A 53,810-nucleotide genomic window follows, 5' to 3' on the forward strand; every position below is an offset into this window, starting at 1 on the left:
CGACTTCGGCTTGGGCATACGAGCAAGCGGCTTCTTCAAGCAACCAATATTCGATGTCGAAGGCTTCCTGCTCGGGGAGGCCCTGGTATTCGCTGACGGTCGAGGCGCCGCGCATCACGTTGATGGCGTTGACATAGAACTCGCCAGAAATGCGGGCAGTGGCCTTGTCCTTGGCGAAGGTCAGCATGCCCGACGCCGAGGATCAGGTAAACGACGGCGTTCGGATCGCGCACGGCCGGCGAATTGTCGTGCTTGCAGCGTCGTAATAGGCACGGTAGTCGACGCGATAGGCGGCGATCTGGGCATCAAGGCCAGCGATCACGGCATCAACGTCCCGGGTTGGCCGGGTTGAAGTCGATGACCAGCGGACGGATCTTGGTGCGCAGGAAGTGGTCGGGGCAGGACGTGCCGAGCCGCCAGTGGGCGAGGAGTTCTTGGAATTGACGAATTCGAGGACGGCGTCGCTGTCGTCGAAATGGCCGAGCTTGTGGCTGTCTTCGGAGATGAAGCCGCGGATTTTTGGCATCAGCTTGGCAGCGACGGCTCGACGGGCGTCGGCATCGAGCGACTGGGTAGCGGCGCCACCGAAGATGGTCTTGCCAGCGGTTTCCTTTTCAAACCATTCGATGGCCTGATTGATGATGCCGATGGTGGTTTCGTAGCATTCCTTGGGGTGTCGCCCAGGTGAAGAGGCCGTGCGACTCGAGGATGAGACCCTTGGAGTTCGGGTTTTCTTCGCAGTACTTGCCAAGCCACAGGCCGAGTTCAAAACCCGGCTTCTTCCACGGAAGCCAGCCGATGGTGTCGCCAAAGATCTGCTTGGTCAGTTCCTTGGAATTCTTCGAGGCCGCGATGGCGATGATCGCGTCCGGGTGCATGTGGTCCACAAAGTTGTGGTTCACATAGGCATGGAGGTGGGGTGTCGATCGAAGCGGCGCGCGGGTTCAGGTTGAACGTCGCGTGGGGCAGGTAGCCCACCATCTCGTCTTCGAACTCAACGCCGCGATAGAGGCCCTTCAGGGCGCGCAGCTTGTCCATGTAGAGCGTCGAGAAGCCGTCGAGCTTGATCGAAGCGCTGTCGCCGCCCGAACCCTTGACCCAGAGGACTTCGACCATCTCGCCCGTAAGAGGGTCCTTCTGCATGATCTTGGAGGAGGTATTGCCGCCGCCATAGTTGGTGACGCGCTTGTCCGAGCCGAGCAGGTTCGAACGGTAGACCAGGCGCTCCGGCTCGGTCATGGACGCGGCTTTGGCGTCGTCCCACTTGTTTTCAAGGCGCTTGGGCGCGGTGGACATGGAAGTTCCTCCCGAAGGTTAGGCGAAGTGGAGATTTGGCCCGGACATGGCCATAGAACGATATACGCTGTCAATCAGAAACGATCAGGATTCATCATTCGTGCGCGCTTCTGACTGAAACATGTCGATTGCTGATTGACTCTGCGCGGAAAGAGTGAAAGCACTGCGTTCAGGGAGTATCAGCCTTGCACGAAACGGAACGCCACCGCGTCATTCTATCCGCTGCACAATCGCACCCCGTGGTGACGGTGGCCGAATTGTGTGAAGTGACAGGCTCTTCCGAAGCCACGATCCGCCGGGACATTGCCTCGCTCGACGAGCAGGGCAAGCTCCGCCGCGTGCGTGGCGGCGCCCGAGGCGATCAATCCTCCGGCGCAGGGCGGTCTCGTCGGTCGACCCTTCTCCGTCAACGAAACGATCAATATTGCTCAGAAGCGGGCAATTGCGCGCGCTGCTGCAGATTTGTGCAGCGATGGCGAGCCGATCATCATCAATGGCGGCACGACGACCTATCAGATGGTGCACTTCCTGACCTCCAAGCGGGTCAGCGTGTTCACCAACAGCTTCGCCATCGCGGAGTATCTGATCCACAACTCGCGCAACCCCGTCGTCATTCCCGGTGGCACGGTCTATCGCGAGCAGAACGTCATCCTCTCGCCCTTTGGCGGGGTGGTGGCGAGCCACTTTTATGCCAAGCGCATGTTCATCGGCTGCCAGGGTATCGGCGCCCATGGGCTGATGGAGGCCGACCCGATGGTCGTGCAGTCCGAGCTTGGCCTGATCGGGCAGGCAGACGAACTGATCGTCCTCGCCGACTCCTCCAAATTCATGGGCCGCAGCAGTCTCATCCTCTGCGGGCTCGATAGAATTGCCGCTGTCATTACCGATAGCGGCATCCGCGACGAAGATCGTCAAATGCTGGAAACAGCAGGTGTGCGGCTCATCGTGGCGGACACGACTGCTCAGGCCGACCGTCAAAGTGCGGTGGCTTGAGACATGAACGACAGATCATCCAGGGAGGGACTCTTATGAAACTGTTCAAACTGATGGCCGCGACGGCTGCTGCCGCCATTCTCCTCGCCGTGCCGGCCTATGCTCAGACCCGCATCGCGCTGGTCGTGAAATCGCTCGGCAACGGCTTCTTCGACGCCGCTGCCAAGGGTGCTGAAGAAGCTGCCAAGGAAATCGGCGACATCGAGCTGATCTATACCGGTCCGACCGCTGCAACCGCCGAAGCCCAGATCGAAGTCGTCAACTCGCTGATCGCTCAGCAGGTCGACGCCATCGCCATCTCGGCCAATGACCCGGATGCTCTCGTGCCGGTTCTGCAGCGCGCCCAGCAGCGCGGCATCAAGGTGATCTCGTGGGATTCGGGCGTTGCTCCCGAAGGCCGCCAGATCCACCTCAACCCGTCTGATATCGGCCTGATCGGCGAAACCATCATCAAGCTGGCTGCCGACTACCTGCCCGAAGGCGGCGACGTTGCCATTCTCTCGGCCGCTTCCACCGCGACCAACCAGAACGCCTGGATCGAAGCCGCCAAGGCTGTCATTCCGGAAAAGTTCCCGAATATCAACCTCGTCGCCACCGTTTACGGTGACGACGACTCGGTGAAGTCGACCGAAGAAGCCCGCGGTCTGATCGCTGCCTATCCGAACCTCAAGGCCATCATCGCTCCGACTACCGTCGGCGTCGTTGCTGCGGCCCAGGTCGTGACCGACCAGAACCTGATCGGCAAGGTCAATGTCACCGGTCTGGCTCTGCCGTCCGAGTTCAAGCAGTTCATCGACAATGGTGCTTCGCAGGCTGTGGCTCTGTGGAACCCGATCGACCTCGGCTACTCGGCCGTCTACCTCGCCAAGGCTCTCGTTGACGGCCAGGAAGCTGCCCCCGGCGCGACCTTCTCGATCGGCAAGGTCGGCGAAGTGACCCTCGATGACAACAACGCGGCTGCCATGGCTGCCCCGTTCCAGTTCGACAAGAGCAACATCGAAGAATTCTCCAAGATCTACTGATCTTTTTCGGCCCGGCGCTTCGGTGCCGGGCCACCCCAAACCACGGCGTCATTCCCGCGAAAGCGGGAATCTCTTTTTCGGCAATGAGATTCCCGCTTTCGCGGGAATGACGTGGTGATTGATGCCGCTGCCGGCGGTCAAGGACACACGCGCAATGACAGAACCCATCCTGACCCTGACGGGCATATCCAAGAGCTTTCCCGGCGTAAGGGCGCTGCACAATGTGTCGCTCGAACTCTTTCCCGGGCAAGTGACGGCGCTGATCGGCGAGAACGGCGCGGGCAAGTCGACGCTGGTCAAAACCATGACCGGCATCTACCAGCCCGACGAAGGCGAAATTCGTGTCAAAGGGCAGGTCGTGACCCTGCCGACGGCGATTTCGGCGACCCATGCCGGCATCACCGCCATCCATCAGGAAACGGTTCTGTTCGACGAGCTTTCGGTGGCCGAGAATATCTATCTCGGGCATGCGCCGCGCAATCGCTTCGGCATGATCGACTGGAAGACCATGAAAAACGAGGCGCAGAAGACGCTCGATTCCATGGCCGCAGGGATTGATGCCGGCACACCGCTCAAGGAACTGGGCATCGCCAAGAAGCACCTCGTGGCTGTGGCCCGGGCGTTGAGTGTCGACGCGCAGGTCGTGATCATGGACGAGCCGACCGCCGCGTTGAGCCAGAAGGAAATCGAGGAGCTTTACGTGCTCGTCGAACTCCTCAAGGCGGATGGCAAGGCTATCCTCTTCATCTCGCACAAGTTCGACGAAATCTACCGCATCTGCGACCGCTTCACCGTGTTCCGCGATGGCGAAATGGTGGGCAAGGGTTTCATCAAGGAGACCCCGGAGAACGAGATCGTCAAGCTCATGGTCGGCCGTTCGGTGGACCACATCTTCCCCGCACGCACCGCCACGATTGGCGAGACCGTGCTTGAGGTGAAGGGGCTGAGCCACCCGACCGAATTCGAGGATATTTCCTTCGAGGTCCGCAAGGGCGAGATCCTGGGCTTTTACGGCCTTGTGGGCGCCGGACGCTCCGAGGTCATGCAGGCTGTGTTCGGCATGACGCAGATTGCTTCGGGCACGATGGTGCTCGGCGGCCAGACGATCGCGCCGAAATCTGCAGCGGATGCGGTCGAGGCGGGCATCGTCTATGTGCCGGAAGAGCGCGGCAAGCAGGGTGTCATCACCGGCGAGCCGATCTTCAAGAACGTATCGCTGCCGAGCATCGACAAGACCAGCGCCAGGGGCTTTATCCGCATGGCGGAAGAGTTCGCGCTGGCGCGGACCTATACCGAACGGCTTGATCTCCGCGCTTCGTCGCTGAGCCAGAACGTCTCCACCCTGTCGGGCGGCAATCAGCAGAAGGTCGTCATCGCCAAGTGGCTGGCAACGCTGCCCAAGGTCATCATTCTCGATGAGCCGACCAAGGGCATCGACATCGGTTCGAAAGCGGCGGTGCATGAATTCATGGGCGAGCTCGTCTCCCAGGGCCTGAGCGTCATCATGGTCTCGTCCGAACTGCCGGAAATTTTGGGCATGAGCGACCGTGTGGTCGTCATGCGCGAAGGGCACATCATCGAGACCCTCGAAAACAAGAATCTGCAGCCCGAGACGCTGGTGCGTCTGGCGGCTGGTATTGCCAAGGAGAAGGCGGCATGAACCGGCTTCTGAAAACCCGTGAACTCTGGCTGGCGCTCGGCATTCTCGCCGTTATCGTGCTGGTGACGCTGCGCTTCCCGCGCTTCTCGCAGCCGGGCAACCTGCTCACCATTTTCAACGACACGTCCATTCTGATGATGCTGGCGCTTGGGCAGATGGCCGTCATCCTGACGCGCTCTATCGACCTTTCGATGGCGTCTAACCTGGCGCTGACGGGCATGATTGTCGCCATGATCAATGCCGCAGCACCCGGTGTGCCGATTCCGCTGCTGATTGCCGGCTCGGTGGTGATCGGCTCGGCATTGGGTGCGTTCAACGGCATTCTCGTCTGGAAGCTCGATATTCCGCCGATCGTTGTCACCCTCGGCACGCTGACCATTTTCCGTGGTCTCGTTTTCGTCATCTCGGGCGGTGCCTGGGTCAACGCGGCGCAGATGAGCCAGGAGTTCATCCAGCTCCAGCGCGGCACCTTCATTGGCCTGCCGATCCTGAGCTGGTTCGCCATTGTTGTTGCAACGCTCGTCTATCTCCTGATGACGCGCACCGCGGCCGGACGCGCCTTCTATGCCATCGGCGTCAATCCGACGGCGGCGGTCTACACCGGCATCAATGTGGGCCGCACCAAATTCCTGGCCTTCGTTCTGGCCGGGGCCATTGCCGGTCTTTGCGGTTATCTCTGGATTTCGCGCTACGTGATCGCCTCGGTGGAAGTCGCCGGTGGCTATGAACTGACCATCGTTGCTGCCTGCGTTATCGGCGGCGTGTCGATTGCCGGCGGTATCGGCACTGTGGCGGGGGCGCTGCTCGGCGCGCTGTTCCTCGGCGTCGTCAACAATGCCCTGCCGGTGATTGGCGTGTCGCCCTTCTGGCAGATGGCCATTTCCGGCGCCGCCATCCTGATCGCCGTGGTGCTCAATGGCCGCAGCGAACGGACCAAGGGCCGCATTATCTTGAAGAAGGCAGAAGCCGCATGACCGATACGACCGCAACCGGCCGCCATCTTCCCGATCGGCTCGACAATCCCGTCAAATCCGCCGTCCTGAGCTGGGAGAGCCTGCTGGTTCTCGTGGCCCTGGCTATCTTCATCGCCAATTCCTTCGCCTCGCCCTACTTCCTCAATGAGTGGAGCCTGAGCGACATGACGTTCAACTTCACCGAGAAGGCGCTGATTGCGCTGGCGATGGCGCTGGTCATTATCACGGGTGAGATCGATCTGTCGGTCGCTTCGATCATCGCGCTGGCTTCGACCATGATGGGTCTGGCACTGCAGGCGGGGGCGGATACGCCCGTGCTTGTGGCCGTGGGGATCGGCGTCGGGGTGCTCTGTGGCGCCTTTAATGGCTTCCTCATCACCGGGCTAAAACTGCCCTCGATCGTCGTCACCATCGGTACGATGAGTCTCTTCCGCGGCATTGCCTATATCGTCCTCGGCGACCAGAGCTTTAAGGGCTACCCCGCGAGCTTTTCGTGGTTCGGCCAGGGCTACGTGTTCTGGGTGATCTCGTTCGAACTGGTGCTGTTCCTCGTCTGTGCGTTCATTTTCTATGTCGTGCTGCACCACACCAATTTCGGTCGCCGCGTCTTTGCCATCGGCAATAACGCGACCGCTGCGCGCTTCTCGGGTGTGCGCGTCGATCGCATCAAGTTCGTGCTGTTCTGCCTGACCGGGTTGATGAGCGGCATCGCTGCGGTGCTGTTGACGGCGCGTCTGGGTTCGACCCGCCCGTCGATCGCCGAGGGCTTTGAGCTTGAAGCGGTGACCATGGTGGTTCTGGGCGGCGTGTCGATCCTTGGCGGCTCCGGCACTATCATAGGCGTCGTGCTGGCCGCACTGATCATGGGTCTTGTGACCTTCGGGCTGGGCCTGCTCAACGTGCCTGGGATCGTGATGTCGATCTTCATCGGTTCGCTGCTGATCGTCGTGATCGCGCTGCCGATCCTGTTCCGCATGTGGAGGCAAAGAAAAGCATGATCACCGACGACGGCTACGAAAAGCACGCCTTCAAGATGCATCTCAATCCCGGCATGACGGCCGAATACAAGAAGCGTCATGACGAGATTTTTCCCGAGCTAGTCGATCTGCTGCACGACGCCGGGGTGAAGGACTATTCCATTCACCTCGACGAAGAGACCAACACGCTGTTCGGCGTGCTCTGGCGCCGCAAGGATCACACGATGGGTGATCTGCCGAACACGGACGTCATGAAGCGCTGGTGGGCCCATATGGCCGACATCATGGCCACCAATGAGAAGAACGAGCCGATCTCGGTGGATCTGCTGCCGGTGTTTTGGATGAAATGAAGAAAAGGCCCCATTGGGGGCCTTTGCCGCTTTAGTGCATCCCAGCCGGCGTATGTGCCCGGCGCACGGCGCGGGCCATGAGCCAGACAGCCAGGACCACGAAGGGCGCTGCGATGGACAGCGTCATGGTCTTTTCCCAATGCAGTTCTTCCAATGGTCCCGCGAGCAGATAGCTCAGGATGCCGAGGAGATAGTAGCTGATGGCGATGGTTGAGAGACCCTCCACCGTCCGCTGCAGCAGGAACTGGCTGCGCGCCGTATGCGCGATGCTGTCGAGCACGGCGGCGTTCTGCACCTGCATATCGACCCCGATCCGCACATCGAGCAGGCCAATGGCGCGCTCGATCTTGTCCGAGACAACGGCGAGACGCTTTTCCATGGCGGCGCAGGTGGCAAGGCCCGGATCGACGCGATTGCCGATATAGTGCGTCAGCGTCGAGCCGCGGGCGGTCGAGTTTTCACGCAGATTGGCGAGGCGCATGCGCAGGATTTCGCCATAGGCCTGGCCGGCGGCAAAGCGATAGCCGAGACGTTCCGACAACTGGCCCGAGCGCACCGACATGGTGTGGAGCGCGCCGAGCGACTGCTGTACGGCAGCGGGCGTCGTGGCAGCGGAAAGGCTTTCGACGAGCGCAGTCAGATCGAGTTCGATGCTGCGCAGGTCGCCCGCGACTTCTCGCGCCAGCGGCAGGCCGAGGAGGGCCATGGTGCGGTAGGTTTCGACTTCGAGCAGGCGCCGGACGACGATGGAGCGGCGGAGCGTGGTGAGGCGGCCGGCGGCGAGTTCGAAGCGGGTGAAGCGGTCGGCATCGGGCACGAAATCGGTCGCCACCTGGCCATTGCCGTTCTCGATATCGGCAAGGCAGAGGCTCGGGAGGTTGAAGCCGGGCACCAGCTTGTCAGGCACGGTGCCATCGGCCGTAACGTCGATGCGCATGGCGCCGATGAGCTGAGCTTCGGCGAGCGCGGCAAAGCCGATGTCGTCGGGCCAGTTTTCCCAATCGTCGAGGTCGCTGCGCCAGGTGAGGGTGACGAATTCGGTGTGGAATTCCCAGGTGACGTGGTGGCCCGGCGTCTCAAAACTGTATTGACGGCTGGCCAGCGTCGGAACGGGATGGCCCGCTTCGATGCAGAATGCTTCGAAGGCATGGAAAACGCGCATCATGGCGCCGGAGACGGCGGGCATGACGAAGACGAGGCGACGGAGGCGGCAGGCTTCGGGCACGATCTCGACCGGGCGCGCATGCACCTCGGCCATGATGGCTTGCCGATAGGGGTGGTCGACAGGGAGCGGCGCGGCCATGGGAACCTCTGGGAGCTTTTCTGGCTCCCATTGGTGGCGCGCCACCCCGATTTGACAATGAGACGTTAGCGCACGCTACTTTGGTCGAAGGGCTCTACTTGGCCACCTCGCTGCGCCAGCTGTATTGGGGCGAATAGCCGAGGAGGCGTTTGGCCTTTTCGATCGACAGCAGCGTGCCATTGGTGGGGATATTGCCCTTCTGCGGCACGTCGGGGAAAACCTCGGCGAGCAGCGAAATGTTGGACCGGGTCATGACCGAGTCGGCATTGGCGATGATGAAGGCCTCAAATCCCTTGAAATCGGCCTGGATGGACCGGCGCACGGCCTGGGCGCCGTCGCGGGCGTCGATATAGGCCCAAAGATTCCATTTGCGGCTGCGCGGGTCGCTGTCGAATTTGGGGAAGGCGGCGTAGTCCTCGGGATACATGACATTGGAGAAGCGCAGGGCCACCATGCGCAGTTCCGGATCCCAGCGGCAGAATTGGGCGGCCATGGTCTCGTCGAGCAGCTTTCCCAGCGAATAGGCGCTTTCCGGGCGCGGGAAATACTCCTCGTCGACCGGCGCATAGGGCGGGGGCGTGTCGAAAGGCAGGCCGAGCACGGTTTCGCTCGAGGCGAAGACGACGTTCTTGATCTTGGCGAGGCGCGTGGCCTCGAAGACGTTGTAGGTCGTCGTCACATTGTTCGCAAAAGTCTTGGCATTGGCGGCAAGGCCCGGCGCGGGAATGGCGGCGAGGTGCACCACGGCATCGAAGGGCCCGCCGCGCTCATCGACACCGCCGAGAATGGCTGATGCGACCTCGCCGAAATTGGTGAGATCGATCCTGACCGAGCGGCAGATCGGTTCGGAAAGCGCCTGCTGGTCGATGTTGAGCACATCGTAGCCATGGGTCACGAGATCGCGCAGCACGGCACGGCCAAGCTTGCCGCTGCCACCGGTCACCAGCACCTTTTTCATCCGAACCTCCTCATTTTCCACGCTGATTTCGTGGTTGTCCGGCTTCTAGCCTAAGCCCGAACAGCGCTTCTGCCAACCGCGGAAGGCCGGTTTCCGGCGGTTAACGGGAGATGAATGCGGCTCTCAGCACGGGTTCAAAGGGCAGGGCTCATAACACCGCCACGCTCGATGCAAGGACATCGAAATATCAGGCGGTCCGCGAGGGGCGGATGCCGAACCAAACTGGAGAAACAAAATGCTCAAGATCACCACGCTTGCCGTTCTCGCCGGCCTCGTCACCGCTGCTTCGGTCCTGCCCAGCTTCGCCCAGGTTGCTTTCGTTCCCGGCAGCAACCAGCGCTATCCGCAGCCCGGTTCCGGCCAGGAATATGATTGTTCTGCTGCCATGGGTCATATGCGCAGCGTCAAGCAGGCCGATATTCTTGCCATCAACGGCAACCGTGTCGCCCTGCTGCCTGTCTGCGAAGACCTGACGGTGCGCGGCAAGAATGTCTATGGCCCGCTCTTCGTCAACGGCAACGTCAACCACCTGCGCGTGCCGATTGCCCGCAATGCCACGCTCATGGCCGCCCTGACGGCCAAGGGCTACGACCAGAACGATGTCGTCTCGCTCCGTCACGGCGCCAATGACAGCATCATCCTCTACGTGCACCAGCGCGACATGAACTGATCGGGCCTGACTGCCCGACTGTATCCGAGCCGCACCCGAGGGTGCGGCTCTTTCAAATCCAAACCAACCCAAACCCAAGCGTCACGGCCGATGCCAGGCATCCGCCGCCCAAACCTGAGATCATCAAAAATGCTGAAATTCGCTACCCTCACCCTGCTCGCCGGTGTCCTCACTGCAACCACCGTTCTGCCCAGCACTGCTGCCGTGATGCGGCCGCGCCCCCGGCCGTTGAGACGAGCTCGGGGAGCACGCCTGAGTGCTCTGCTGCGATGGGGCACATGCGCAGCGTCAAGCAGGCCGACATCGCCGCTATCCACGGCCAGGATGTCGTGCTGCTGCCGGTCTGCGAGGAACTCGCCATCTATGGTCGCAATGGCTACGGCTCGCTGTTTGTCGAAGGCAATGTCAATCACCTGCGTCAGCCCATCGCCCACTCGGCGACGCTGATGGCCGCCCTGACGGCCAAGGGCTACGACCAGAACGACGTTGTCTCGCTCCGCCAGGGCGGGAATGACAGCATCATTCTCTATGTCTACCAGCGCGACACGCGCTGAGCCGATGTCTTGTCGATGAACCGAGCCTGAACGCACCTATCAGGGTGAGTTCAAGCCGGTTCAGGCAAGGTGCTTTCAAGATGAAACGCCCTGAGGGACACTGAAATGAACAAGTCACAGGAAAAGGTTCTGGTCGCAGCGCTCTGTGGCCTTGTCGTTACCGCCGCCGCCGGCTTTGCCGTGCAGCCTGCCATGGCTGCCGGCTACCAGGTCGAACAACTGGCGCGGGTCAGCAATGTCGCCCATTGGGACCAGCTGAACGTGCGCAAGTGGCCGGCCAGCTATTCGCAGAAAATCGGCGCCCTCCAACCCGACACCCCGGTTTGGGTCGAACGCTGCATCACCGTCCCGAAAAGCGCCGATTGGTGCCTTGTCGACCGCCAGAACACCCGCGGATGGGTCAACTCGCGCTACCTGACCCTGGTCGATGGCTGGGACATCTGAGCTTTCGCGCCGTTTGCCCGGCGCGCCTCTTTAGTAACCGCGTACCTCCTACCCATGCATGTTGACTTTTCCGGCTCTGCACTGTTCCTCAGGGACAGTCAGGGCCGGAGTTTTCTTACATGGATGCCAACCCCATTCTCGCCGAGGCCGTCCGCGGCAACTGGGTGGAAAACCGCCATCGCGGTGCCTTTGTGGTGATCGACGCGACTGGGCAGGTGATCGCTTCAGCGGGCGACATCGAGCGTCCGGTTTTTCCACGTTCAGCGATCAAGTCCATGCAGGCTCTGGCGATTTTCGACCGGCATGCAGCCGAGCGCTTCCATCATTCGAGCGAAGAACTGGCGCTGGCTTGCGCCTCCCATCATGGCGAGGACGACCACGTGACCAATGTGGCCAACTTTCTTGGCCGCATGGGGCTGTCGGTGGCCAATCTCGAATGTGGTGCGCATCAACCGACCAATGGCGCGGCGCGCGAGGCGCTGCGGGAGCGGCATGAGGAGCCGAGTGCGCTTCATAACAATTGCTCCGGAAAACATGCGGGCATGTTGAGCGTGGCGCTCGCCATGGGCGTGCCGACAACAGACTATGTGAAACGCGAGCACGACGTGCAGCGCGCCGTGCGGGCGGCGGTGGAGCTGGTGATCGGCGAGGGGCTGACGGAAGATCGTTGCGGCACCGATGGCTGTTCCATTCCCACCTGGGCGGCGCCGATTCGGGCCTGGGCGCAGGGTTTTGCGCGCATGGCGACAGGGCAGGGGCTCGATGCTGGACATGCGGCCGGTGCGCGGGCGCTGTTCGATGCGGCAACCAAGCATCCGCATCTCGTCGCCGGGACGGGGCATCTTGATACGCTGGTGATGGAGGCCTTTGGTGGCCGCGTCATGCAAAAGGGCGGGGCGGAAGGCGTGCAATGCGGCGCCATTCGCAACAAGGGCTGGGGCTATGCGCTCAAATGCGACGACGGCAATATGGCCGCGAGCCAGGCCATGGTCGCGGCGCTGTTGCTGAAATTTGCCGATCCGGATGAGACGCAGCGCGCGGTGCTGGAAGGCTTTGCGCGGCAGCCGACGCTGAATGTGCGCAAGACTGTGGTGGGGGAAGTCAGGGCGGTGCTGTAGGTAGGAGAGGGGACGGCTTCGCGCCTCTCTTCCACCGCGTCATTCCCGCGAAAGCGGGAATCTCCTTGAACAGAAACAGAGATTCCCGCTTTCGCGGGAATGACCCCGTGTTTTTGAAGGGTCTAGGGACCCTTTGCCCCTAACGAATAGTGACGTGCGGATAGCGATCGGCGACGGCGCGGAGGTCGGTTTCGGCGACCTCGGTCCATTTGAGACCGACGATTTCGCCGACGCTGGGCTCATGCACCATGTTGTCGGCGATGAGCACATTGCCGGCGCCTTCGGCGACTGAAACGCCGATGCCGATATTGCTGGCATAGACGACGTTGCTGGTGATGACGACGGAGCGCATGAAGCTGCCGAAACCCGCCGCAATGGCAACCCCCGGGACGTTTTCGACCACATTGCCGGTGACGGCGACCTCGGCCTCGACATAGATGCCGACGGGGACTGTGTCTGGGTTCACTTCAGATTTCGACGAAATGTTCCGCACGATATTGCCCGAGCAGACGGCGAGGTGCCCGTTGCTGTCGAGATTGGTGATGGAAATGCCGGTGGCAGCGCCATCGACCACGTTGTCGGCGATGATCGAGCCGGAAAAGCCGAATTCGGAGAAGATCGCGACCTCGCCGCAAGTGCGGCAGATGTTGCCGGTTACCTGGCAGTTTTTCGTGGTGTTGAGGCGTACGGCCGTGAAGGCGCAATCGGAAATGTGGTTGTCGGCGACGACGACTTCATCGGCGAGATAGACATTGATCCCATTGCCATTCTGGCCATTGCCGCCCTGGCGCCAGTCGATCTTGCTGATGCGGTTGTTGACCAGGATCGAGCCATCCGGCCCCGCCTCGTTGCGCCAGATGCGGATGCCGGCATTGCCGCAGCCGGAAATCGTGTTGCCGCTGGCGAGGAGACCGGTGCTGTCGAGGGAATGGATGGCGGCGTCGCCGTGGTTCTCGAAATCGCAATCGCGAATGGTCGCGGCGCTCTGGAAGAGCGACAGGGCGATGCCGGGGCTTTCGGAGAAGCGACAGCGTTCGATTGTGACATTTTCGGCGGCCTGGACGCCAAAGAGCGGATCGCTGCCGCTATCGCCGGTAAAACCAATATCGCGGAGGACGAGGCCGGATTGATGCAGGAAGCCGCCAATGGCGGTACCTGAAGCGACGAGGACAGTGGCGCCGGGGACGCCTTCGACTACGAGATTGGCCGGGAAATTAATGTTGCTGACGCGAAAGCGGCCGGCGGGCAGGGTGAGGCGGCCAGTGGCAGCATCGAGCGCCGCCTGCAGTGCCGCGCTCTGATCGGCATCGCTGTCTGGCGTGAGATCGGCGGTCTGCGCCTGTGCTGCCATGGGCAGGCCGACGGCGAGACCGGCGAGACCGGCAAGGGCATGGCGACGGGTGATCTGGATTTTCTGGCGCATGGTCTCATTCTGCCAGCTTTGGCGCGCGCGGCGAGCAAAACCCAAAGACGTGGTGAACGGCTTTGGCTATAACGGGCAAGACTTTAGAAGACCAAAGAGGTGACTACATGCTCGTGGACGGCAAGATCTATCTCGGCACGAGCACGCGGCCGGAATATCTCAGCCTCAAATATGGCAATCGCCATGGCCTCGTGACTGGCGCCACGGGCACGGGCAAAACCGTAACCCTGCAGGCGCTGGCCGAAGGCTTTGCGGGGGCGGGCGTGCCGGTCTTTGCGGCCGATATCAAGGGCGATCTGTCGGGCGTTGCCAAGGGCCAGCCGATCCAGGAATGGCAGACCAAGCGTGCCGAGGATATCGGCTTTACCGACTACATCAATGACGCCTTCCCGGTGGTTTTCTGGGATCTTTTCGGCAAGCAGGGGCATCCCGTTCGCGCCACGATTTCCGAAATGGGCCCGGTGCTGCTGAGCCGCATCCTCGATCTCAACGACACGCAGGAAGGCGTGCTCAACATCGCCTTCCGCGTGGCCGACGAGGAAGGGCTGCTGCTGCTGGATCTGAAGGACCTGCGCTCGATGCTGGTCAGCATTCAGGAGCGCTCCAAGGAAGTCTCCGCGCGCTATGGCAATGTGACGACGGCCTCGGTTGGCGCCATCCAGCGCGCGCTGCTGGTGCTGGAACAGCAGGGCGCCGACAACTTCTTTGGCGAACGGGCGCTGGAAATTGCCGACCTGATGCGCGTCGATACGGATGGCCGCGGGTTCATCTCGATCCTCGCGGCCGACCAGCTGATGAAGTCGCCGCGGCTCTATTCGACCTTCCTGCTCTGGCTGCTCTCGGAACTTTTCGAGCAACTGCCGGAAGTCGGCGATCCGGATAAGCCGAAAATGGTGTTCTTCTTCGATGAAGCGCATCTGCTGTTTGACGATGCGCCCAAGGCGCTGATCGACAAGGTTGAGCAGGTCGTAAAGCTGATCCGCTCGAAGGGTGTCGGCGTTTATTTCGTGACGCAGAACCCGATTGATATTCCGGAAGCCGTGCTGGCGCAGCTTTCCAATCGCGTGCAGCACGCTTTGCGCGCCTATACGCCACGCGAGCAGAAGGCCGTCAAAGTGGCGGCGGAGACTTTCCGCCCGAATCCGGATTTTTCGACCGAAGAGGTCATTACCCAATTGGGGATCGGTGAAGCGCTGGTTTCGGTGCTGGAGGACAAGGGCATTCCGTCCATGGTCGGCCGCACGCTGATCCGGCCGCCTTCCGCACAGGTGGGGCCGCTCAATCCGGCCGAGCGCGATGCGACCATGGCCAACTCGCCGGTGGGCGGGCTCTATGACAGCGTTAGCGATCGTGAATCGGCCTTTGAAATTCTGGAGCGCCGGACGCGCGATCGGCAATTGGCCGAGGAGCGGGCAAAATATGACGAGGCAGACCGCGTCGCCGCCGAGCGGCAGGCCCGCGAAGAGCGCGCAAGCCAGCCGCGCCGCACATCGAGCCGGCAAACGCCCGCTGAGGCGGCGATGAATTCCTTTGCGCGGACTGTGGCCAACAAGCTGGGCAATGCCATCGTGCGCGGCATCCTGGGCAGCATGAAGGGTCGATGAGCATGGCGGTTATCGGCATTTTCGCTTCGGACAAGGGGCCGGGCGATCCGGAACGGGCGAGCCTGATGAGCCAGACGGGGACGCTTTTTGCCCGCCGCGGCGCGCAATTGTTGTGTCTCTGGGAAAACGGCGCCGGGCCGCTGCCGCTGATGACCGCGGCAAAGACGGCGGGCGGAACCGTGTCGGTTCTCGCGGATGCCGATGCCGCTTTGCCGCCGACGCTTTCGGGTGTGCCGGTGCGTGTCGTAGAGGATCGCGGCGCGCGCCACGCGCTGTTTGCCGAGGAAGCGCAGGTGCTGGTGGCGCTGCCAGGTTCGCTGGCTTCGACGTCGGCCTTGTTCGGGAGCTGGGCGTCCAGGCAGGGGCGGGCCAAGCCCGTCGTTATGCTCAATCGCCACCGGGCCTTCGAGGTGGTGAAGGGTTTTGCCGGCGACGTGCTGTCGCATTCGGTGGCGGGCTATGACCGGAATGTGCAGTTCGCGGATTCGGTCGAAGACCTTTGGAACAAGGTCAGTTGGGTGCTGGAACAGAAGCGGTAGGTTTCTGCCAAGTTCAGCGAAATCCATCCGCGGTCGTCACCGGGCTTGTCCCGGTGGTCCCCAGCGGAGGCGAGATGGATTGCCGGGACAAGCCCGGCAATGACGACGCAATGGGACGGCCGGTGTTGGCGTCGCGGAACAGCGGTACGGTCGGCAGGCCTAGGCCAGCGGCTCGAGCCCCGGGTGCATGGGCTTGCGGCGGTCGGGGAAGAGCGGCACGACATTGTCGGTGGCGCGTCGCGTCGGGTGCGGTTGTGGCTTGGAGAGAGGCACGCGATCCCGGCGTTCGGGGCCGCGATAGCCCGAGCCCAGAAGGCCGACGACGCTGCGATTGATCAGGCGGGCTTGCACGCGCTGCAGCAGGTGGCGCGGCGACATGGGTTTTACCAGCACTTCATCAATGCCGGCGCTGATCGCCTGATGGCGCATCGGCGGGGTGATGCTGCGGGTGAGGGCGATGACGGGCAGTTCGCGGCTGACGAAGCGCGGGTCGAGGCGGATGGCTTCGACCATTTCATAGGCCGGGCGGCCCTCACGATCGAAATCGACGACCAGCATGTCGAGAGGAGCGATCCGCATATAGGCGAAGAGCTCGGCTTCGCTCTCAAAGGGGCGCACGCGCAGGCGCGTATCACCGGCCAAAACCATGGTCAGCACAGACGTAAGCGCAGGATTGGCCGCCAGAATGGCGACCGTTTTCGGCCGTGACGTCAACGCATCCCCCCTTGTGGTAAATAGAGCGTTAACATGGGTTCGCGGATGTTTGAAGCTGGGGATTCCACCAAGTCGCGGATAATCTTGGGAAAAGTTAATCCCACCGGGCAAAACGAAACCCGCCGGCGCTTTGCACCGGCGGGCTTGGTCTAACGTTTCGCGTCAGCGAAAAATTACGCGGTGGCTTCTTCGAACAGCAGCTCGACGTGTTCCCAGTTCACCAGGTTATCGAACCAGGCTTCGAGGTACTTCGGGCGGGCATTGCGGTAGTCGATGTAATAGGAGTGCTCCCACACGTCGACGCCGAGGATCGGCTTGCCGCCATAGACCAGCGGCGATTCGCCATTGGCAGTCTTGGAGATTTCGAGCTTGCCGTTCTTGACCGAGACCCAGGCCCAGCCCGAGCCGAACTGGGTGGTGCCGGCAGCGATGAAATCGGCGCGCAGCTTGTCAAAACCACCGAGGTCGGAATCAACGGCAGCCTGCAGCTTGGCGGGGAGCTTGTTGCCGCCGCCATTGGGCTTCATCCAGTTCCAGAAGTGGACGTGGTTGTAGTGCTGGCCAGCGTTGTTGAAGAGGCCGGCATTCTTGCCGAAGCTTTCCTTGACGATGTCTTCGAGCGGCAGGATTTCGAGGCCCGAACCTTCCAGCAGCTTTTCGCCATTGGTGACGTAAGCCTGGTGGTGCTTGTCGTGGTGGACCTCAAGCGTCTCTTTCGACATGTAGGGGCCCAGGGCGTCGTAAGCATAGGGCAGGGGCGGCAGGGTAAACTTGGTGGACATGGTAGCCTCCGTTTCTGGAAAGGGATGACGCTCGGTCAAAACCGGAACTGGTGAGAAGGTATAGGCAGATTGGCTTGGCGCAACAATGACGCAGGAGAAACTAACCGTCTAATCCTGCTGACTTTATTGCAAAGGCGTAGCACTGGGCTGTTTCCTTGAGGCGATCGAAGCGACCCGAGGCCCCGCCGTGGCCGGCCCCCATATTGGTCTTGAGGTACAATGGTGCATCCCCCGTCGCGGTTGCCCGGAGTTTTGCCACCCACTTGGCCGGCTCCCAATAGGTGACGCGCGGATCGGTGAGACCGGCAAGGGCGAAGATCGGCGGATAGTCTTGCGCCGACACCGCTTCATAGGGCGCATAGGCGGCGATGCGGGCATAATCCTCGGCCGAGGTGATGGGATTGCCCCATTCGGGCCATTCGGGCGGGGTGAGCGGCAATGTGTCGTCGAGCATGGTGTTGAGCACGTCGACAAAGGCTACCTGGGCAATGACGCCGGCCCAGAGATCGGGGCGGAGATTGGCGATGGCACCCATCAGCATGCCGCCGGCCGAACCGCCCTGGGCGACGATTTTGCCTTTTTGCGTGTAACCGCCTGATATCAGCGCCTCACCGGCGGCGATGAAGTCAGAAAATGTGTTGGTTTTGAATTCGCGACGGCCGTTCTTGTACCAGGCATAGCCCTTGTCCATGCCGCCGCGGATATGGGCGATGGCATAGACGAAGCCGCGATCGACGAGGGACAGGACCGAAACCGAGAAGCTGGCCGGCATGGACATGCCATAGGCGCCATAACCGTAGAGCAAGGCTGGGTTGGAGCCGTCGAGTTTTGTGCCCTTCTTGTAGAGCAACGTGACGGGGACTTCGGCGCCATCGGCGGCCTTGGCGAAGATGCGGTGGGTTTCGTATTGCGCGGGATCGTGGCCGGAGGGGACTTCCTGCGTCTTGAGCAGGGTGCGGGCACCGGTTGCGAGATCGACGTCGAAAACCTGGTTGGGCGTTGTCGGCGAGGAATAGGAGAGGCGGAAGACGGTGGTGTCGAATTCGTAGCCGACCGACATCCCGAGCGCATAAGCCTCTTCCTCGAAACGGACAGTGTCTTCCTTGCCGGTGCTCAGGTCGCGCACGACGATGCGCGGTAATCCATCCTGGCGTTCGAGACGCAGGAGGTGGTTCTTGATGACAATGGTATCGAGAACCAGCACGCCGGGGCGGTGGGCGATGAGATCGGTCCAGTTTTCGGCACCGGGATTGTCGAGCGGTGCGGTGACGACCTTGTAGTCTTCGGCGCCATCGGCATTGGTGCGGATATAGAGAAGGCCGTCGCGCTCCTCGACGTCATATTCGCGATCGGTGAGGCGGGGGAGACCACGCGGGGTTCGCCGCCCTTTTCGGCGTCGATCAGATAGACTTCCGAGGTCTGGTGATCGTGCGCGTCGATGATGATGAACTTGTCGTTCTGCGTCTTGCCCACGCCGACGAAAAAGCCGGGGTCGCTTTCTTCATAGATGATCGGATCGGACGATTGCTCGGTGCCGATGTCGTGGCGGCGCACGCGATAGGGGCGGTGGTTGTCGTCATACTCGGTGTAGTAGATGGCGCTGGAGTCATTGGACCAGACATAGGAGCCGGCCGTATCCTTGATGACTTCCGGACTATCGACGCCGGTTTCGAGATCGCGCACGACGATGTCGTAATATTCCGAGCCGGCGCGGTCGGCAGCCCAGGCGAGATAGCGGTGGCTCATGTCGTGATCGGCGCCGGCAAAGCCGAAATAGTCCTCGCCCGCTTCCACATTGCAGTCGAGCAGGACGGCTTCGGCGCCACCCTTGCGCGGAGTGCGAACGACCTGCGGGTACTGCTTGCCCTCGAGCATGCGCGAATTATAGGCCCAGGGACCATCGGGCGAGGGGACGCCAGAGTCGTCCTCTTTGATGCGGCCGCGGATTTCCTTGTAGATATTGTCCTGCAGATCGGCGGTCGGCTTGCCGAACTGGTCTTCGTAATAGGTGTTTTCCGCGTCGAGATAGGCCCGGATTTCCTTGTCGAGCGTTTCCGGGCTCTGCATCACCTCCTGCCAGTTTTCCGCGCGCAGCCACGCCCAGGGGTCTTCACGGGTCACGCCGTGATGGGTGTGGCTATGGGGCACGCGCTTGGCTTTGGGAGGAGTTGCTTGGCTCATCGTCTTTCCGCAGTTTCTGAAGGCGCGGAGTTTTACGGCCGCAAAATGGGTCACAAGGACATAGGCCGCGCGGCGCGCGATTGCCAGACCCCCGAAGCCTTTGCAGATATCCGCAACTATCGACAGCCTCGGTCCGATTTGGCTTGTCCTTGGGGGCGTCATGGTTAAGGTTCTGTCACGAAACCGAAGATCGACTGGCACACTGGGGAGGGGCGGAGTGGGGCTGTCCTTGGACGCAAGTATTGCCCTCGTGGCCTTGGCGCCGTTCCTTGCGGCAATTCTGGCGCCGTTTATTCATCGTCTTGCCGGCAGCTATTCCGCCTGGATTTTGGCCATCGTGCCTGCCGGCATTGTCATGCTGCTGATCAGGCTGGCCGAGCCGGTCATTGCGGGCGGGACGATTGCCGCCGCCATCGACTGGGTGCCGTCCTATGGACTGACGCTGGCGTTTTTCCTTGATGGGCTGAGCCTGGTTTTCGCCCTGACCATTGCCGGCATCGGCGCGCTGATCGTGCTCTATTCCGGAGCCTATCTGAAAGGGCATCCGCATCAGGGGCGGTTTCTGGCCTATCTCCTGGCCTTCATGGGTTCGATGCTGGGGCTGGTGCTGGCCGACAATATGCTGGCGCTGTTCATGTTCTGGGAGGCGACGTCGATCACCTCCTTCCTGCTGATCGGCTTTGACCACAATCGGCAGGCGGCGCGCCGTGGGGCCATTCAGGCGCTGGTTATCACCAATATTGGCGGCATGTGCTTGCTGGTTGGCGCCATTGTGGCCCAGCATCTGTCCGGGACGTGGCTGCTCAGCGAATTGCGCGGGCTTGAGGGCGTGCTGAAGGACTCTGCGCTCTACGGGCTGGTGCTGGCGCTGTTCATCGGTGCGGCCTTCACCAAGTCGGCGCAGTTTCCGCTGCATTTCTGGCTGCCTAATGCCATGGAGGCACCAACGCCGGTTTCGGCGTTTTTGCACTCGGCGACCATGGTGCAGGCCGGTGTCTATCTTCTGGGGCGCATGACGCCGGTACTTGGAGGGACATCGGTCTGGACCGGTGTGCTCGTCGCTTTTGGTGGTGTGACGCTGATCTGGGGGGCGCTGGGGGCGCTCAAGGAAACCGATCTCAAGCAGATCCTGGCGCAGACGACGATCGCGTCGCTTGGCTTGCTCGTGCTGCTGATCGGGCTTGGAAGCGAGGCCGCGATTGCGGCCATGCTGGTCTATTTCGTGGCGCATGCCTGCTACAAGGCCGGGCTCTTCATGGTGGCCGGTGCGGTCGACCACGAGGCGGGGACGCGCGATATCACGGCGCTTGGCGGGCTGGCCGACAAGATGCCGGTGACGTTCATCGGGGCGGCGCTGGCAGCGCTCTCCATGGTGGGGCTGCCGCTGACCGTGGGCTATTTCGCCAAGGAAGAAATGTACTTGGCGCTGGTCGGTGGCGACTGGTTGATGCTTGTCGTGCTGGCTTTGCTGGTCATCGGCAATGCCCTCCTGGCGGGTGTGGCGCTGATCGTGATGATACGGCCGTTTCTCGGCGACGCGCTGCCGACGCCGAAGTCAGCGCATGAGGCCCCGGTTGCCATGCTGGCGGGGCCCATCCTCCTGGGCGGCGCGGGAGTGGTGGCTGGTCTTTTGCCCGATTGGCTGGGTCATGACGTGCTGGCGCCGGGCGCGACGGCCATTCTGGGGCATGCGGTCGAGCCGCATCTCAAGCTCGCACTTGATCTGGCGAGCCCCCTGATCTGGCTGTCGGCACTGACCTGGCTGCTCGGCATTGTGGTGTTCCGGCAGGCCCATGCGATCCGCACCGTCTTGCGGCGCCTGAGTGCTGGTCTGGGCTGGAGCGCAGATACGGTTTTCGATGCCGTCATGTTCGGCCTTATCCGCTTTGCCGCGACGGTGACCCGGGCGCTGCATCACGGCAAGCTGGAATTCTACCTCGTAGTCGTCTTCGTTGCGCTGGCTGTGGCGCTATTCTGGCCCATGCTGGCGCTGGGGGGCCTTGACTGGATCGTGCCGACGGCCGAATTGGGCGACTGGTCCAAGCGCCTGGTTCTGCCCGAACTCCGTCCCTATGAATGGGGTGTGGTGCTGCTGGCGGTGCTGGGGCTTTTGGCCGTGCTGATCGCGCAGAGCCGGCTCATCGCCATTCTCTCGCTCGGCATTCAGGGCACGGCCCTGGCGCTGATCTTCCTGCTCTTCGGGGCGCCGGACCTGGCCTTTACCCAGCTCATGGTGGAAGTGCTCTCGGTGGTGATCCTGACTATCGTCATGACCAATCTCAGGCTCGACGCCAGGGATCACCGGCCGTTTGAGGATTGGGCGCGCGACGGTACTCTGGCCGTGGTCTGCGGCGCCGGGGTGAGCCTGCTGCTCATGCTGGTGCTGACGGGTACGCTCGATACGCGGCTCTCGGATTTCTTTACCGCGACCAGCGTGCCGATCGCCCATGGCGCCAATATCGTCAACGTCATTCTCGTCGACTATCGCGGCTTTGATACGCTGGGCGAAATCTCGGTCGTCATGGGGGCGGGCATCGCCATTCTGGCGCTGCTGCGGCGCCGGAAGAAAGCGGAGGGTGCAGGGCCATGAACACCGTCATTTTCCGAACGGCGGCGCCGCTGATCGTTGCGACCATGCTGGTCTTTTCCGTCTATGTTTGTCTCCGCGGCCATAATGAGCCGGGCGGCGGTTTCATTGGCGGACTGATCGCCGCGGCCTCCATTGCCGTTTTCGGCATGGCTTCTGGCGTGCCGGCAGTGCGGCGGGCACTGAAGGTGGATCCACTGGCCATTGCTAGTTTTGGTGTGTTGCTCGCGGGCTTTTCGGGGCTGCTGAGCCTCTTCATCCACGCGCCCTTCATGACCTCGATCTGGCTGTACCTGGAGCTGGGCGACACCACGGTGCCGCTCTCGACGCCGATGTTCTTCGATATCGGGGTCTATTTCGTCGTCTTCGGCACGCTCTCGGCCATTGCCCTGGCGCTTGAGAGCGATCACGAGGAGGACCTGTGATGGATTATGTCCTTGCCGCCCTGGTGGGGGTCTTCGTTTCGCTCGGCATCTATCTGCTGCTATCGCGCTCGGTGATCCGCATGCTGATCGGCATGACCGTGCTGGGCAATGGCGTCAATCTGCTGATCTTCACGGCGGGGCGGGTGACACGCGAAGTCGCGCCCATCGTGCCGGCCGGGCTCGATGCACCAGCGGGCCCAATCGCCAATCCGCTGCCGCAGGCGCTGATCCTGACGGCCATCGTCATCGGCTTTTCCATGTTCAGCTTCCTGCTGGTGCTGGCCTTCCGCGCCTACAAAAGCCTCGATGCCGATAATACCGACACCATGCGCCTGGCCGAGCCGGAAAATGCGCCTCAGCCACCGTTGAGTTACTGACCATGACCGAATTGCCTCAGGCCATGATCGAAACTGTAACGCTCGCTGCTGACTGGGTGCTGGTGCTGCCCATCGTGCTGGCACTCTTGGGCGCGGCGGCGCTACTGGTCGTGCGGCGCAGCAATAATCTGCCGGTGCTGGGCGCTGTGCTCGTCATTGTCGCCATCATTGCCTGCGAGATCAGCCTGTTGCTGCGCGTGGTGAGCGAGGGGCCGCTCAGCATGACCATGGGCAAGTGGCTGCCGCCTTTCGGCATCAGCCTGACGGCGGACCTTTTTGGCGCGGCCTTCGCACTGGCGGCGTCGGTCGTGACGCTGGTGGTCGTGCTCTATGCCGAAATCGACCGGGAGGGGAATGACGGCCGGGATGGCTTTCATTCCATGGTCCTGCTGCTTTTGGCGGGCGTCACCGGATCGTTCCTGACCGGCGATCTCTTCAATCTCTATGTCTGGTTCGAGGTCATGCTGATCGCCTCGTTCGGGCTGATCGTGTCGGGTGGCAGCCCGCTGCAGCTCGATGGCGCGGTGAAATATGGTTTCCTCAATTTCCTCGCAACGACGCTGTTCCTGCTGGCGCTTGGCCTGACCTATGGCCTGCTTGGCACGCTCAACATGGCCGATATCATGCGCGTGGCGCCCGAAGCCAATCGGGCCGCCATGACAGGGATTGCGGCGCTGCTGCTGCTTGCCTTTGGCATGAAGGCGGCGGCTTTTCCGGTCAATGCCTGGCTGCCGGCCTCCTATCACACGCCGACGCCGGCGGTTTCGGCGCTGTTTGCGGGCCTTCTCACCAAGGTTGGCGCCTACGCTCTCCTGCGCTCGCTCGTGGCTATCCTGCCTGACAGCCGCGATGTGCTGGAGCCGGTTCTGGCCGTGCTGGCGATTGCGACGCTTGTGATCGCGCCGCTCGGCGCCATCGCCGAAACGCATCTGCGCCGGGCAGTGGGCTTTTTCGTCATTGGTGGCATCGGGGCGATCCTGGCCGGCCTGTCGCTGCCCAATGTCATCGGCATTGCCGGAGCGGGCATTTACATTTTCCACGCCATCCTCGCCATGACGGCGCTTTACATGGTTGTGGGGCTGGTCGAGGCGCGGACCGGAGCCAGCGATACGCGGCAGATGGGCGGGCTCTACGCCGCCAGTGCGCCGCTTTCGATCCTGTTCTTCGTGCTTATTCTGGCCGTTGCGGGCGTGCCGCCCTTCCTCGGTTTCTGGCCCAAATTGCTGTTGCTCGAGGCGGGCGTGGTCGATGCCGAATTGGGCTGGGTGGGCAGTGCCATGGTCGTCGCATTGGTGATCAATGCCGTCCTGACCCTGATCGCCGGGACGCGGCTCTGGTCGCACATATTCTGGCGCAATGGGCCCGAGGGCCTGCCGGCTTCGGGTGAGCCGATGGCGCTGGTCGCGCCGACGCCCCGCGTGCGGTTGGCCTTCGGCGCGGTCAGCGTGCTGGTGCTGGGCGTGGTGCTGATCGGGCTCTGGCCCAATCCGCTGATCGAGGTGGGGCAACGGGCCGCGGCCGATATTGTCGACCCCAGTCGCTATGTCGAGGCGGTTGGTCTGGCAGGAGTTGAACCATGAGCGGCGCTTTTCTTGTGGTCATTCTGGCCCTTGGCTGGGCCGGCATAACCGGCAATTTTTCCGGCCTGAACCTGCTCTTCGGCGGTCTCATCGGGGGCGGCGCTCTGCTGATCCTGCGCTATTCGATCCGCCAGCAAGGTGCGTTGGGCAGGGCGGGCAGGGTCCTGTCGCTGGTCGGGCTCTTTCTCTACGAACTGATGGTCAGCGCCATCAATGTGGCGCTGATCGTGCTGCACCCCAATCTCAAATCGGCTCTGAAGCCGGCCATTGTGGCTGTGCCACTGACGGTCAAGTCTGACGCCGAAATCACGCTCCTTGCCAATATGATCACGCTGACGCCAGGCACGCTGACCGTGGACGTGGCCGAGGATCGTTCGGTGCTCTATGTCCACGTCCTCGCCATGGAGAGCGACACGGCCCTGATCGCCGGCATCGCCAATGGCTTTGAAGCCAGGATCAAGGAGGTGTTCCAGTGAGCGCAGCTGCCTTTGTCGATCTGTCGAGCCTGATCGCCCTGATTCTCTTAGGGGTGGCCCTGCTTGTTTCCATCATCCGCATCGTCATCGGCCCGACTTTGCCTGACCGCGTGCTGGCGCTGGACCTGATGACCGTGGTCGCCATGGGTTTTATCGGCGCCATCGCCGTGCGCACCGGCCTGATGCTCTATCTCGACATTGCCATTGCCCTGGCGCTGCTGGGCTTTCTCGCGACCGTGGCCCTGGCTCGCTATATTTTGCGGCGGGGCCTCAAGACCGATGCCGCCGCAATGGAGGCGCAATCATGATCGGCGATATCGCACTCTGCCTTGGAGGCGTGCTGCTGATTCTGGGGGCGATTTTCACGCTTCTCGCCGCCGTCGGTGTCGTCCGCTTGCCTGATCTCTACACGCGGATGCATGCCGCCTCCAAGGCAGGCGCTGTTGGCGGTGGATTGGTTCTGCTCGCCGTCGCCATGGTCAGCATGGATGCTGCAGTGGTTTTGCGCGCAGTTATCGGTGTGATTTTCGTGCTTTTGACTACGCCCGTGTCTGCGCATCTCCTTGCCCGCGCTAGTTATATTGCGGGTTATCATGCTGGGGAAAGTACGCTGCGTGACGATCTGAAGACACGATTGGAACAAAGTTCTGGATCATGAATAATCGGTAATGCATCCAATTAATTGGATTAGCGGCAGTTGCCTGCGGCAGTAAACAGACTTAGGAATGCAGCAAGGCCGTGACTGCCCCTGTTGCTGCCCAATAAAAAAATTACGGAAGGTTAGATCATGAACGACAATACCGCTCCGGCGGATGTGGGTGAGTTTGATCTCGTCGAACTCAGTGCCGATATCGTCTCAGCATATGTAAGCCACAACGCCGTGAGCCCCTCGGACCTGACGCGGCTGATCGCCGATGTACATGGTGCCCTGCGCGCGCTGCGAAGCAATGAAGTACCCGCAGTGGTCGAGGATCTGAAGCCGGCCGTGCCGGTCCGCAAGTCCGTTGCTGCCGACTACATCATCTGCCTGGAAGACGGGAAGAAGTTCAAGTCGCTCAAGCGCCACCTGCGCACGCACTACAACCTCTCGCCCGAGGAATATCGTGAGAAGTGGGGTCTGCCTGCAGACTATCCCATGGTTGCCCCGAACTACTCGGCGACGCGCTCCAAGCTCGCCAAGGACAACGGTCTCGGCCGCAAGGCTGGCTGATCTCGCATAGCGGCGGCCGATTCGGAGGGACCGGATCGAACGCTCTAACTTCCTCATACTGCCTCGCAATTGAGCAACGCACTTTGGTGCCGGGCCTTGCGATGCACCAAAAAGCTGGTCCCCCTGCTTTGCGGCCGCCTTCGGGCGGCCGCAGTGTTTTCAGGCTCTCCTCTGAGGCCTCCGCCAAAATATTCGCAAACTTATCCCCGGGGTGGACAACCTCTGTCAGGTTGTAGGAATATTATCCTATATCTGGTGGAGGACGGCCGTGCGAATCGAAACCCTTCATGGCAATGGGCGCCCCGAGCGTCCGTTGTGTATGCGCGAGGATGCGGGGCTTGCCCAAGTTCTTGCCCTGATCTCGCGAGAGAAAAACACCCCTATCCGTTTGCTGGTGCACGTTTCTCGCTGCCAGGCGGATACGGCACGGGCGCGGCAGCTGGCCATGTATCTCGCCCATGTCTCCAAGGGCATCAGCCTGACAGCCATTGGCGCTGCCTTCGGGCGAGATAGGACAACAGTCTCCTATGCCTGTAGCCTGATTGAAGACCTGCGCGATGACGCCAAGTTCGATGCCGAACTGGACCGGCTCGAAGCACTGCTTATGGCGGGAGGCGGGCATGAGTGAGGGCTTGCCGGAGGCCGTTGGCCGCCTGGCGGCAGGGCGGCGGGATAGTGCCCCTTTTCTGCTCCCACATCATGTCGAGGCGGCGCGCCGCCTTGCCCATACCTTCGAGCGCTCCCGCCTGCGCCAACGTGTGACCATGTCTTATGATCCGACGCGCACCGGCGGACGGAGCAGCGGCAGTCCGGTGCAGGGTGAGCTTTCGGCCAGCGCGGCCGATGCGCGAAAGCAATTGGCGGATATTGCGGCGATGATGCCGGCCGATTGCTGGGCCGTGCTCTTCGACATCTGCGGGCTCGATCGGGGCTTGCAGGACGTCGAACTCGATCGCGACTGGCCCCGACGCGGCGGCAAGCTGGTGCTGCGCATCGCCCTGTCTCATCTCGCCGCCCACTATGGGCTCGAAGCGGAAGCGCGGGGGCGCGATGCGCAAAGGCAGCGGCACTGGCTGCCCGAGCGGGCGCCGATGTTTCCGCCGGCAGAAGCTTCTTAACGATGTAAGGTTCTGTAATGTTTCCGAGGCGGCACGCGTGATATTGGAGGCGTGCCGCAATCATCATCGTGCCATGTCCGGGAAAATCGTCTCCGTTCAATATCTGCGCGCCATCGCCGCCCTGCTGGTGCTGGCGTCGCACGCCTTGCTCTACCCGCTCGTGGGAGAGAACATCGCCTACGGACGGTTGGGCTGGCTCGGCGTCATTCTGTTTTTCGTGATTTCCGGCTTCATCATGGTCAGCGTGACCGATGCCGGTCGCTTCGACGGGCGGCAATTCATGCGCCGGCGCATCCTGCGCGTGGTGCCGCTCTATTGGGGTTTTACGTTGCTGGCGGCAGCGCTGGCGCTGCTGGCACCGCAATTGTTCAAGACCACGAGTTTTGACGGCAACCAGCTGGCGCTCTCGCTGGCTTTCATCCCGTTCTACAATGGCGCGAGCCATGGGCTGCATCCGCTCTACAAGCTTGGCTGGACGCTCAACTACGAGATGTTCTTCTATGCCTGCTTTGCCCTGCTGGCCATGTTTACGGCACGGAGCAGGGTGGTGGGGCTGACCTTGGCCTACGCTGTTCTGGCGATGCTGGGCTTTCTGCTCGCCCCGCAATCGGCCATTCCGCAATTCTATACGAGTTTTTTGCCGCTGGCCTTCGTCGTCGGCTGCTGGATTGGCCTGGGTCAGATGGAAGGCTGGATCAAAAGGCTGCCGACGCCAGCGGTGATTGCCTTGGCCGTCATTGGCCTAGCTGGCCTTGCTGAAGGCTTTCTGTGGAATCACGGCTTTGTCGAGGATGTCACGGCCTTTGCCGGTTTCCTGACATTCTCCGGTGTTGCTGTCGTCCTGGCGCTGCGCAGCGAGGGGCGCTTGCCGCACTTTGCCTGGCTCGAACGGATGGGCAATGCATCCTATTCGATCTACCTGGTGCACATCTTTGCCGTGGCACTGATGGCCGGCGTGGGACTGAAGCTGATCGGGCCCAACCTGCCCGGCACTGTCCCGGTCGTGACCGTTCTGGCGATCGCAACCGGGGTCTGGATGGGCCTGCTGCTCTATCGCTTTGTCGAGCAGCCGCTCCTCAGAAAGCTGCAGCGCATAAAAGCCGACTAGTGAACCTTCGCCCGCGCTTCGTTGCGGATGCGGTTGACCATGGCGACGAGGCCATTGGAGCGCTGGGCCGTCAGATGCTCGCGCAGGCCCAGTTCATCAAAGATCGCAACGGCATCGGTCTCGGCGATTTCGCGGGCAGGGCGGTCTGAGTAAAGCGCCAGAAGAATGGCAACGAGCCCCTGCACGATCATGGCATCGCTCTCGCCCCGGATGTGCAGCGACACGGCACCGTCCGTTTCCACGGGTTCGGAGACAAGCCAGACCTGCGACACGCAGCCATTCACCTTGTTGGTGTCGACACGCTCGTCCGCTTCAAGGCGCGGCAGGGCCTGGCCGAGTTCGATGAGATAGCGATACCGGTCTTCCCAATCGTCGAGGAAGGAAAGATTGTCGGCAATGTCCTGAAACGGCTGGGGCTGGGTCATGCCCTCTATCTAGGTAAAGAAAGAAAAAGCCGCAAGCACGGGGCAAGGTGCTTGCGGCAGGAGCCAGTGGACGCTGGAGCTGCGTCGCTTGGGCAAGAGACGCGTGCCACTGGATATTCTCATCGGGCGCCGGGGCAGGCGCCCGTCAGCCCGCCCAATCCGGTCGAGGTCGGGGGTAAGGAACCGGATTGTCCTGCGGCGCGACATGCATGGGTGTGCCGGAGGGCGGGATAGGCGGGAGGGCAGCGGCGACAATTGCCTTGCCCCCAATACATTGCAGGCTATCGCACTCGATCGCCTGGATCTGGTCGGCAACGAACTGACTGCCGCGGGCCATCGCTTCGTTGGCGACCGACCCGGCAGATGCGCGCACATCGACTTCGGGCCGGATGACCACGAAGGCGACGGTGAGCCAGAATGCCGAACGCAGGAGAAACATCATAACCGGAGCTTCCGAACGGGCCTCTCCCGCTCTTCGCATTAAACACTATGTGCCGCTTCTTAAGGCGAGCTGGGTCCAGTTCTTAAAATTTGAAACAAATGGTTGTCGCAGTTTCGGAATTGGGCAACGCCTTGTTTACGCTAACCGCCGAAAGCCCCCCTTGAGGGCCAGCACTTAAACCTGTCTTAGGGCCTGCCACGCGAGTGTGCCCATACAAGATCTGATGCACAATCAGACGGGCGGGTTCGTAAGCGAGCCTGGCCCAACGGCTTTGGGGGCCGGCAAGAGTGGCGTCTCGAGTATGAGTAAAGTGATGCGTAGCCTTGGTATTTTCGGCATCGGCGGAAGGGATGATGGCACGCCTGCGGCGTCCGCCCAGCGTCCCGATGTGCTGCGCCGCAAAACCATCGCCAACAATGCCCGCCTGATGATTGCCGTCTCCGTCGTCTTCATGCCCTTCGCCATGTGGGCGCTGGCAAGCCAGGCCGCGCTCGGCTTTGCCATTGCCTGCGTCGGCCTCGGCGGCGGCATGCTGAGCCTGTCGCTCTATCACCGTGCGCGCCATGATGACGCCGCGCTCGCCCAGATCGTCGCGGTCATGGGCTCTGGTCTGGTTCTCACCCTGCTCGATCCGCGGCTGGCCGATATGGGCCTTATCGTTACCGTGCTGGGCCCGGTTCTGGCGGCGCTGCTGATGGGGCCGACTGTTCGGCTCTGGAGCTGGCTGGCTGTCGTTACGGCACTGGTCCTGGGCTCGCTGGGGTCGCTGGTCGGCCTGCCGTCCGATGCCGCGCTGGCCAACGAAGCCATGGTGGCCGGCACGGTGGCCTTCTGCCTTGCCGCGCTGCTCGTTGCGCACACGACCCACCACATCAATGCCGGCTATGTCGTGCACGACAAGGCCCAGCTCAACGCCTATCGGCATCTGGTCGAACACGTGCAGGACACGGTGCTGTGCTTTTCCACCGATGGGCAATTGCTGTCCGCTTCGCGCTCGGCCGAAACGCTATTCGGCTGCCCGCGCTATCAGTTGACCACCGGTTCGCTTGGCGAGCGGCTCCATGTCATGGATCGCCCCGCTTACCTGACCGCCTTTGCCGACGCCAATCAGGGGGGCGGAGCCGTTCGATCGAGGTGCGCATGCGCCGCGACGATCCGCATGCTGTTGGCGGCGTGCCGCAATTCATCTGGGTGGAAGCCCATTTCTCGCCCATTCGGGACCAGATGGTCGGTTCTCGCTATGAAGTGACGGCGCTGCTGCGCGATGTCACTGAGCGCAAGGATTCTGAAGCGGCAATGACCGAAGCCCGGCGTGCAGCCGAAGAGACTTCGCAGGCCAAGTCGCGCTTCCTCGCCACTATCGGGCACGAGCTGCGCACGCCGCTCAATGCCGTGGTCGGTTTCTCGGAAATGATGACCTCGGGCATTGGCGGCGAGCTGTCGCCGACCCATCGCGAATATGCGGGCCTCATCCACCAGAGCGGCAAGCATCTGCTCGACGTCGTGGGCATGCTGCTCGACATGTCACGAATCGAGGCCGGAAAGTTTGAAATCAGCACGGCGCGCTTCCAGCCCGACGAAATCGTGCCGGCCTGTTTTGCCATGGTTGATACCATGGCCAAGGCCCGCTCGATCACGCTCGAAGCCCAGATCGAATCGGGTCTGCCGACGATTCTGGCCGATGAGCGCGCCTGCCGTCAGATTCTCATCAACCTGCTCTCCAATGCCATTAAGTTCAGCCATGTGGGTGATACAGTGACCCTCGTGGTCAAGCGCCAGGGCCAGTCGCTGAGCTTTGCAGTGCGCGATCAGGGCATTGGCATGGCGCCGATGGCACTCGAACGCATCGGCGAGCCGTTCTTCCAGGCGCAGGATGGGCTCAACCGGCAATATGAAGGCACGGGCCTCGGCCTTTCGATCGTCAAGGGTCTGGCCGAGCTGCACGGTGGTGCGCTCCGCGCCATGTCTGAAATCGGAGCGGGGACAACCATGACCGTTCTTCTGCCGATAAACGGTCCAGCAACGAAGTTGGAAGAGACTGTCGCAGTTCTACCCTTGCACCGGGAGCCTGCGGCGGCGCCTATCGATTCATGGCAAAACGAAAAAAGAAAAGCGCAATGACAGCATCGACCCTGTCCCAGCTGCCGCTTATGGCCGGTAGCGTCCTCATGAACCAGCTCGGTCGTGGGGCGCATTGGGCATTTAATCGCTATATGCAGGCCCCACTGGCCTCGACGGGCATTTTTGCCCTGGTGACCATGAGCGCCCTCGCGGGCAGCAATGCGCTTTATTTCCAGACCGGCGTGCATCCCGCCCCGTTCTTTGCCGCCGACCGCAGCGTACCCTATGCCGTGACCCCAGAAGCTGCGCCCATTCCGGCGCCCGCCGCGATGCGGGAACAGGCCGTCGAAGATGCGCAGCAGGCTGTTGTTGCCGCGCCGGTGGTTTCGCCTCAGACCACAGGCAGCGTTGCTGCCGTGCCGCAGACCATTCCGGACCAGCCTGTCGGCAATTCGGAAGTCTTTGCCGTACAGAAAAAGCTTGCTGAACTGCAGCTCTTCGACGGCAAGGTCGACGGCTACTACGGCCCGATGACCGCCCGCGCCATTCGTGCTTTTGAAGAACGCAACGGCTTTGCCCCGCTTGGTGCGCTGTCGGCCGATGTGGTCAACGCCATCCTTGGCTCCAATGCGTCAGGCATCGTGGCAACGCCCGCTACCGCGCCACAGCCTGTCGTCCAGGTGGCTCCGCAGCCCCAGGCTGCCGTTGCGCCTGCGCCGGCTCCTGTTGTGAGCCAACCGGTTGTCGTGGCCGCTGCGCCAGCTCCGGCACCGATCCAGCAAGCAGCGTCCGTTGAGCAGGACCGCGTTGTTGCGCGTCTTCCCGCGCTTTCGCCGGTCGAGCAGGCCGTCGATACGGTGGGTGTCGCTGCAGCCAGCACCATTGATTCGATTGTCGCGGCCGTCGATGGCACGCGTGGCACCGGCACACCGGTTGCCAATCCGCCCATGCCGACCGCCAGCCTGCCGAGCCAGGCCATGCCCGCTCCGGTTCAGGCCGCTGCGCCGCAGCCGCAGGTGGCGGTGCAGCCGGTTGTTCAGACGGTTGCCGCCACGACGCCGCCCTCCCAGCCACGGGCAGCGCGCCCGGCGACAGATGGCGAACTCGTTGCCGATATTCAGCGCGGCCTCGCCAGCCTCGGCTTCTTCCGCGGCCAGATCGATGGCAATCCGGGGCCGGAAACGGCCCGCGCTATCCGCGAATTTGAAAACTTCCATCGTTACAAGATTACCGGCCAGGTGCAGCCCGACCTCATTGAGCTGCTGCGCAAGGCTGGCGCGACGATCTAGTGGCCGGCTCCATTCGCAGCGATCTGTGGTGCATGGCCTTTGTGCGGCGCCACAATGATCTCGGCCACATGTGTGTGGTCGCTCGGAAGGGCGACCCGATTGCCGGACAGGTGTTCATCGAAGTCGACCATCTTGATGGTACGCGCTCGCTCTATACGCCGGCGCCGGTGGTCAGCCGGGGCGAAGGGGCGGGGCTGGTGTTCCAGTCGCGATTTTCGCATGTCGAGCCCGAGACGGTGCGCCAACGCATTGCGCGGGAAGCCGATTTCGATCCCGATCTCTGGGTGTTGAGCATCGACCTGCGGGAAGACGATCTGGGGATCGATGTGATCAAGGATCCGGGCAAGCAGTAGGCTTGCTGTCCCCACATCCACGGTGTCATTCCCGCGAAAGCGGGAATCCCTGTTTGCGCCCAAAACGGAGATCCCCGCTTTCGCGGGGATGACACGGTTCTTGTTGCTGAAGCGTGGGTGCTTAGCCGGCGCGGCGGGCGCCGATGCGGGAGAGGGCGACCATGGCCTGCTCCACCACAGCATTGCCCGAGCTTGCGGCCGGCTGCTGCTGCGGCGTGCGGCGGCTTGGCATGTTGACCGGACGGTATTGGGGCTTGGAAAGATCCAGCAGGTTCACTTCGCCACGCCATGCGCTCATCAGGTAAGCCATGGATTCGGCCGAGACGGTGGCAAAGAGCGAAGCGAAATCGGCGAGGGCGCGGGAGCGCTCACTGTCGTGGCTGGTGGCGTGGATCAGAACTTTCAGCCCGTCATAGGCCGAGACGCCGAAGCCGCGGAGGACCACGAAGGTCGACGCGCCGGTGACATCGTGGGCGATCTGGCCGCAGCGGACTTCGTCGAGCCCGGTGATCTGGGCGAGTAGCTTGGTGATTTCCGGACGACGGTTTTCCGAAAAGAGCTTCATCAGCGCTTTGGTCAGTTCCGGGGTGGCGACCGAAAGCTGCTCGATGGTGCGCGAGATCGGCGCGGCCGGGGTTTCGCGATTGGCAAAGGCCTGGATGACCTTGATTCGCTGCGCATCGGAGAGATCGAAGAAAGCCGGGGCGAGGAGCGCTGCGTCGAAATCGCGACGTTCGCCAAGGGCTTCGGCGACGAGGTGGTCCATCTGCGCCGAGCGGGCGAGGGCGCTGAGATAGGCGCCGCGCGGGGTGATGTCCATGTTCGTCGCAAGCGCGCGATAGACCTTGCGCGAGTTCATCTGGAAGAGTTTGGCGAGAACCACATTGGTCAGGTTCTTGCGGCCGGCAATGGTTGCAGCGGCGGCGACGTCGTAGCGACCGAGCACGTCGAGCAGTGTGCGATCGGAAAGCTCTTCGGCGCTGGCGAGGAAGGAAACGAGATCTTCGCCAATGTTTTCAACGACGAGCTGCTCAAGCGTCTGCGAGAGCAATTCGCTGCGGCCGAGAATTGCGGCGGCCTTGGCGCGGGCCTGGGGGCTGGCCGATTGGAAGAGGCGGGTCGCCAAAGTTTCGAACTGTTCCATTTCGGGAAGGGTCGGGCGGCCGCGGCGGGCATAGGCATCGCATGCTGCGATGAGCAGGGTGTTGGTGCGGTCCACACCGCCGGTTTCAATGAGAAGCTGGAAGGTTTCGTAAGGCTGAAAACCGAGCATGTTGGGCAGGACCATCGACTAATTGCGCGCCCCCGGCGCGTTCTGTCGATCAATTTGCCTGCAATTCGTTAGCAGACTGTTAACCTTGACGATCTCTTAATGGGGACAGCGCGGGATGCGTCGCCGCGCCGGGAGAATCACACTGAACTGGCTGCCTCCATTAGGGACGGGGGAGCTGCGCAAATGGAGGTCAGCTTGGGAAAGCTGCTGGTATTCGAAAAGCGGGATCGCCCCGTAAAGTCCGGACAACCACTGTCCGGCGACGCACAGATTTTTATGTTCACCGGGGTACGTTATGAACGCGGTCCGACGCCGCCACCCACTGACCGTCTCGACCCCTCACGGCGTCGTCGTAAACGCGGCTGAATTCATGCCGCGTTTTTTTGGTTTTCTCGGGACGGCACTTTTGGCCGGGCTGCTGGTCGCTTGCGCGTCGCGGCCCGTTGGTGATTTCGGCCGGGCCAAGCCGAGTGTGCTGCACGACAATGTGCTGCCCGCTGTCGGCACCTTCATGGCCAAGCAGCGCGAACCTGTGTCGAACTTCAACCAGACTGACCAGGAACGCGAAATGCACGATCGCACCTGGCGCTTCCTCGTGGCCGCGCATTCGCGGGACTGGATGTTCGACACGGAAGTCGAAATGCAGCGCACGCGGATCACGCGGGCCAAGGACTGGAAGTTTACCACCGACCGCTATTACAACTGGCTCAAGCGCGAGCATTACCAGTCTTCGCGGGTCCGCTATGCGACGCTGGGCCGGCATATCCTGGCCGATCTTGACACCCTGCCTTCGACCTTTGAGGCGGTCTGCGCGGTGATCGAGGTTGATCGCAATCGCGAGATTGCGTTGGCCTCGCTGACCAATGTGGCGCCGACGGCGGCCAGTGATGTCGCGGCGCGGCGCTATGAGAATACCCACTACATCGAGTGGTTCGTGCGGGCGGTGAATTACCGCTACGAGAGCTATTCCTATGCGCTCGACAATCTGCTCGTTGAAACCCCGCACGAGCAGTCGATTGCGGTCGACAACTCGCTAAGCCAATTGCGCGCCTGGGCCGACCGGGCGAGCCGGCATGATTTCTGCTCGGGCAGTGGTTCGCGGCCGGGGCATGGCGGTGTCACCATACCGTCACGCTTCCAGACGATGGTCCCGGACACGGAAGTGATAGAGATCAAGTAGTTGCCGGAGCAAAGCGTGAGTGTGAAGACCGGGTCGGCCGGAGAGGTTTTTGGAGCCTTTCTCAAACTTGGTCTCACAAGCTTCGGCGGGCCTGTCGCACATCTGGGATATTTTCGCGACGAGTTCGTCACAAGACGAGGCTGGTTCGACGACAAGGCCTATGGCGATCTCGTTGCGCTCTGCCAGTTTTTGCCGGGACCAGCCTCGAGCCAGGTTGGCTTTGCCATCGGGCTGATGCGGGCGGGGCCGTTTGGTGCGGCGGCGGCATGGATCGGGTTCACCCTGCCATCGGCGATTTTGATGGTCGCGGTTGCACTGGGCGCGGCGGCGCTCGATGGCGATCTGGCGCAAGGGATTCTGCATGGCTTGAAGCTGGTGGCCGTGGCTGTCGTGGCGCAGGCCGTGCTGGGCATGGCGAAAAGCCTGACGCCGGACAGGGCGCGGGCGGGCATTGCCGTGCTGGCCGTGCTTGCCATGGTGGCTTTTGGCGGGGTGCTGGGGCAGGTCGCCGCGATTGTGGTGGGCGTGGCGCTAGGGCTGGCGCTGTGCCAGGAAAAGGGCAATGGCGCTGTGGCAGAAGCCCAAGCGCCGGTGTCGCGTGGTTTCGGTATTTTCGCGCTGCTGCTGTTTGTCGGCCTGCTGGTGGTGCTGCCCCTTCTTGCAGGCGTGAACCCGGCTCTGGCGCTGTTCGATGCCTTCTATCGGGCTGGAGCGCTGGTGTTTGGCGGCGGCCATGTGGTGTTGCCACTGCTTGAGGCGGGGACGGTTGGACAAGGTTGGCTGAGCGAGAGCACGTTCCTGGCCGGCTATGGCGCGGCACAGGCGATGCCCGGTCCGCTTTTCACCTTTGCCGCCTATTTGGGGGCAGCGAGTTCCATGCCGCCCAATGGGATTCTGGGCGCGACGATTGCGCTGGTGGCGATCTTCTTGCCGGGGATTCTTATTCTTGTGGCGGCGCTGCCGTTCTGGCACGGGCTGCGAGGAAATCTCTTCGCACAGGCGGCGATGCGTGGCGCCAATGCGGCCGTGGTCGGGGTTTTGGCGCTGGCGCTCTATGATCCGGTGTTTACGAGTGCGGTTCTGTCGCCGCTGGACTTTGCGCTGGCTCTGGCGGGGTTTGTGGCGCTGGTGAGCTGGAAATTGCCGCCGCTGTGGGTGGTTGCGGCACTGGCGGGGATTGGTGGGGTGATTGGGGTGTGGGGCTGAGTGCCAGTGATGCCCAGCACAATCACCTGTCGTCATCCTCGGGCTCGACCCGAGGACACTTCACTTGGCGTTGGTGCAGCAAAGTACAGAGCCCTCGGGTCAAGCCCGAGGGTGACGGATTTGTGGTCAGGCTCGACCCCAGGGACGCACGTATCGGGCTGGAGCCCTCACCGATTTCAACCGCTCTGCCGCCTTTGGGGCAAACTCTGCCAGCATCTCGACCTCGCGCCACTGCGCCGCGTGAACTTCGTCGAGCTGCGCCACGAGTGGCAGGCTCGGATCGGCGACAAACAGATATTGCAGGTCGTGATGGACGTGCGGCGGCTCGTTGCGGGAGCGCTTGCCGGGAACGTCGTGGCTGTCGATGACGAAGGGCAGGTCCTGGCCCTGATGCCGGGGATGGAGCTTTAGGCCCACGACGCCGGTTTCTTCTTCCGCTTCACGCTGGGCGGAGAGGTGGAAGAAGGCGCTGGGCTCGTAGTGACCGCCGGGTTGCAGCCAGCGGCCAATGGTGACGTGATCGATGACGAGAATTTTGGCGTGATCGGGCGAGAGCACGATGGCGCTGGTGGTCAGGTGCCCCGGCATGGTTTCGCGCAGATCGAGGCGGTGGCCTTCACTCATCTGCCAGAGCAGCAGTGAGAGATGTTCGGCCGGCGCGGCGACTTCGGCGCGGTAGCGGGAAACTGCCGTGGCGAGGGCGGTGGGAAAGTCTTCGGGCGTCATGATCAGCTGCGGGTCTGCAGGGCGATCCGGTTGCCCTCGCTGTCGCCGATTTCGGCGACATGGCTCCCATCGGAGAGCGCAGTCTTGGGAAAGAGCACTTCGCTGCCGAGGTTTTCGGCGCGGCTGAGTACTGCGTCGATGTCGTCGACGGCAAAGTAGAGTATCGCGCCATTGCGGGTGGGGACATAGACCTCGCCCTCGCAAAGGGCCCAGCTTGCGCCCTCGGGCGGGGTTTCGGCATAGGCCATCCGGCTTTCGTGCAGGTCGATTGGATCGGCAAAGCCGACGTCGAGAACCTCCCGATAGAAGGCTATGGCGCGGTCGAGGTCGGTGGCGGCAATTTCGACGTGCAGGATCATGTCAGCCTCGTGGTCCGAAAAGGATGAGCGCCGCACCGGCAAGGGCGAGGAGACCCCCGGCCAGATCCCACTGATCGGGCTGACGGCCCTCGACGGCGAAAAGCCAGATGAGCGACGCGACGATATAGACGCCGCCATAGGCGGCATAGGCGCGACCGGCGTGGTCGGCTGGAGCAAGCGCCAGCAGCCAGGCAAAGGCGATGAGAGCCAGGAGGCCCGGCGCCAGCCAGAGCGGCGACTTGTCGAGGCGCCACCAGGCCCAGAAGGCAAAGCAACCGGCGATCTCCGCCAGGGCGGCCAGCGCATAGATGGCGATGGCGGAGAATGGCATGGCCATCAGCGGCGCGGTCCGCATTGGATGGCGGCAAGGCGCTCGGCGAAGCGCGCACGCATGACTTCGTGGGGCGGGGAGAGACGGACGAGGACGAAGAGGTTGTCGGTGGGAGCTTCGACGACCAGCAGGCCTTCGTCGATGTCGAGCTGCTGCTGGGCGAGGAGGCGGGTCTGGGCGGCGTTGAAAATGCCGAGATCGACCGTCTGGCCGATGCCATCGCGATTGGTGGTCGAATAGATCACGGCGCCTGCTTCGTTGAAGAGAGCCAGGGACCAGAAGGCGTCGGGCAGCATGCCGCGGAGATAGGCGGGGCCTTCATCGAGATCGACCTGGCAGAGGCCGTAGACGAGTTCGGGATCGAGCCCCAGGGGATTTGGCTGGCCCGCTTCGACAGGGGGCAGGATCAGCATGCGGTTTTTCGCCTCGAAGGCGGAGACGCGGGACCAGGTGGTCTCGTCGGCCAGCATGGGCAGTGTGAGGATGACGAGAATGTGGATGATGCCGCCGAGGAGGACGCCGCCGAGCAGCCAGAGAATGACGCGGGTCATGCGCAGGCCCCCCGCGTGATCTTGGGCATGGTGTCATTGTCCGAGCCGAAGCCGGAAAAGGCGGTGGTGTCGTAGAGCGTCAATTCGAGCGAGAAGGGGCCGCTGCCGGTGAGTTCGAGCCAATTGCCCGGCGAGAGGGTTTGGCCGACATGGATGACCATGCTGCCTGTGCTGATGCGGGCGATTTCGCTGGAGCGCAGGGCCAGATCGGTTCCGGGGGCGGCGAGATTGATGCCCTCGTTGTTCACCGCCACGAGCGTCCAGAAGCTCGAGACGGGCACATGGCCTTCGAGCGTATAGGCGCAGGAAAGATCGAGCGCCTCGCCTTCGCTATCGGTGGTGGCAACGAATTTCAGACCCTCGGCGCGGCCGAGCTGCAGCGCGGCTTCGCGAGTGAGATGGCCGCGCGAATAGGGATTGGGGGCGGATGAACCAAGGTCGGGCCAGGAAACCCAAGGACCGATTTGCGCGGCGCCAAACAGGCGCCCATCGGTCAGCGCATAGTAGCTGAGGCCGAAACCCGTCGCGAGGGCAATGGCGATGGAAACGAGGAGCAGAAGGACAAACCGCATATTGGTTCAGCAACCTCTATGGTTAGGCATGGGGTGCTGGACCGGCAGCGCTGCGAACGGTTTAGGCTATAGCAATCCATGGCGCAGGGCGGAAGCCCGTTCCCATAGCGCTCAACCGATGTTGCGGACAAAAGCAACGGAAGGCAGGATTGCCCTTGTGATTTGGGGGGGACAATGACCATTCCGGGGGAGGAGCTTCGGCAGCAGGTTGAGGCCATGGTCGGCTTTGCGCCCGACGAGTGGCGAGAGGTTCATGGCGGCTATACGCCGGCGAAGCGCTATCTGGTTCGAACCGGCAGCAGGTCGGCCTTCGTCAAGCTGGCGACGACCCCGCTGACGGCGCGCATGCTGACGCGCGAAATTGCCAACTATCGGAATCTCTCGGGGCCATTCATGCCCAAGGTCCTTGGTTGGCTTGAGGACGCAGTCGTGCCGATGCTGGCCATTGAAGACCTGAGCACAGCCTATTGGCCGCCGCCCTGGACGGCGGAGACCGCCGCGCTGGTGATCGACCAGATCCACAGGATGCATGGGACGAGCGGCAGTATCGAGCGGTGGGGCTTTCTCGATGGGGGGCGGGAGCCGGGCTGGGCGAGCGTGGCGCGCGATACCGCTCCATTCCTGTCGCTGGGACTGGTGACGCAGGAATGGCTGAGAGTTGGCTTGCCGGTGCTGGTCGATGCGGAGACGCGGTGTGAACTGGGCGGCGAGGCGGTGACGCATCTGGACCTGCGCAGCGACAATATCTGCATCCACGAGGGCACGGTGAAATTCATCGACTGGGCCGAGGGCGGGATCGGCAGCGCCGAGGTCGATCTTGGCTTTATGCTGCCGAGCCTGGCCTATGAGGGTGGGCCACTGCCCGATGCGGTCATGCCGGGGGCGCCGGAGGTTGCTGCGCTGGTTTCGGGGTATTTTGCCTCGCGGGCCGGCCTGCCCATCATTCCCGACGCGCCGCTGGTGCGGCGGGTGCAGCGCGAACAGCTGTCCACGGCGCTGCCTTGGGTGCAGAGGGCGCTGGGCCTGCCGGGCTTTTAGAGGCCGGTCGTGACCTTGGGGGCGCTCGCCTGATCCGAGACCGGCTGCAGGACGTCGATTGCGGCATCGAGGCGGTCCGCCAGATCGAGAAGCTTGCGGGCGGCGGCCGGCGTCAGGTTGGGCGGACGCTGGACCACTTCCTCTACCGGCTCTTCGGTTCCAGCATCGGCGACCACGGTCTGGGTGGGCACGAAGTCGATGCCGAAGACCGGTTTGATCTCGATATTGGTATGGGCATAGGCCATGAACTTTTGCCACGCGACGGTGGGCAGGGTGCCGCCGGTGAGGTTGTTGGTTGGGCGGTAGTCGTCATTGCCGAACCAGACGGCGGCGACATAATTGCCGGTAAAGCCGGCAAACCAGGCGTCGCGATAGGAGGTCGTGGTGCCGGTCTTGCCGAGCGTCGGCACGCCTTCGATCTTTGCGCGGGTGCCGGTGCCGGCCTGGGTCACCGCATACATCATCTGGTTCATATAGGCGACGGTCTGCTCGGAGAGCACGCGCTCGCGCGGGGCATCGGGATCGGCTTCCCAGACGAGGTCGCCGCCCAGCGTCGTCATGCGGGTAATGCCGAAGGCGGGGGTCTTGTAGCCGTCATTGGCAAAGACGGCATAGGACGAGGTCATGTCGATGACCGAGACCGAAGCAACGCCGAGGGCGAGGGAACGGGTGACCGGATATTCGGCGCGGAGGCCCATGCGATGGCTGAGCTGGGCGATCGGCTCGCGGCCAGTCTTGATCGAGAGGGTTACGGGGACCGTGTTGAGCGACTGGGCAAAGGCGCTTTGGAGGCTCACCGTGCCCTTGTAGCTGCGGCCATAGTTCTGCGGGCACCAGTCGCCGATGCAGACGGGACGATCGGTGATGGGGTCGGAGGGAGTGAGGCCGAGCTGCTCGAAGGCTTCGGAATAGACAAAAACCTTGTAGGCGGAGCCGGGCTGGCGGGTGGAGACGATGGCGCGGTTGAACTGACTCTTGCCATAGTCCATGCCGCCGACCATGGCGCGGATGGCACCTTGCGTGTCGGTAACGACCATGGCGGCCTGGGTGACCTTGTACTGCTCGCCCTGTTCGCGGACGACCGAGGTGACGGCTTCCTCGGCGTATTTCTGCAGCGTCGTATCGATGGTGGTGCGGACGAGGAAATTGTTCCCCGGCGCATTGGTTTCCTCGATCTTGAGTTTTGCCTCTTCGAAGGCCCAATCGAGGAAGTAGTTCGGCGAATTGATATCGGCAGTGCGGTCGATGGGCGCTGCGGGGTGGCGGCGGGCGGCGGTCACCTGGCCTTCGGTGAGAAAGCCCGAGGCGACGAGATTGGTGAGGACGAGATTGGCGCGGCCGCGGGCGGCGGCGAGGTCGACGTGTGGCGCGTAGCGGGTGGGGGCCTTGAACATGCCGGCGAGCATGGCGGCTTCCGCGAGGTTAATGTCCTGCACGCGCTTGCCGAAATAGAATTCGGCCGCGGCGGTGACGCCAAAATTGCCGCCGCCCATATAGGCGCGGTCGAAGTAAAGCTTGAGGATCTCGTCCTTGGAATAATGCCATTCGAGCCAGACGGCGAGGAAGGCTTCGATGATCTTGCGCTCAAGCGTGCGCTCGGAGGAGAGGAAGAGGTTTTTCGCCAGCTGCTGGGTAAGCGAGGAGCCGCCCTGGGTGGAATTGTCGCCCTGGGCGTTGGAGGCGAGGGCGCGCAGCGTGCCGACGATGTCGATGCCAAAGTGTTCGTAAAAACGCCGGTCTTCGGTGGCGAGGGTCGCCTTGATCAGGAAGTCGGGCATCTGGTCGAGCGCGACGCTGTCGTCGGAGCGAATGCCGCGGCGGCCGATTTCATTGCCGAAGCGATCGAGGAAGACGACGGAATAGTCCTCGGCCTTGTTGAAGGCGCCGCGATCGATGATGTTGAAGGCGGGAAGGGCAAAGGCGGTGACGATCACCGCACCGATGGCGCCGAAGGTGAAGGCGTCGGAGAGGATTTCGACGAAGAAGCGTTTTATGCCGGTGACGTGGAACCGGCTCATGAAATCCTGGTAGCGCGTGTACCAGCGGCCGAGCGTCTGCCAGAATTCGTAGAGCGAGGAGTCGAGCCAAGCGTCAGCCGCCAGCATGCCGCCGGCGCGCTTTTGCCGCTTTTGCTTGCTATAGAACGGATCCTGCACGCGAAACCCCTGGGCCCTAGGCGCCTGAATGTGTCTTGCGCCCCCGGGCAATGCAATTGCATCGCTGGAATATGATTGCGCCGGGGCCAAGACAAGCGCAAACCGGCAACAGGATAAACGAGACGACCTTGCCAATGTCCTTCTGGGAAGAAAAAACGCTTGATCAAATGACCGCGACGGAGTGGGAAGCACTCTGCGACGGCTGCGGGCGCTGCTGCCTGATCAAGCTCGAGGACGAGGATACGGGCACACTGATTACGTCGGATGTGCGCTGCCAGTTGCTCGACGGGGACAAGTGCACCTGCACCGACTATCCCAACCGGCAAAAGATCGTGCCCGACTGCATCAAGCTGACGCCGCAGAATGTGACCGAGATCAAATGGATCCCCACGACCTGCGCCTATCGCCGGCTGGCCGAGGGCAAGGGGCTCGCCTGGTGGCATCCGCTGGTTTCAGGCGATCCGCAGACGGTGATCGATGTCGGGGTTTCGGTGTCGGGCCGGACGTTCCTCGAGACCGAAGTCGACCCGGAAGAGTGGGAAGAGCACGCGGTAGAATGGCCGGAATGGGAGCCGCCAGAGCACCTGTAGCGCTCCTTGTTGAGTCGAATTTGTCACACAAGAGATGTCGTGTGACAATTGATTTGCCGCCAAGCAAAACGACATCTTGCCAAATCATTAATGATGGTAACTTCTCATTAACTATAGTGTGACCAGATCGGGCAGCAAAAAGACTGCGCCGGGGGCGGGCATAATGAGCATGACCGAAGCTTTCCAAAAAAGACGGGCTGTGGCAGAAGGTTAGATCTCTGCTCGGGCGTCACGCGGAGAGGCGGGATGCGCGGCGACCAATGTCGTCGGCAGGCTCTCCCAAGCGGCATTCGGCGGCTCGTCCGATCGAGGAAGAGCTGCAAAGAGCCTGGATGCTCGCGGCGGAACGCAATGTCTCGCTCTGTGTCGTGGCTCTCGAAATCGACTGCTTTGGCGAATATCTCGCCGCCTATGGCCGCGATGCGGCGGAAGACTGCCTCGAGACGCTGGAACGGGTGATCGCTTCGCTGTTGAAGCGCGACGAAGACTGCTGCCTGCGCCTGGGGCAGAGCGGCTTCCTGCTGGTTCTGCCCGATATGCCCATGCTGATGGGGCGCGATCTCGCCAACAAGATCAACCAGGCGGTGCGCCGCGAGGGTCTGGTCAACAAGGAAAGCCACGCCGGGGCGGTGACGCTGGGTGCGGGGCTGGCCGTAGTCAATCCTGTGCCGCCTTTTGACAAGGATGTGCTCGATACCGCCAAGAGCGCCCTGCGCAAGGCACAGCGCCGCGGACTGGCGCGGCTGGAAATTGCCGATATGCGTCTTAGCGATAAGCGGGAAGTGGCGGCCTAAGGGAGCCGGAACGCCTCTCGCGGTCGAGCTCATCCAAGATTTATCCGTGGTCGTTACCACCGGGCGTGTCCCGGTAGTCCCCAGCGGAGGCGAGATGGATTGCCGGGACAAGCCCGGCGATGACGCCGGAACGGGTGGGGTGGTGGTCTGCCGCCATTCGAGCATAGCTCTCATGGCCTTCTCTCCTCAAATCGCTCCACTGGAGCGATTTGCCCTGCGGGACGGTTCGAAGTTGCCAACGCCTCCCCAACCCCTTATAGGGGCCGTCCCTGCGCGCTTGCCGCGCCTTCCCCAGATATGGACGGCTCAAAATGGCGCTTGGCTGTGGCCTCGATTTCGGCACTTCGAATTCGACCCTCGGACGCGTCGGCGCCGATGGGCATCCGGACCTTCTGGCGCTGGAGGGCGGCAGCCGGACTATTCCGAGCGTGCTCTTTTTCAATTTTGAGGACGACCAGCTCTATTTTGGGCGTGCCGCGGTGGCCGAATATGTGTCGGGCGCCGATGGGCGGTTGATGCGCTCGCTCAAGAGCGTGTTGGGCACGGCGCTCTTTGGCGATACGACGCGCGTGAAAGCGCGGCGGCTGGGCTTTGGTGAGATTATCGGCAGCTTTGTCGGCGAATTGAAGCGGCGGGCCGAGGCGGAGCTCGGCGGGGAACTGACCCAGGTGGTGATGGGCCGGCCGGTGCATTTCGTCGATGACGACCCGGTGGCCGATGCCGAGGCGCAGGGGCAGCTTGAGGCGGCCGTGCGCGCCCAGGGTTTTAAGGACATTGCCTTTCAGTTCGAACCGATTGCCGCGGCGCTCGACTATGAGCGGCAGGTGACGGGCGAAAAACTGGCGCTGATCGTCGACCTTGGCGGCGGTACCTCGGACTTTTCGGTGGTGCGGGTTTCGCCCGAACGTAGCGGGCTGGCGGATCGCAGCGGCGATATTCTGTCGACAGCCGGTGTGCATATCGGCGGTACCGATTTTGACCGGTTGCTGGCCATGGCCAAGGTGATGCCGGAATTGGGGCTGGGCACGGAAACGCGCGACAAGAAGCGGTACCTGCCTGTCGCGCCCTATGTCGATCTCTCGACCTGGCACCGGATCAATCGGCTCTATGACGCCAAGGCCATGCGCGACCTGCGTTCGACGGTGCGGGAAGCCTCTGAGCCGGATCTGGTGGAAACCATGGTGATGCTGGTCGAGGAACGACTGGGGCACAGGCTGATCGGGCGGGTGGAAGAGGCCAAGATCGCGCTCTCCGACGCGGATGAGACGCAATTTGTGTTTCCGGTGCGCGACCGCGAGATTTCGACCCCGATTACGGCAGCAGAACTGGGACAGGCGCTGGCGGATTCGATCCGGCGGCTTGAGGCGACCATTGTTGAAACGCTGCGGCGGGCGGGCGTTGGCGCAGAAGCGGTCGACAGTTTGATTCTGACTGGTGGCTCGACGCTGGTGCCGGCGGTGGCCGGGCGGCTGCAGGCGCTGTTTCCCGAGGCGGAAGTGGTGCGCACCGACGTGCTGGGCTCGGTCGGGCTGGGCCTGGCCATGGAATCGAGGCGCGTTTTCGGCGCCTGAAGCAGACCCAAACTATCCAGCTTATCCAACTAATCCCCGCGTCACGGTGATCTGCTAGTCTTCAGGCATAGTCGAACAATTGGGTTTCGACAGAGCAGGAGGCGGGCATGAGCGAGATAGCGGTGCCCGATTGGGCCTCCATTCGCGAAGAATATGAGGGCCGCCAGTTCCTGCCGACAGTGATCTGTCGGCGGCATGGGATCAGCGTCGCGCAACTGCGCTATCGCCGCGAAATGGAGGGCTGGCTGAGCGCACGGGCGAGGGTGCCCAAACAGGCCGACCTCGTGGCGCGCATGCTCAAGGTGCTCGACAAGCAGATCAGAAAACTGGAGGCGGCGGTGAACGAGCCGATCGACAAACAGGCCAATGTCTTGGCTACGCAAGTGAAGACGCTCGACAAGCTGATCGAGCTTGGCGCGGCCAAGCCCAATGTCGAGCCGGCGAGCCGCAAGGATATGACGGACCTGCGGGCGAAGCTCGTCAAGCGCATGGAGCAGTTCAAGGCGCGGTGACGGAAACCAGCGGAGCGGTACGGAATGGCAAGTGCCGAGGAACGCCAAGTCGCCGCTCTCGATGACGATGTGGTCGAGAAGCGCTATTTCGAATGGAAACGCTGGGCCTTGCCGAAACAATTGCCGCCGGCGGGGGATTGGACGACCTGGCTGCTGATGGGCGGGCGCGGCTCGGGCAAGACGCGGGCCGGGGCGGAATGGGTGCGCGAACTGGCGCGCGACAGGGTGACACCCATCGCTCTGGTGGGTGAAACCATGACCGAGGCGCTGAGCATCATGGTGCGGGGCGAGAGCGGCATCATTGCCGTGCATCCCGATGATGACAGGCCGATCCTGCGCGGTGGCAACAGGCTGATCTGGCCCAATGGGGTTGAGGCCTGGATCATGACGGCCTCGGACCCGGAGCGGTTTCGCGGGCCTCAATTTGCCGCAGCCTGGTGTGATGAGGCCGGCAAATGGCCTCATGCCGAAGACGCGTTCGACCAGTTGCAGTTCGGGCTGCGGCTGGGGGACAGACCCCGGCAATTGGTGACAACAACGCCGCGGCCGACGCGGCTGATCAAGCGGCTGCTGGCCGACCCGCATACGGTGACGGTGCGGATGACGACCGCAGAGAACAAGGCGCAACTGGCGCCGCAATTTCTCGATGCCGTGGTGGCGCGTTATCGCGGCACGGTGTTGGGGCGGCAGGAGCTGGATGGCGAGCTGATCGAGGATCGGCCTGACGCGCTTTGGCAGCGGGGCATGTTTCACGAGGGCGGGCCGGTGACGGGTCGCATCCTCGTGGCGGTTGACCCGCCGGTGACGGGGACGGCGCGGTCGGATGCCTGCGGGATTGTGGTGGCCGGGCGGAGTGGCGAAGGCGCGGTGGTGCTGGAGGACGCGACGCTGAAGGGCGTGGCGCCGCTGACCTGGGCGCGACGGGCGGTGGCGGCGTTTGAGGCGCATGCGGCGGATGCCATTGTGGTTGAGGTCAATCAGGGCGGGGATCTGGTGCGGAACCTGATTGAGCAGGTGGATGCCTCTGTGCCGGTGGTGCCGGTGCGGGCGAACCGGGGCAAATGGCTCAGGGCCGAGCCGGTGGCCGCGCTCTATGGGCGCGGGCTTGTGGGGCATGTGGCGGGGCTGACGGCGCTGGAGGATGAGCTCTGCGCCTTTGGGCCGGATGGCAAGGCCGATGGGCATTCGCCGGACCGGGTGGATGCGCTGGTCTGGGCGCTGACGGAATTGCTGCTGAAGGGCGCAGGGCCCCGCGTGCGCTGGGTCTAGGCCGCGAATAGACAAGGATCAAAACAATGCCGAACTGGATGAACCGCCTTTTCGGCGGACGGACGAACACGCCCAGCGAAACCAAGAATTTTGCCGGGCACACGCTGATGACGCTGAGCGCATTGGGGCCGGCGCAGTGGAGCGGGCGGGGTTATGGGAGCCTTGTCAGCCAGGGGTTTATGCGCAATCCGGTGGTTTATCGCTGCGTGCGACTGATTGCCGAGACGGCGAACCGGGTGCCGCTCACGGTGCGGGTTGATGGCAAGGTGGTCAGCGAGCATCCGCTGAAGAGCCTGTTGCAAAGGCCCAATGGGCGGCAATCGGGCGCGGAAATGCTGGAGGCGGTTTATGCCTATCTGCAGACTGCGGGGAACGCCTATTTGCAGGCCGGGATCGTCGACGGTGGGGTGAAGGCGCTGTTCGTGTTGCGACCCGATCGTATGCGGGTGGTGGCCGGGGGCGATGGCTGGCCGGTGGCCTATGACTATACGGCGGGCGGGAAGACCGTGCGGATTTCGCAGGAGAGCGCGCCGCTGCCGGGCATTCTGCACATGGCCCTGTTTCACCCCATGGACGATCATTATGGCATGGGGCCGCTCGAGGCGGCGCAGACCAGCCTCGATATTCACAATGCCTCGGCGCAGTGGAACAAGGCGCTGCTCGATAATGCGGCGCGGCCGAGCGGGGCGCTGGTCTATTCGGCCGGCGGCGGCACGCTGACGGAAGAGCAGTTCCGGCGGCTCAAGGAAGAGCTGGAGGAGAATTTTTCCGGTGCCGCCAATGCCGGGCGGCCCATGGTGCTCGATGGCGGGATCGACTGGAAGGCCATTGCCATGAGCCCGCGCGAGATGGACTTTATTGAAGCGCGGCATGCGGCGGCGCGCGATATTGCGCTGGCCTTCGGGGTGCCGCCCATGCTGCTCGGCATTCCCGGCGACAATACCTATGCGAATTTGGCCGAGGCCAATCGGGCGCTGTGGCGCCAGACGCTGGTGCCGCTGGTCGTGCGGGTGAGCCAGGAATTGAGCCTGTGGCTGGGGCCGGTGTTTGAAGGTGCGGAAGTGGTGCCGGATTTTGACGAGGTCGAAGCGCTGGCGGAGGACCGCACGGCGCTCTGGGCGCGGGTAAGCGGAGCGGATTTTCTCAGTGATGCTGAGAAGAGGGAGATGGTTGGGGTAACAGGATAAACGTCGGAGCGTAGTACCGACCGCAATTGACGCCCGGAGTAGATGCATCGAAGATCTGTTTGTTGATGGTCTAGGCCCGCCATCCAGTGGAACCTTCGATGCAGCGAATAACAAATATCTCCGCCACGGTTAGAGCTGCCGAAATCCTCGATCGGCATGTGGTGATGTTTACACCAAGGGTCATCGGTGATGCATTTGCGCTGACCTTTGTCTCGAGTTTCGTGGAGCCTGATGGCACAACGGTTGTGGGCTTTCGCCCTGGCTATTCTGCGGACTCCGTTTCGCCTCACAGTCTGAACGCGATGTGGGCCCTCGCGCAGCCAAAGGGTGCTCCGGAATTTCTGTTCATGCCAAAATTCGACTGGCGGGATGACGAACTGTATTTGGTCGATGTCGCAAGCGAAGCGTTTGGGCTGCTCTCCATCGGGCCAGTTGCTCGATGATGTCTCGGAGGCAGGCTCTAGACGCAATAAAGGTAGGCGACATCATCTATGGCATCGCTGGCGGTGGACAGCCAAAGCTGCTTTTGGTCTATGAGGCCGACGAGAACAGTTTTTCGGCGCGGCATATGACGTCGCAGTCTAGAGCGAAATTTGGCCGAGATGGCGAAGCCACTTGGACACCTGATGGTGGCTCATGCACGATCGTATCGACGGCCGCGCTGCCGCCTGAGCAACGCGAAGTCGCCATCGCGCTCGACCGCAGGATTCGCTCGAAGCCGGAATATCCGGATACGAGGCTGACTGAGGATGAAATTCACCTCATCCTCTCTCACAAAGGGTATTTTGAAACCCGTTTGCTTCCTGGAACTGAGGCGTTTGTGGAGCAAATGCAGAGGCTTAGGGCCGTCGAAGAGTGATGCGAACCAGTGAATACCCAAGCCCGCCTCCGGCGGGCTTTTTTGTTGCCCAGGAGGACCGCGATGGACGACCTCACCAAGACCATTATCGAGCGCGGGGATCTCGCGCATCTGGCGCTGTTTCTGTGGGCGAGCGGGGCGAGTGCGCTCTTGGTCTGGAGCCTCAAGGAAATGGCTTCGGCCAATAAACGCTTCAATGATTTCGTGACCGAAATTGCCTCTTTGAACAGGCTGTTTCGCAAGGGGGACGACTGAATGGCGGACAAAGAGAGCCGAGAAACGGCGAAACAGACGTTTCGGCAATTTGCCTGGAACCTGGCGGGGACCCTGGCTGACAAGGGGAGGCCCGTGGCCAAGCCGCAGGGCAGGGCGGGGAGCAAACGCTGATGGCGGGGCCAATTCCCGTCGATGCCGATGGGCGCTTTGCCGGCTATGCCAGTGTGTTCAACCGGCTCGATAGCGGCGGCGATATTGTTTTGCCGGGGGCGTTTGCGAAGAGCCTGAAGAGCCGCGCGGGGCGCATTCGGCTGTTGTTTCAGCACGATCCCAAGGAGCCGGTGGGCTTTTGGGAGGAGCTGCGCGAGGATTCTCATGGGCTGTTTGCGCGTGGGAAACTGGTGCCGGGCGTGCCGCGGGCGGATGCGCTTAAACGCCTGATCGAGGCTGAAGCGCTCGATGGGCTGTCCATCGGCTTTCGCACGGTGAAAGCCAGCCGGCAGGCGGGGAACCGGCTGCTGCACGAGATCGATCTTTATGAAATTTCGATCGTGACCTTTCCGATGATGGAGGCGGCGCGGATTGCCGCCCCCGTTTCGGCCGGCGCCGCCATTGCGGCTGCCACGAGGACTATCCGTAACCGATAGAAGGATGCCGACATGGATCGGATTGACGACGGCCTTGAGACCAAGGCCGGCGCGGGGACTGATGTTGCCGCGCTGTTCAGTGAATTTTCCTCCGCGTTCGAGGAATTCAAGCGCACCAATGACCAGCGCCTGAAGGATATCGAAAAACGCGGCACGGCCGATGGCCTGATCGAAGGCAAGCTCGAGCGGCTCAATGCCGTGCTCGATGGGCACAAGGCGGCGCTTGATCGCGTCAGTGCCGAGCGCGCGCGCCCGGCGCTCGAGGGCAAGGGTGCCTTTCCCAATGGCGAATATAAGGAGGCCTTTTCGGCCTATGTGAAGCGCGGCGAGGAGAAGGCGCTGCAGGTGGGTGTCGGGGCCGATGGCGGTTATGTGGTGCCGGCTGAGGTCGAGACGGAAATCACCCGCCTGATGACGGGCATTTCGCCGATCCGCGCCATTGCCGGCGTGCGCCAGGTTTCGGCGTCGGTCTACAAGCGCCCGATCACGGTGAGCGGGCCGCAGACTGGCTGGGTGGGCGAGGCCGCGAGCCGTCCGACCACCACGAGCCAGACACTGGCCGAGCTGAGCTATCCGACGACCGAGCTCTATGCCATGCCGGCAGCGACCACGGCCTTTCTCGACGATGCGGCTGTGGACGTTGGCCAGTGGATTGCCGACGAGGTCAATGCAGCCTTTGCGGCGCAGGAGACGACGGCTTTTGTGACCGGCGATGGCACCAACAAGCCCAAGGGCTTTCTGGCTTCGACGACGGTGGCAGAGAGTAGCTGGAGCTGGGGGAACCTAGGCTATGTGGCGACGGGGACTTCGGGCGCGCTGCCAGCGAGCAATGGCAGCGATGTGCTGATCGATCTCGTCTATGCGCTCAAGGCCGGCTATCGCCAGAATGCCAACTGGGTGATGAACCGCAAGACGCAGGGGCGCTGCGCAAGCTCAAGGACTCTGACGGCAATTATCTCTGGCAGCCTTCGGTGACGGCGGACGGTCGCGCCAGTTTCATGGGCTTTCCGCTGGTCGAGGCGGAGGACATGCCGAACATTGGGGCGAACTCGCTTTCGGTGGCGTTTGGCGATTTCCGCAGGGGCTATCTGATTGTTGATCGCCAGGGGGTGAACGTGTTGCGTGATCCCTATTCGAGCAAGCCGTATGTGCTGTTCTATACGACCAAGCGCGTTGGCGGCGGCGTGGCGGACTACGATGCGATCAAGCTGCTGAAGTTCGGTACCTCGTGAGGGCCAATCACCACGTCATTCCCGCGTAAGCGGGAATCTCTTCCTGGCTGAAACAGAGATCCCCGCTTTCGCGGGGATGACGCCGTGGTTATGGGGAAAACTGACCGCAACATACATGCGATGTCATCCCGGCGAAGGCCGGGATCCATCTTGAGATTGCGCCACCTCCACACATCTCGGGATGGGCCCCGGCCTTCGCCGGGGTGACAGCCGGTGGGCGCCTAGGCGCTTTGCGCTGCAACAAATTCAAGGACCAAAACAATGACCTCCTATCTCCTGGCGGGGCCCGCCGAGGAGCCGGTTTCGCTTGTCGAAGCGAAGGCTTTCCTCAAGGTCGATGATGCGGCGGAAGACGGGCTGATCACGACGCTGATCTCGGCGGCCCGGCTGCACATCGAAGGTACTACGGGCAAGGCGCTGTTGGCGCAGAGCTGGCGGGTGGTGCTCGATGATTGGCCGGAAAACCGGGTGGTGAAGCTGCCGGTTTCACCCCTGATTGCGGTGACGGAAATTTCGGCGACGGATGGCAATGGGGCGAGCCATGACATTGCGCTCGATCAGTTTGGTTCGGAACCGGACCGGCTGATCGTGCCGCGCGTCGTGGTCGGCATGCCGGCGCTGCAGGAGCGGCAGGGGATCGAGATCGACTATGTCGCCGGGTTTGGTACCGAGCCAGAGGAGGTGCCGGCGGATTTGCGGCAGGCACTGCTAGGGCTGGTGGCGCATTGGCATGAGCATCGCGATGCGGTGATCGTGGCGGGGGCCGGTTCGGTCGTGCCTTCGGGATTTGATCGGCTGGTGGCGGCGCACAAGCGGGTGCGGCTGTGAGCGAGAAGATTCCGCCCATCGGGACGCTAACCGATCGGGTGCAATTGAGGCGGCGCGAAAGCGTGGCTGAGGCGGAGGGCGGGCATGGGCGGATCTACGTGCCGTTGGGCAATGCCTGGGCGCGGGTGCGCAGCCTGACCGGGCGGCAGGGGACCAATGCCGATGGGCGGGCCGTGGCCATCTCGCATGCAGTGGTGCTGCGGTTTCGGCCTGATTTGGGGCCGGGTGATCGTGTGGTCTATCGCGGGCGCAATCTCGATGTGGTGAGCGCGGCGGATTTGAATGGGCGGCGGGCGTACCTCTCCTGCACCTGCAGCGAGACGCAGGTGACGGGATGACCCATCCGATTGTGGCTTTGCAGGCGGCGCTGGTTGCGGCGCTGGAAGGGGATGCGGCGCTTACCGCGCTGGTGGGGGCGTCAGGAGTTTTCGACGCGCCGCCGCAGAATAGGCCGGCGCCCTATGTGGTGATCGACCGGCACGACATCAGGCAAGTCGATGGCGATGGCACGCCGGGCCAGGAGCATCGGGTGCTGGTGCATTGCTGGGCCGATCGCCCGAGCCGCAAGGCGGCGCTGGCGATTGCCGAGCGGGTTACAGCGGCGCGGACGGGCTTGGTGCCGGCGGGGCTGGTGGTGTCGCTGGCCGAGCATGTGCGGACCGAGACGGTTATCGACGCTGCCACGGGGCAGGCGCGGGCGGCGGTTTTGCTGCGGTTTCTTACCGAATAGGCATCGGGGCTCACACACCCCCTCCCAACCTCCCCCGTCAAGGGGGAGGTGCCGGATCCGCGATTGGGGAAGGAAACTGCCTCACACTCGATCGGCACCCTCCCCTTGACGGGGAGGGTTGGGGTGGGGTGCCCAAGAACTCGAACTTGAGGACAAAAAATGGCAGCCCAGAGTGGCAAGGATATGCTTCTAAAGCTCGACCAGACGGGGTCGGGGAGTTTCTTGACGGTGGCGGGGCTGCGGACGCGCAGCCTGGCGTTCAACGCGGCGAGCGTCGACACGACGGACCAGGAAAGCGCGGGGCGCTGGCGCGAACTTTTAGCGGGCGGTGGGGTGAAGCGGGCTTCGGTTTCGGGCTCGGGGGTGTTCAAGGATCAGGCTTCGGATGGGCTCATTCGGAGCCTTTTCTTTGCCGGCACCATCCGGAACTGGCAGCTGATCCTGCCGCATTTCGGCACGGTGGAGGGACCATTCCAGATCGTGGCGCTGGAATTTTCGGCTGACCACGCCGGGGAAGTGACGTTTGACCTGGCGCTGGAAAGCGCCGGGGAAGTGACGTTTGTGGCGATCTAGCGAGACAAAAATGCCCAACATTCATCGTGGAGAAATCGCCGCCGAAATCGGGGGCGAGACGAGGGTGCTTTGCCTGACGCTGGGGGCGTTGGCGGAGTTGGAGGCACGGCTTGGCGTTGGCGATCTGGCGGGGTTGGCCGAGCGCTTTGCCGGCGGAAAAGTTTCGGCGCGGGATCTGACGGCGATCATTGGCGCGGGGCTGCGCGGAGGTGGCAATGCCATTTCCAATGATCAACTGGCGCAGATGAGCGTCGAGGGCGGATTGCGCGGGGTGGCCGATATTGCCGTGCGGTTGTTGCAGGCGACGTTTGGGGAGGCGGCATGAAACCCTTCCCCTGGCGCGATGCCATGCAATTCGGGCTTGGCGTGCTGAAACTTCCGCCCGAGGCTTTCTGGA

At 62.6% G+C, this 53,810-nt stretch carries 60 protein-coding genes and 4 pseudogenes (1 of these 64 running past the window's edge); 47 read left to right on the forward strand and 17 right to left on the reverse strand.

Annotated features, from left to right (window positions below; all coding sequences use genetic code 11):
• A pseudogene (locus tag NVV77_RS03530) lies at positions 1 to 1,296 on the reverse strand (bifunctional rhamnulose-1-phosphate aldolase/short-chain dehydrogenase); the annotation flags it as partial.
• A gap of 185 nt (positions 1,297 to 1,481) precedes the next feature.
• On the opposite strand from NVV77_RS03530, the pseudogene NVV77_RS03535 reads away from it, so the two are divergent.
• From NVV77_RS03535 to rhaM, 6 genes and pseudogenes are all read left to right on the forward strand, one after another.
• A pseudogene (locus NVV77_RS03535) lies at positions 1,482 to 2,289 on the forward strand (DeoR/GlpR family DNA-binding transcription regulator).
• A gap of 35 nt (positions 2,290 to 2,324) precedes the next feature.
• Complete coding sequence (gene rhaS, locus NVV77_RS03540; protein ID WP_295409630.1) at positions 2,325 to 3,311, forward strand: rhamnose ABC transporter substrate-binding protein; 987 nt, start codon at positions 2,325 to 2,327, stop codon at positions 3,309 to 3,311.
• A 154-nt stretch (positions 3,312 to 3,465) separates the two neighbouring features.
• Entirely contained in the window at positions 3,466 to 4,971 is a 1,506-nt protein-coding gene (locus NVV77_RS03545; RefSeq protein WP_367178585.1) for a sugar ABC transporter ATP-binding protein, read from the forward strand.
• Positions 4,968 to 5,945 (forward strand): ABC transporter permease, encoded by a 978-nt coding sequence (locus NVV77_RS03550; RefSeq protein ID WP_295410806.1) that lies wholly within the window; start codon positions 4,968 to 4,970, stop codon positions 5,943 to 5,945. The genes NVV77_RS03545 and NVV77_RS03550 overlap by 4 nt, the downstream gene beginning before the upstream one ends.
• Entirely contained in the window at positions 5,942 to 6,943 is a 1,002-nt protein-coding gene (locus tag NVV77_RS03555) for an ABC transporter permease (RefSeq protein WP_295410808.1), read from the forward strand. The genes NVV77_RS03550 and NVV77_RS03555 overlap by 4 nt, the downstream gene beginning before the upstream one ends.
• Positions 6,940 to 7,272, forward strand: coding sequence for an L-rhamnose mutarotase (rhaM, locus tag NVV77_RS03560; protein ID WP_295410811.1), 333 nt, complete (start codon positions 6,940 to 6,942; stop codon positions 7,270 to 7,272). Before NVV77_RS03555 ends, rhaM begins: the two co-directional genes overlap by 4 nt.
• 31 nt (positions 7,273 to 7,303) lie before the next feature.
• Here the strand turns inward: rhaM and NVV77_RS03565 are convergent, their stop codons facing one another.
• Together NVV77_RS03565 and NVV77_RS03570 are read right to left on the reverse strand one after the other, a co-directional pair.
• Complete coding sequence (locus NVV77_RS03565; RefSeq protein WP_295410813.1) at positions 7,304 to 8,575, reverse strand: DUF3422 domain-containing protein; 1,272 nt, start codon at positions 8,573 to 8,575, stop codon at positions 7,304 to 7,306.
• 94 nt (positions 8,576 to 8,669) lie between these two features.
• On the reverse strand, positions 8,670 to 9,533 hold the full coding sequence (locus NVV77_RS03570) for an NAD(P)-dependent oxidoreductase (protein ID WP_295410815.1): 864 nt from the start codon (positions 9,531 to 9,533) through the stop codon (positions 8,670 to 8,672).
• 235 nt (positions 9,534 to 9,768) lie between these two features.
• Between NVV77_RS03570 and NVV77_RS03575 the strand changes: the two genes are divergently transcribed.
• From NVV77_RS03575 to NVV77_RS03590, 4 genes are all read left to right on the forward strand, one after another.
• Positions 9,769 to 10,203 carry a hypothetical protein gene (locus tag NVV77_RS03575; RefSeq protein WP_295410817.1) on the forward strand — a complete coding sequence of 145 codons (435 nt, stop codon included), beginning with the start codon at positions 9,769 to 9,771 and terminating at the stop codon, positions 10,201 to 10,203.
• A gap of 278 nt (positions 10,204 to 10,481) precedes the next feature.
• Positions 10,482 to 10,757, forward strand: coding sequence for a hypothetical protein (locus NVV77_RS03580; protein WP_295410819.1), 276 nt, complete (start codon positions 10,482 to 10,484; stop codon positions 10,755 to 10,757).
• A gap of 105 nt (positions 10,758 to 10,862) precedes the next feature.
• Positions 10,863 to 11,201 carry an SH3 domain-containing protein gene (locus tag NVV77_RS03585; RefSeq protein ID WP_295410821.1) on the forward strand — a complete coding sequence of 113 codons (339 nt, stop codon included), beginning with the start codon at positions 10,863 to 10,865 and terminating at the stop codon, positions 11,199 to 11,201.
• 119 nt (positions 11,202 to 11,320) lie between these two features.
• Positions 11,321 to 12,319, forward strand: a complete 999-nt coding sequence (locus NVV77_RS03590; protein ID WP_295410823.1) for an asparaginase — start codon at positions 11,321 to 11,323, stop codon at positions 12,317 to 12,319.
• A gap of 139 nt (positions 12,320 to 12,458) precedes the next feature.
• Here the strand turns inward: NVV77_RS03590 and NVV77_RS03595 are convergent, their stop codons facing one another.
• Positions 12,459 to 13,742 (reverse strand): TIGR03808 family TAT-translocated repetitive protein, encoded by a 1,284-nt coding sequence (locus tag NVV77_RS03595; RefSeq protein ID WP_295410825.1) that lies wholly within the window; start codon positions 13,740 to 13,742, stop codon positions 12,459 to 12,461.
• 107 nt (positions 13,743 to 13,849) lie between these two features.
• On the opposite strand from NVV77_RS03595, the gene NVV77_RS03600 reads away from it, so the two are divergent.
• Complete coding sequence (locus NVV77_RS03600; RefSeq protein WP_295410827.1) at positions 13,850 to 15,346, forward strand: helicase HerA-like domain-containing protein; 1,497 nt, start codon at positions 13,850 to 13,852, stop codon at positions 15,344 to 15,346.
• Positions 15,343 to 15,885, forward strand: a complete 543-nt coding sequence (locus NVV77_RS03605; RefSeq protein WP_295410829.1) for a hypothetical protein — start codon at positions 15,343 to 15,345, stop codon at positions 15,883 to 15,885. The genes NVV77_RS03600 and NVV77_RS03605 overlap by 4 nt, the downstream gene beginning before the upstream one ends.
• 159 nt (positions 15,886 to 16,044) lie before the next feature.
• Here NVV77_RS03605 and NVV77_RS03610 read toward each other — a convergent pair whose 3' ends face one another.
• The 4 genes and pseudogenes from NVV77_RS03610 to NVV77_RS21870 all read right to left on the reverse strand — a co-directional run.
• Entirely contained in the window at positions 16,045 to 16,599 is a 555-nt protein-coding gene (locus tag NVV77_RS03610; RefSeq protein ID WP_295410831.1) for a response regulator, read from the reverse strand.
• Positions 16,600 to 16,772: 173 nt separating this feature from the next.
• The gene (locus NVV77_RS03615; RefSeq protein ID WP_295410832.1) at positions 16,773 to 17,381 is read right to left on the reverse strand and encodes a superoxide dismutase; all 609 of its coding nucleotides are present in this window, start codon (positions 17,379 to 17,381) and stop codon (positions 16,773 to 16,775) included.
• Positions 17,382 to 17,481: 100 nt separating this feature from the next.
• On the reverse strand, positions 17,482 to 18,159 hold the full coding sequence (locus NVV77_RS21865; protein ID WP_367178589.1) for a prolyl oligopeptidase family serine peptidase: 678 nt from the start codon (positions 18,157 to 18,159) through the stop codon (positions 17,482 to 17,484).
• Between the two features lie 222 nt (positions 18,160 to 18,381).
• Positions 18,382 to 19,724, reverse strand: a pseudogene (locus tag NVV77_RS21870) (hypothetical protein); the annotation flags it as partial.
• A 67-nt stretch (positions 19,725 to 19,791) separates the two neighbouring features.
• Here NVV77_RS21870 and mbhE point away from each other — a divergent pair.
• From mbhE to NVV77_RS03675, 11 genes are all read left to right on the forward strand, one after another.
• Complete coding sequence (gene mbhE / locus NVV77_RS03625) at positions 19,792 to 22,152, forward strand: hydrogen gas-evolving membrane-bound hydrogenase subunit E (RefSeq protein ID WP_295410835.1); 2,361 nt, start codon at positions 19,792 to 19,794, stop codon at positions 22,150 to 22,152.
• On the forward strand, positions 22,149 to 22,574 hold the full coding sequence (locus NVV77_RS03630; RefSeq protein WP_295410837.1) for an MnhB domain-containing protein: 426 nt from the start codon (positions 22,149 to 22,151) through the stop codon (positions 22,572 to 22,574). Before mbhE ends, NVV77_RS03630 begins: the two co-directional genes overlap by 4 nt.
• Positions 22,574 to 22,951, forward strand: coding sequence for a Na+/H+ antiporter subunit C (locus NVV77_RS03635; protein ID WP_295410839.1), 378 nt, complete (start codon positions 22,574 to 22,576; stop codon positions 22,949 to 22,951). The genes NVV77_RS03630 and NVV77_RS03635 overlap by 1 nt, the downstream gene beginning before the upstream one ends.
• Positions 22,952 to 22,953: 2 nt before the next feature.
• Positions 22,954 to 24,531: a proton-conducting transporter membrane subunit gene (locus NVV77_RS03640; RefSeq protein WP_295410841.1), complete on the forward strand. Its 1,578-nt coding sequence runs from the start codon at positions 22,954 to 22,956 to the stop codon at positions 24,529 to 24,531.
• Positions 24,528 to 25,007 (forward strand): Na+/H+ antiporter subunit E, encoded by a 480-nt coding sequence (locus NVV77_RS03645; RefSeq protein WP_295410843.1) that lies wholly within the window; start codon positions 24,528 to 24,530, stop codon positions 25,005 to 25,007. Before NVV77_RS03640 ends, NVV77_RS03645 begins: the two co-directional genes overlap by 4 nt.
• Positions 25,004 to 25,315, forward strand: coding sequence for a cation:proton antiporter (locus NVV77_RS03650; protein WP_295410845.1), 312 nt, complete (start codon positions 25,004 to 25,006; stop codon positions 25,313 to 25,315). The genes NVV77_RS03645 and NVV77_RS03650 overlap by 4 nt, the downstream gene beginning before the upstream one ends.
• A complete protein-coding gene (gene mnhG / locus NVV77_RS03655; protein WP_295410847.1) occupies positions 25,312 to 25,665 on the forward strand; it encodes a monovalent cation/H(+) antiporter subunit G in 354 nt (117 codons plus the stop codon). The genes NVV77_RS03650 and mnhG overlap by 4 nt, the downstream gene beginning before the upstream one ends.
• A 129-nt stretch (positions 25,666 to 25,794) precedes the next feature.
• Entirely contained in the window at positions 25,795 to 26,217 is a 423-nt protein-coding gene (locus tag NVV77_RS03660) for a MucR family transcriptional regulator (RefSeq protein WP_035086627.1), read from the forward strand.
• Positions 26,218 to 26,485: 268 nt separating this feature from the next.
• Positions 26,486 to 26,845 (forward strand): helix-turn-helix domain-containing protein, encoded by a 360-nt coding sequence (locus NVV77_RS03665; protein ID WP_295410850.1) that lies wholly within the window; start codon positions 26,486 to 26,488, stop codon positions 26,843 to 26,845.
• Entirely contained in the window at positions 26,838 to 27,335 is a 498-nt protein-coding gene (locus NVV77_RS03670; protein ID WP_295410852.1) for a DUF6456 domain-containing protein, read from the forward strand. Before NVV77_RS03665 ends, NVV77_RS03670 begins: the two co-directional genes overlap by 8 nt.
• Positions 27,336 to 27,408: 73 nt before the next feature.
• Positions 27,409 to 28,443, forward strand: coding sequence for an acyltransferase (locus NVV77_RS03675; RefSeq protein ID WP_295410854.1), 1,035 nt, complete (start codon positions 27,409 to 27,411; stop codon positions 28,441 to 28,443).
• On the opposite strand, the gene NVV77_RS03680 is transcribed toward NVV77_RS03675, so the two are convergent.
• Together NVV77_RS03680 and NVV77_RS03685 are read right to left on the reverse strand one after the other, a co-directional pair.
• A complete protein-coding gene (locus tag NVV77_RS03680) occupies positions 28,440 to 28,868 on the reverse strand; it encodes a SufE family protein (protein WP_295410856.1) in 429 nt (142 codons plus the stop codon). The two genes, NVV77_RS03675 and NVV77_RS03680, sit on opposite strands and share 4 nt — an antisense overlap.
• A 145-nt stretch (positions 28,869 to 29,013) precedes the next feature.
• The gene (locus tag NVV77_RS03685; protein WP_295410857.1) at positions 29,014 to 29,310 is read right to left on the reverse strand and encodes a hypothetical protein; all 297 of its coding nucleotides are present in this window, start codon (positions 29,308 to 29,310) and stop codon (positions 29,014 to 29,016) included.
• Positions 29,311 to 29,623: 313 nt separating this feature from the next.
• On the opposite strand from NVV77_RS03685, the gene NVV77_RS03690 reads away from it, so the two are divergent.
• From NVV77_RS03690 to NVV77_RS03705, 4 genes are read left to right on the forward strand one after another with little or no spacing between them, the layout of a single operon-like run.
• Entirely contained in the window at positions 29,624 to 30,559 is a 936-nt protein-coding gene (locus NVV77_RS03690) for a PAS domain-containing protein (RefSeq protein ID WP_295410860.1), read from the forward strand.
• Positions 30,451 to 31,431 (forward strand): HAMP domain-containing sensor histidine kinase, encoded by a 981-nt coding sequence (locus NVV77_RS03695; protein WP_295410862.1) that lies wholly within the window; start codon positions 30,451 to 30,453, stop codon positions 31,429 to 31,431. Before NVV77_RS03690 ends, NVV77_RS03695 begins: the two co-directional genes overlap by 109 nt.
• A complete protein-coding gene (locus NVV77_RS03700; protein WP_295410864.1) occupies positions 31,428 to 32,660 on the forward strand; it encodes a peptidoglycan-binding protein in 1,233 nt (410 codons plus the stop codon). The genes NVV77_RS03695 and NVV77_RS03700 overlap by 4 nt, the downstream gene beginning before the upstream one ends.
• Positions 32,660 to 33,013, forward strand: coding sequence for a DUF1491 family protein (locus tag NVV77_RS03705; RefSeq protein ID WP_295410866.1), 354 nt, complete (start codon positions 32,660 to 32,662; stop codon positions 33,011 to 33,013). The genes NVV77_RS03700 and NVV77_RS03705 overlap by 1 nt, the downstream gene beginning before the upstream one ends.
• A gap of 121 nt (positions 33,014 to 33,134) precedes the next feature.
• Here the strand turns inward: NVV77_RS03705 and NVV77_RS03710 are convergent, their stop codons facing one another.
• Positions 33,135 to 34,301, reverse strand: coding sequence for a DUF2336 domain-containing protein (locus NVV77_RS03710; protein WP_295410868.1), 1,167 nt, complete (start codon positions 34,299 to 34,301; stop codon positions 33,135 to 33,137).
• A gap of 280 nt (positions 34,302 to 34,581) precedes the next feature.
• On the opposite strand from NVV77_RS03710, the gene NVV77_RS03715 reads away from it, so the two are divergent.
• Positions 34,582 to 35,466 carry a hypothetical protein gene (locus NVV77_RS03715; protein ID WP_295410870.1) on the forward strand — a complete coding sequence of 295 codons (885 nt, stop codon included), beginning with the start codon at positions 34,582 to 34,584 and terminating at the stop codon, positions 35,464 to 35,466.
• Between the two features lie 15 nt (positions 35,467 to 35,481).
• The gene (chrA, locus tag NVV77_RS03720) at positions 35,482 to 36,672 is read left to right on the forward strand and encodes a chromate efflux transporter (RefSeq protein WP_295410872.1); all 1,191 of its coding nucleotides are present in this window, start codon (positions 35,482 to 35,484) and stop codon (positions 36,670 to 36,672) included.
• Positions 36,673 to 36,798: 126 nt separating this feature from the next.
• Here chrA and NVV77_RS03725 read toward each other — a convergent pair whose 3' ends face one another.
• From NVV77_RS03725 to NVV77_RS03745, 5 genes are read right to left on the reverse strand one after another with little or no spacing between them, the layout of a single operon-like run.
• Positions 36,799 to 37,398: an NUDIX domain-containing protein gene (locus NVV77_RS03725; RefSeq protein WP_295410874.1), complete on the reverse strand. Its 600-nt coding sequence runs from the start codon at positions 37,396 to 37,398 to the stop codon at positions 36,799 to 36,801.
• A 2-nt stretch (positions 37,399 to 37,400) separates the two neighbouring features.
• Positions 37,401 to 37,757, reverse strand: coding sequence for a VOC family protein (locus NVV77_RS03730; RefSeq protein WP_295410876.1), 357 nt, complete (start codon positions 37,755 to 37,757; stop codon positions 37,401 to 37,403).
• A gap of 1 nt (position 37,758) precedes the next feature.
• Complete coding sequence (locus NVV77_RS03735) at positions 37,759 to 38,088, reverse strand: YnfA family protein (RefSeq protein WP_295411369.1); 330 nt, start codon at positions 38,086 to 38,088, stop codon at positions 37,759 to 37,761.
• Positions 38,089 to 38,093: 5 nt separating this feature from the next.
• The gene (locus tag NVV77_RS03740) at positions 38,094 to 38,639 is read right to left on the reverse strand and encodes a hypothetical protein (RefSeq protein ID WP_295410878.1); all 546 of its coding nucleotides are present in this window, start codon (positions 38,637 to 38,639) and stop codon (positions 38,094 to 38,096) included.
• Positions 38,636 to 39,211, reverse strand: coding sequence for a DUF1214 domain-containing protein (locus tag NVV77_RS03745; protein WP_295410880.1), 576 nt, complete (start codon positions 39,209 to 39,211; stop codon positions 38,636 to 38,638). Before NVV77_RS03745 ends, NVV77_RS03740 begins: the two co-directional genes overlap by 4 nt.
• 174 nt (positions 39,212 to 39,385) lie before the next feature.
• On the opposite strand from NVV77_RS03745, the gene NVV77_RS03750 reads away from it, so the two are divergent.
• Complete coding sequence (locus NVV77_RS03750) at positions 39,386 to 40,249, forward strand: aminoglycoside phosphotransferase family protein (RefSeq protein WP_295410882.1); 864 nt, start codon at positions 39,386 to 39,388, stop codon at positions 40,247 to 40,249.
• On the opposite strand, the gene NVV77_RS03755 is transcribed toward NVV77_RS03750, so the two are convergent.
• Positions 40,246 to 42,405, reverse strand: coding sequence for a transglycosylase domain-containing protein (locus NVV77_RS03755; protein ID WP_295410883.1), 2,160 nt, complete (start codon positions 42,403 to 42,405; stop codon positions 40,246 to 40,248). The two genes, NVV77_RS03750 and NVV77_RS03755, sit on opposite strands and share 4 nt — an antisense overlap.
• A gap of 134 nt (positions 42,406 to 42,539) precedes the next feature.
• Between NVV77_RS03755 and NVV77_RS03760 the strand changes: the two genes are divergently transcribed.
• The 17 genes and pseudogenes from NVV77_RS03760 to NVV77_RS03840 all read left to right on the forward strand — a co-directional run.
• Entirely contained in the window at positions 42,540 to 42,995 is a 456-nt protein-coding gene (locus tag NVV77_RS03760) for a YcgN family cysteine cluster protein (RefSeq protein WP_295410885.1), read from the forward strand.
• 260 nt (positions 42,996 to 43,255) lie between these two features.
• Positions 43,256 to 43,789 (forward strand): diguanylate cyclase, encoded by a 534-nt coding sequence (locus tag NVV77_RS03765; protein WP_295410887.1) that lies wholly within the window; start codon positions 43,256 to 43,258, stop codon positions 43,787 to 43,789.
• A 311-nt stretch (positions 43,790 to 44,100) separates the two neighbouring features.
• Complete coding sequence (locus NVV77_RS03770; protein ID WP_295410889.1) at positions 44,101 to 45,360, forward strand: Hsp70 family protein; 1,260 nt, start codon at positions 44,101 to 44,103, stop codon at positions 45,358 to 45,360.
• Positions 45,361 to 45,467: 107 nt separating this feature from the next.
• On the forward strand, positions 45,468 to 45,872 hold the full coding sequence (locus NVV77_RS03775) for a hypothetical protein (protein ID WP_295410891.1): 405 nt from the start codon (positions 45,468 to 45,470) through the stop codon (positions 45,870 to 45,872).
• 24 nt (positions 45,873 to 45,896) lie between these two features.
• On the forward strand, positions 45,897 to 47,141 hold the full coding sequence (locus tag NVV77_RS03780; protein WP_295410893.1) for a terminase family protein: 1,245 nt from the start codon (positions 45,897 to 45,899) through the stop codon (positions 47,139 to 47,141).
• 26 nt (positions 47,142 to 47,167) lie between these two features.
• On the forward strand, positions 47,168 to 48,328 hold the full coding sequence (locus NVV77_RS03785; protein WP_295410895.1) for a phage portal protein: 1,161 nt from the start codon (positions 47,168 to 47,170) through the stop codon (positions 48,326 to 48,328).
• 98 nt (positions 48,329 to 48,426) lie between these two features.
• A complete protein-coding gene (locus NVV77_RS03790; protein WP_295410897.1) occupies positions 48,427 to 48,771 on the forward strand; it encodes a hypothetical protein in 345 nt (114 codons plus the stop codon).
• An 83-nt stretch (positions 48,772 to 48,854) separates the two neighbouring features.
• Positions 48,855 to 49,187 (forward strand): hypothetical protein, encoded by a 333-nt coding sequence (locus NVV77_RS03795; protein ID WP_295410899.1) that lies wholly within the window; start codon positions 48,855 to 48,857, stop codon positions 49,185 to 49,187.
• A gap of 63 nt (positions 49,188 to 49,250) precedes the next feature.
• On the forward strand, positions 49,251 to 49,442 hold the full coding sequence (locus NVV77_RS03800; protein WP_035086605.1) for a hypothetical protein: 192 nt from the start codon (positions 49,251 to 49,253) through the stop codon (positions 49,440 to 49,442).
• Between the two features lie 131 nt (positions 49,443 to 49,573).
• The gene (locus tag NVV77_RS03805) at positions 49,574 to 50,050 is read left to right on the forward strand and encodes an HK97 family phage prohead protease (protein ID WP_295410901.1); all 477 of its coding nucleotides are present in this window, start codon (positions 49,574 to 49,576) and stop codon (positions 50,048 to 50,050) included.
• 12 nt (positions 50,051 to 50,062) lie between these two features.
• A pseudogene (locus NVV77_RS03810) lies at positions 50,063 to 51,282 on the forward strand (phage major capsid protein).
• Positions 51,283 to 51,543: 261 nt separating this feature from the next.
• Entirely contained in the window at positions 51,544 to 52,110 is a 567-nt protein-coding gene (locus tag NVV77_RS03815; protein ID WP_295410903.1) for a phage head-tail connector protein, read from the forward strand.
• Positions 52,107 to 52,448 carry a phage head closure protein gene (locus NVV77_RS03820; RefSeq protein WP_295410905.1) on the forward strand — a complete coding sequence of 114 codons (342 nt, stop codon included), beginning with the start codon at positions 52,107 to 52,109 and terminating at the stop codon, positions 52,446 to 52,448. Before NVV77_RS03815 ends, NVV77_RS03820 begins: the two co-directional genes overlap by 4 nt.
• On the forward strand, positions 52,445 to 52,840 hold the full coding sequence (locus NVV77_RS03825; RefSeq protein ID WP_295410907.1) for a DUF3168 domain-containing protein: 396 nt from the start codon (positions 52,445 to 52,447) through the stop codon (positions 52,838 to 52,840). The genes NVV77_RS03820 and NVV77_RS03825 overlap by 4 nt, the downstream gene beginning before the upstream one ends.
• A 159-nt stretch (positions 52,841 to 52,999) precedes the next feature.
• A complete protein-coding gene (locus NVV77_RS03830) occupies positions 53,000 to 53,413 on the forward strand; it encodes a phage major tail protein, TP901-1 family (protein WP_295410909.1) in 414 nt (137 codons plus the stop codon).
• Positions 53,414 to 53,423: 10 nt separating this feature from the next.
• Positions 53,424 to 53,738 (forward strand): gene transfer agent family protein, encoded by a 315-nt coding sequence (locus tag NVV77_RS03835; RefSeq protein ID WP_295410911.1) that lies wholly within the window; start codon positions 53,424 to 53,426, stop codon positions 53,736 to 53,738.
• On the forward strand, positions 53,735 to 53,810 hold the beginning of the coding sequence (locus NVV77_RS03840; RefSeq protein ID WP_295410913.1) for a rcc01693 family protein. 116 nt of this gene lie beyond the right edge of the window; 76 of the gene's 192 nt are visible here — the first part of the coding sequence; the start codon lies at positions 53,735 to 53,737; the stop codon falls past the right edge of the window. Before NVV77_RS03835 ends, NVV77_RS03840 begins: the two co-directional genes overlap by 4 nt.

The organism is Devosia sp. (genome assembly GCF_024707125.1).
Classification (GTDB): Bacteria; Pseudomonadota; Alphaproteobacteria; order Rhizobiales; family Devosiaceae; genus Devosia.

What these genes read in the sequence shown, in the direction of transcription:
- NVV77_RS03615 (WP_295410832.1), bottom strand. Translation starts at nt 17,381, where the DNA reads ATGTCCACCAAGTTTACCCTGCCGCCCCTGCCCTATGCTTACGACGCC.
- NVV77_RS03835 (WP_295410911.1), top strand. Translation starts at nt 53,424, where the DNA reads ATGCCCAACATTCATCGTGGAGAAATCGCCGCCGAAATCGGGGGCGAG.
- NVV77_RS03825 (WP_295410907.1), top strand. Translation starts at nt 52,445, where the DNA reads ATGACCCATCCGATTGTGGCTTTGCAGGCGGCGCTGGTTGCGGCGCTG.
- NVV77_RS03580 (WP_295410819.1), top strand. Translation starts at nt 10,482, where the DNA reads ATGCGCAGCGTCAAGCAGGCCGACATCGCCGCTATCCACGGCCAGGAT.
- NVV77_RS03710 (WP_295410868.1), bottom strand. Translation starts at nt 34,301, where the DNA reads ATGGTCCTGCCCAACATGCTCGGTTTTCAGCCTTACGAAACCTTCCAG.
- NVV77_RS03805 (WP_295410901.1), top strand. Translation starts at nt 49,574, where the DNA reads ATGGCGGGGCCAATTCCCGTCGATGCCGATGGGCGCTTTGCCGGCTAT.
- NVV77_RS03565 (WP_295410813.1), bottom strand. Translation starts at nt 8,575, where the DNA reads ATGGCCGCGCCGCTCCCTGTCGACCACCCCTATCGGCAAGCCATCATG.
- NVV77_RS03770 (WP_295410889.1), top strand. Translation starts at nt 44,101, where the DNA reads ATGGCGCTTGGCTGTGGCCTCGATTTCGGCACTTCGAATTCGACCCTC.
- NVV77_RS03695 (WP_295410862.1), top strand. Translation starts at nt 30,451, where the DNA reads ATGCGCCGCGACGATCCGCATGCTGTTGGCGGCGTGCCGCAATTCATC.
- NVV77_RS03545 (WP_367178585.1), top strand. Translation starts at nt 3,466, where the DNA reads ATGACAGAACCCATCCTGACCCTGACGGGCATATCCAAGAGCTTTCCC.
- NVV77_RS03590 (WP_295410823.1), top strand. Translation starts at nt 11,321, where the DNA reads ATGGATGCCAACCCCATTCTCGCCGAGGCCGTCCGCGGCAACTGGGTG.
- NVV77_RS03630 (WP_295410837.1), top strand. Translation starts at nt 22,149, where the DNA reads ATGAACACCGTCATTTTCCGAACGGCGGCGCCGCTGATCGTTGCGACC.
- NVV77_RS03760 (WP_295410885.1), top strand. Translation starts at nt 42,540, where the DNA reads ATGTCCTTCTGGGAAGAAAAAACGCTTGATCAAATGACCGCGACGGAG.
- rhaS (WP_295409630.1), top strand. Translation starts at nt 2,325, where the DNA reads ATGAAACTGTTCAAACTGATGGCCGCGACGGCTGCTGCCGCCATTCTC.
- NVV77_RS03640 (WP_295410841.1), top strand. Translation starts at nt 22,954, where the DNA reads ATGACCGAATTGCCTCAGGCCATGATCGAAACTGTAACGCTCGCTGCT.
- NVV77_RS03715 (WP_295410870.1), top strand. Translation starts at nt 34,582, where the DNA reads ATGAACGCGGTCCGACGCCGCCACCCACTGACCGTCTCGACCCCTCAC.
- NVV77_RS03635 (WP_295410839.1), top strand. Translation starts at nt 22,574, where the DNA reads ATGGATTATGTCCTTGCCGCCCTGGTGGGGGTCTTCGTTTCGCTCGGC.
- NVV77_RS03600 (WP_295410827.1), top strand. Translation starts at nt 13,850, where the DNA reads ATGCTCGTGGACGGCAAGATCTATCTCGGCACGAGCACGCGGCCGGAA.
- NVV77_RS03680 (WP_295410856.1), bottom strand. Translation starts at nt 28,868, where the DNA reads ATGACCCAGCCCCAGCCGTTTCAGGACATTGCCGACAATCTTTCCTTC.
- NVV77_RS03765 (WP_295410887.1), top strand. Translation starts at nt 43,256, where the DNA reads ATGTCGTCGGCAGGCTCTCCCAAGCGGCATTCGGCGGCTCGTCCGATC.
- NVV77_RS03690 (WP_295410860.1), top strand. Translation starts at nt 29,624, where the DNA reads ATGCGTAGCCTTGGTATTTTCGGCATCGGCGGAAGGGATGATGGCACG.
- NVV77_RS03800 (WP_035086605.1), top strand. Translation starts at nt 49,251, where the DNA reads ATGGACGACCTCACCAAGACCATTATCGAGCGCGGGGATCTCGCGCAT.
- NVV77_RS03685 (WP_295410857.1), bottom strand. Translation starts at nt 29,310, where the DNA reads ATGATGTTTCTCCTGCGTTCGGCATTCTGGCTCACCGTCGCCTTCGTG.
- mnhG (WP_295410847.1), top strand. Translation starts at nt 25,312, where the DNA reads ATGATCGGCGATATCGCACTCTGCCTTGGAGGCGTGCTGCTGATTCTG.
- NVV77_RS03550 (WP_295410806.1), top strand. Translation starts at nt 4,968, where the DNA reads ATGAACCGGCTTCTGAAAACCCGTGAACTCTGGCTGGCGCTCGGCATT.
- NVV77_RS03790 (WP_295410897.1), top strand. Translation starts at nt 48,427, where the DNA reads ATGCAGCGAATAACAAATATCTCCGCCACGGTTAGAGCTGCCGAAATC.
- NVV77_RS21865 (WP_367178589.1), bottom strand. Translation starts at nt 18,159, where the DNA reads ATGTCCATGCCGGCCAGCTTCTCGGTTTCGGTCCTGTCCCTCGTCGAT.
- NVV77_RS03645 (WP_295410843.1), top strand. Translation starts at nt 24,528, where the DNA reads ATGAGCGGCGCTTTTCTTGTGGTCATTCTGGCCCTTGGCTGGGCCGGC.
- NVV77_RS03675 (WP_295410854.1), top strand. Translation starts at nt 27,409, where the DNA reads ATGTCCGGGAAAATCGTCTCCGTTCAATATCTGCGCGCCATCGCCGCC.
- NVV77_RS03775 (WP_295410891.1), top strand. Translation starts at nt 45,468, where the DNA reads ATGAGCGAGATAGCGGTGCCCGATTGGGCCTCCATTCGCGAAGAATAT.
- NVV77_RS03570 (WP_295410815.1), bottom strand. Translation starts at nt 9,533, where the DNA reads ATGAAAAAGGTGCTGGTGACCGGTGGCAGCGGCAAGCTTGGCCGTGCC.
- NVV77_RS03575 (WP_295410817.1), top strand. Translation starts at nt 9,769, where the DNA reads ATGCTCAAGATCACCACGCTTGCCGTTCTCGCCGGCCTCGTCACCGCT.
- NVV77_RS03700 (WP_295410864.1), top strand. Translation starts at nt 31,428, where the DNA reads ATGACAGCATCGACCCTGTCCCAGCTGCCGCTTATGGCCGGTAGCGTC.
- NVV77_RS03595 (WP_295410825.1), bottom strand. Translation starts at nt 13,742, where the DNA reads ATGCGCCAGAAAATCCAGATCACCCGTCGCCATGCCCTTGCCGGTCTC.
- NVV77_RS03585 (WP_295410821.1), top strand. Translation starts at nt 10,863, where the DNA reads ATGAACAAGTCACAGGAAAAGGTTCTGGTCGCAGCGCTCTGTGGCCTT.
- rhaM (WP_295410811.1), top strand. Translation starts at nt 6,940, where the DNA reads ATGATCACCGACGACGGCTACGAAAAGCACGCCTTCAAGATGCATCTC.
- NVV77_RS03735 (WP_295411369.1), bottom strand. Translation starts at nt 38,088, where the DNA reads ATGCCATTCTCCGCCATCGCCATCTATGCGCTGGCCGCCCTGGCGGAG.
- NVV77_RS03785 (WP_295410895.1), top strand. Translation starts at nt 47,168, where the DNA reads ATGCCGAACTGGATGAACCGCCTTTTCGGCGGACGGACGAACACGCCC.
- NVV77_RS03750 (WP_295410882.1), top strand. Translation starts at nt 39,386, where the DNA reads ATGACCATTCCGGGGGAGGAGCTTCGGCAGCAGGTTGAGGCCATGGTC.
- NVV77_RS03555 (WP_295410808.1), top strand. Translation starts at nt 5,942, where the DNA reads ATGACCGATACGACCGCAACCGGCCGCCATCTTCCCGATCGGCTCGAC.
- NVV77_RS03830 (WP_295410909.1), top strand. Translation starts at nt 53,000, where the DNA reads ATGGCAGCCCAGAGTGGCAAGGATATGCTTCTAAAGCTCGACCAGACG.
- NVV77_RS03745 (WP_295410880.1), bottom strand. Translation starts at nt 39,211, where the DNA reads ATGCGGTTTGTCCTTCTGCTCCTCGTTTCCATCGCCATTGCCCTCGCG.
- NVV77_RS03815 (WP_295410903.1), top strand. Translation starts at nt 51,544, where the DNA reads ATGACCTCCTATCTCCTGGCGGGGCCCGCCGAGGAGCCGGTTTCGCTT.
- NVV77_RS03605 (WP_295410829.1), top strand. Translation starts at nt 15,343, where the DNA reads ATGAGCATGGCGGTTATCGGCATTTTCGCTTCGGACAAGGGGCCGGGC.
- NVV77_RS03725 (WP_295410874.1), bottom strand. Translation starts at nt 37,398, where the DNA reads ATGACGCCCGAAGACTTTCCCACCGCCCTCGCCACGGCAGTTTCCCGC.
- NVV77_RS03670 (WP_295410852.1), top strand. Translation starts at nt 26,838, where the DNA reads ATGAGTGAGGGCTTGCCGGAGGCCGTTGGCCGCCTGGCGGCAGGGCGG.
- NVV77_RS03740 (WP_295410878.1), bottom strand. Translation starts at nt 38,639, where the DNA reads ATGACCCGCGTCATTCTCTGGCTGCTCGGCGGCGTCCTCCTCGGCGGC.
- NVV77_RS03780 (WP_295410893.1), top strand. Translation starts at nt 45,897, where the DNA reads ATGGCAAGTGCCGAGGAACGCCAAGTCGCCGCTCTCGATGACGATGTG.
- NVV77_RS03660 (WP_035086627.1), top strand. Translation starts at nt 25,795, where the DNA reads ATGAACGACAATACCGCTCCGGCGGATGTGGGTGAGTTTGATCTCGTC.
- NVV77_RS03730 (WP_295410876.1), bottom strand. Translation starts at nt 37,757, where the DNA reads ATGATCCTGCACGTCGAAATTGCCGCCACCGACCTCGACCGCGCCATA.